At 71.6% G+C, this 55,690-nt stretch carries 54 protein-coding genes, 4 tRNA genes and 1 other RNA gene (2 of these 59 only partly in view); 35 read left to right on the plus strand and 24 right to left on the minus strand.

Annotated features, from left to right (window positions below):
- Window positions 1-3,088 carry the 5' portion of a pyruvate carboxylase gene (locus tag ACOJV9_RS13150; protein WP_420185670.1) on the minus strand. Its footprint begins 305 nt before the window's first position, so 3,088 of the gene's 3,393 nt are visible here — the first part of the coding sequence; its start codon is at window positions 3,086-3,088; its stop codon lies off the left edge, out of view.
- Window positions 3,089-3,232: 144 nt separating this feature from the next.
- Between ACOJV9_RS13150 and ACOJV9_RS13155 the strand changes: the two genes are divergently transcribed.
- Window positions 3,233-3,658 carry a hemerythrin domain-containing protein gene (locus tag ACOJV9_RS13155; protein ID WP_420185671.1) on the plus strand — a complete coding sequence of 142 codons (426 nt, stop codon included), beginning with the start codon at window positions 3,233-3,235 and terminating at the stop codon, window positions 3,656-3,658.
- 25 nt (window positions 3,659-3,683) lie between these two features.
- Here ACOJV9_RS13155 and ACOJV9_RS13160 read toward each other — a convergent pair whose 3' ends face one another.
- Window positions 3,684-4,061 (minus strand): winged helix-turn-helix transcriptional regulator, encoded by a 378-nt coding sequence (locus tag ACOJV9_RS13160; RefSeq protein ID WP_420185672.1) that lies wholly within the window; start codon window positions 4,059-4,061, stop codon window positions 3,684-3,686.
- Between the two features lie 106 nt (window positions 4,062-4,167).
- Here ACOJV9_RS13160 and ACOJV9_RS13165 point away from each other — a divergent pair, with 106 nt between their 5' ends.
- From ACOJV9_RS13165 to ACOJV9_RS13175, 3 genes are all read left to right on the plus strand, one after another.
- Entirely contained in the window at window positions 4,168-5,025 is an 858-nt protein-coding gene (locus ACOJV9_RS13165; protein ID WP_420185673.1) for an SDR family oxidoreductase, read from the plus strand.
- 134 nt (window positions 5,026-5,159) lie between these two features.
- Window positions 5,160-5,527: a transfer-messenger RNA gene (gene ssrA / locus ACOJV9_RS13170) on the plus strand.
- Between the two features lie 88 nt (window positions 5,528-5,615).
- Window positions 5,616-6,512: a phosphatase PAP2 family protein gene (locus tag ACOJV9_RS13175; RefSeq protein ID WP_420185674.1), complete on the plus strand. Its 897-nt coding sequence runs from the start codon at window positions 5,616-5,618 to the stop codon at window positions 6,510-6,512.
- Here ACOJV9_RS13175 and ACOJV9_RS13180 read toward each other — a convergent pair.
- Both ACOJV9_RS13180 and ACOJV9_RS13185 read right to left on the minus strand, forming a co-directional pair.
- Window positions 6,440-7,072, minus strand: coding sequence for a hypothetical protein (locus ACOJV9_RS13180; RefSeq protein WP_420185675.1), 633 nt, complete (start codon window positions 7,070-7,072; stop codon window positions 6,440-6,442). The genes ACOJV9_RS13175 and ACOJV9_RS13180 overlap by 73 nt on opposite strands.
- A complete protein-coding gene (locus ACOJV9_RS13185) occupies window positions 7,069-7,689 on the minus strand; it encodes an SIMPL domain-containing protein (protein WP_420185676.1) in 621 nt (206 codons plus the stop codon). Before ACOJV9_RS13185 ends, ACOJV9_RS13180 begins: the two co-directional genes overlap by 4 nt.
- Before the next feature lie 76 nt (window positions 7,690-7,765).
- Here ACOJV9_RS13185 and ACOJV9_RS13190 point away from each other — a divergent pair, with 76 nt between their 5' ends.
- The 8 genes from ACOJV9_RS13190 (at window position 7,766) to ACOJV9_RS13225 (ending at window position 17,013) form a co-directional block, all read left to right on the plus strand.
- Entirely contained in the window at window positions 7,766-9,241 is a 1,476-nt protein-coding gene (locus ACOJV9_RS13190) for an NAD-dependent malic enzyme (protein WP_420185677.1), read from the plus strand.
- Between the two features lie 4 nt (window positions 9,242-9,245).
- The gene (locus tag ACOJV9_RS13195) at window positions 9,246-9,614 is read left to right on the plus strand and encodes a VanZ family protein (RefSeq protein ID WP_420185678.1); all 369 of its coding nucleotides are present in this window, start codon (window positions 9,246-9,248) and stop codon (window positions 9,612-9,614) included.
- A gap of 117 nt (window positions 9,615-9,731) precedes the next feature.
- On the plus strand, window positions 9,732-11,999 hold the full coding sequence (locus tag ACOJV9_RS13200; RefSeq protein ID WP_420185679.1) for a DEAD/DEAH box helicase: 2,268 nt from the start codon (window positions 9,732-9,734) through the stop codon (window positions 11,997-11,999).
- On the plus strand, window positions 11,989-12,549 hold the full coding sequence (locus ACOJV9_RS13205) for a YqgE/AlgH family protein (protein WP_420185680.1): 561 nt from the start codon (window positions 11,989-11,991) through the stop codon (window positions 12,547-12,549). Before ACOJV9_RS13200 ends, ACOJV9_RS13205 begins: the two co-directional genes overlap by 11 nt.
- A gap of 29 nt (window positions 12,550-12,578) precedes the next feature.
- Entirely contained in the window at window positions 12,579-12,890 is a 312-nt protein-coding gene (locus tag ACOJV9_RS13210) for a DUF3039 domain-containing protein (protein ID WP_420185681.1), read from the plus strand.
- Between the two features lie 138 nt (window positions 12,891-13,028).
- Window positions 13,029-14,006, plus strand: coding sequence for a zinc metalloprotease (locus tag ACOJV9_RS13215; protein WP_420185682.1), 978 nt, complete (start codon window positions 13,029-13,031; stop codon window positions 14,004-14,006).
- A gap of 129 nt (window positions 14,007-14,135) precedes the next feature.
- Window positions 14,136-15,122 carry a zinc metalloprotease gene (locus ACOJV9_RS13220; protein ID WP_420185683.1) on the plus strand — a complete coding sequence of 329 codons (987 nt, stop codon included), beginning with the start codon at window positions 14,136-14,138 and terminating at the stop codon, window positions 15,120-15,122.
- A 130-nt stretch (window positions 15,123-15,252) separates the two neighbouring features.
- A complete protein-coding gene (locus tag ACOJV9_RS13225) occupies window positions 15,253-17,013 on the plus strand; it encodes a DEAD/DEAH box helicase (protein ID WP_420185684.1) in 1,761 nt (586 codons plus the stop codon).
- Between the two features lie 24 nt (window positions 17,014-17,037).
- Here ACOJV9_RS13225 and ACOJV9_RS13230 read toward each other — a convergent pair whose 3' ends face one another.
- A complete protein-coding gene (locus ACOJV9_RS13230; RefSeq protein ID WP_420185685.1) occupies window positions 17,038-17,532 on the minus strand; it encodes an Lrp/AsnC family transcriptional regulator in 495 nt (164 codons plus the stop codon).
- Between the two features lie 107 nt (window positions 17,533-17,639).
- On the opposite strand from ACOJV9_RS13230, the gene hppD reads away from it, so the two are divergent.
- The 4 genes from hppD to ACOJV9_RS13250 all read left to right on the plus strand — a co-directional run bounded on the left by hppD (window position 17,640) and on the right by ACOJV9_RS13250 (window position 20,775).
- Window positions 17,640-18,890 (plus strand): 4-hydroxyphenylpyruvate dioxygenase, encoded by a 1,251-nt coding sequence (hppD, locus tag ACOJV9_RS13235; RefSeq protein WP_420185686.1) that lies wholly within the window; start codon window positions 17,640-17,642, stop codon window positions 18,888-18,890.
- Window positions 18,891-19,050: 160 nt separating this feature from the next.
- The gene (locus ACOJV9_RS13240; RefSeq protein ID WP_420185687.1) at window positions 19,051-19,254 is read left to right on the plus strand and encodes a DUF4177 domain-containing protein; all 204 of its coding nucleotides are present in this window, start codon (window positions 19,051-19,053) and stop codon (window positions 19,252-19,254) included.
- Between the two features lie 11 nt (window positions 19,255-19,265).
- Complete coding sequence (locus ACOJV9_RS13245; RefSeq protein WP_420185688.1) at window positions 19,266-19,976, plus strand: hypothetical protein; 711 nt, start codon at window positions 19,266-19,268, stop codon at window positions 19,974-19,976.
- Window positions 19,977-19,989: 13 nt separating this feature from the next.
- The gene (locus ACOJV9_RS13250; RefSeq protein WP_420185689.1) at window positions 19,990-20,775 is read left to right on the plus strand and encodes an RDD family protein; all 786 of its coding nucleotides are present in this window, start codon (window positions 19,990-19,992) and stop codon (window positions 20,773-20,775) included.
- 9 nt (window positions 20,776-20,784) lie between these two features.
- Here the strand turns inward: ACOJV9_RS13250 and fahA are convergent, their stop codons facing one another.
- Entirely contained in the window at window positions 20,785-22,026 is a 1,242-nt protein-coding gene (gene fahA, locus ACOJV9_RS13255) for a fumarylacetoacetase (protein WP_420185690.1), read from the minus strand.
- A complete protein-coding gene (locus tag ACOJV9_RS13260) occupies window positions 22,026-22,889 on the minus strand; it encodes a hypothetical protein (protein WP_420185691.1) in 864 nt (287 codons plus the stop codon). The genes fahA and ACOJV9_RS13260 overlap by 1 nt, the downstream gene beginning before the upstream one ends.
- Window positions 22,890-22,959: 70 nt before the next feature.
- Here ACOJV9_RS13260 and ACOJV9_RS13265 point away from each other — a divergent pair, with 70 nt between their 5' ends.
- Window positions 22,960-24,246, plus strand: a complete 1,287-nt coding sequence (locus tag ACOJV9_RS13265) for a homogentisate 1,2-dioxygenase (RefSeq protein WP_420185692.1) — start codon at window positions 22,960-22,962, stop codon at window positions 24,244-24,246.
- 77 nt (window positions 24,247-24,323) lie between these two features.
- Here the strand turns inward: ACOJV9_RS13265 and ACOJV9_RS13270 are convergent, their stop codons facing one another.
- Window positions 24,324-26,027, minus strand: a complete 1,704-nt coding sequence (locus ACOJV9_RS13270; protein ID WP_420185693.1) for a bifunctional metallophosphatase/5'-nucleotidase — start codon at window positions 26,025-26,027, stop codon at window positions 24,324-24,326.
- Between the two features lie 113 nt (window positions 26,028-26,140).
- Complete coding sequence (locus ACOJV9_RS13275) at window positions 26,141-27,457, minus strand: nicotinate phosphoribosyltransferase (protein WP_420185694.1); 1,317 nt, start codon at window positions 27,455-27,457, stop codon at window positions 26,141-26,143.
- Between the two features lie 24 nt (window positions 27,458-27,481).
- Between ACOJV9_RS13275 and clpS the strand changes: the two genes are divergently transcribed.
- The 6 genes from clpS (at window position 27,482) to rdgB (ending at window position 31,549) form a co-directional block, all read left to right on the plus strand.
- Window positions 27,482-27,772 (plus strand): ATP-dependent Clp protease adapter ClpS, encoded by a 291-nt coding sequence (gene clpS / locus ACOJV9_RS13280; RefSeq protein ID WP_420185695.1) that lies wholly within the window; start codon window positions 27,482-27,484, stop codon window positions 27,770-27,772.
- On the plus strand, window positions 27,772-28,452 hold the full coding sequence (locus ACOJV9_RS13285) for a DUF2017 family protein (protein ID WP_420185696.1): 681 nt from the start codon (window positions 27,772-27,774) through the stop codon (window positions 28,450-28,452). The genes clpS and ACOJV9_RS13285 overlap by 1 nt, the downstream gene beginning before the upstream one ends.
- Window positions 28,453-28,521: 69 nt before the next feature.
- Entirely contained in the window at window positions 28,522-29,346 is an 825-nt protein-coding gene (gene murI, locus ACOJV9_RS13290) for a glutamate racemase (protein ID WP_420185697.1), read from the plus strand.
- On the plus strand, window positions 29,343-30,137 hold the full coding sequence (locus ACOJV9_RS13295) for an MBL fold metallo-hydrolase (protein WP_420185698.1): 795 nt from the start codon (window positions 29,343-29,345) through the stop codon (window positions 30,135-30,137). Before murI ends, ACOJV9_RS13295 begins: the two co-directional genes overlap by 4 nt.
- A 9-nt stretch (window positions 30,138-30,146) precedes the next feature.
- On the plus strand, window positions 30,147-30,911 hold the full coding sequence (rph, locus tag ACOJV9_RS13300; protein WP_420185699.1) for a ribonuclease PH: 765 nt from the start codon (window positions 30,147-30,149) through the stop codon (window positions 30,909-30,911).
- Window positions 30,908-31,549, plus strand: coding sequence for an RdgB/HAM1 family non-canonical purine NTP pyrophosphatase (rdgB, locus tag ACOJV9_RS13305; RefSeq protein WP_420185700.1), 642 nt, complete (start codon window positions 30,908-30,910; stop codon window positions 31,547-31,549). The genes rph and rdgB overlap by 4 nt, the downstream gene beginning before the upstream one ends.
- Window positions 31,550-31,596: 47 nt before the next feature.
- Here rdgB and ACOJV9_RS13310 read toward each other — a convergent pair.
- A tRNA-Leu gene (locus tag ACOJV9_RS13310) sits at window positions 31,597-31,676 on the minus strand.
- A 27-nt stretch (window positions 31,677-31,703) separates the two neighbouring features.
- Window positions 31,704-32,084, minus strand: coding sequence for an HNH endonuclease signature motif containing protein (locus tag ACOJV9_RS13315; RefSeq protein WP_420185701.1), 381 nt, complete (start codon window positions 32,082-32,084; stop codon window positions 31,704-31,706).
- Window positions 32,085-32,317: 233 nt separating this feature from the next.
- Here ACOJV9_RS13315 and bcp point away from each other — a divergent pair, with 233 nt between their 5' ends.
- Together bcp and ACOJV9_RS13325 are read left to right on the plus strand one after the other, a co-directional pair.
- Window positions 32,318-32,794 (plus strand): thioredoxin-dependent thiol peroxidase, encoded by a 477-nt coding sequence (gene bcp, locus ACOJV9_RS13320; protein WP_420185702.1) that lies wholly within the window; start codon window positions 32,318-32,320, stop codon window positions 32,792-32,794.
- Between the two features lie 3 nt (window positions 32,795-32,797).
- Window positions 32,798-33,049 (plus strand): DUF3618 domain-containing protein, encoded by a 252-nt coding sequence (locus tag ACOJV9_RS13325; RefSeq protein ID WP_420185703.1) that lies wholly within the window; start codon window positions 32,798-32,800, stop codon window positions 33,047-33,049.
- 209 nt (window positions 33,050-33,258) lie between these two features.
- On the opposite strand, the gene ACOJV9_RS13330 is transcribed toward ACOJV9_RS13325, so the two are convergent.
- From ACOJV9_RS13330 to orn, 4 genes are all read right to left on the minus strand, one after another.
- A tRNA-Lys gene (locus ACOJV9_RS13330) sits at window positions 33,259-33,334 on the minus strand.
- Between the two features lie 71 nt (window positions 33,335-33,405).
- Window positions 33,406-34,023, minus strand: a complete 618-nt coding sequence (locus tag ACOJV9_RS13335) for a copper resistance CopC family protein (RefSeq protein WP_420185704.1) — start codon at window positions 34,021-34,023, stop codon at window positions 33,406-33,408.
- Window positions 34,024-34,087: 64 nt separating this feature from the next.
- Window positions 34,088-34,163 (minus strand) — tRNA-His (locus ACOJV9_RS13340).
- Window positions 34,164-34,211: 48 nt separating this feature from the next.
- On the minus strand, window positions 34,212-34,898 hold the full coding sequence (gene orn, locus ACOJV9_RS13345) for an oligoribonuclease (RefSeq protein ID WP_420185705.1): 687 nt from the start codon (window positions 34,896-34,898) through the stop codon (window positions 34,212-34,214).
- A gap of 38 nt (window positions 34,899-34,936) precedes the next feature.
- On the opposite strand from orn, the gene ACOJV9_RS13350 reads away from it, so the two are divergent.
- Together ACOJV9_RS13350 and ACOJV9_RS13355 are read left to right on the plus strand one after the other, a co-directional pair.
- Window positions 34,937-36,118: a PrsW family intramembrane metalloprotease gene (locus tag ACOJV9_RS13350; protein ID WP_420185706.1), complete on the plus strand. Its 1,182-nt coding sequence runs from the start codon at window positions 34,937-34,939 to the stop codon at window positions 36,116-36,118.
- Entirely contained in the window at window positions 36,118-37,344 is a 1,227-nt protein-coding gene (locus ACOJV9_RS13355) for a M20 metallopeptidase family protein (RefSeq protein ID WP_420185707.1), read from the plus strand. Before ACOJV9_RS13350 ends, ACOJV9_RS13355 begins: the two co-directional genes overlap by 1 nt.
- On the opposite strand, the gene ACOJV9_RS13360 is transcribed toward ACOJV9_RS13355, so the two are convergent.
- Window positions 37,332-38,009, minus strand: coding sequence for a 4'-phosphopantetheinyl transferase family protein (locus ACOJV9_RS13360; protein WP_420185708.1), 678 nt, complete (start codon window positions 38,007-38,009; stop codon window positions 37,332-37,334). The genes ACOJV9_RS13355 and ACOJV9_RS13360 overlap by 13 nt on opposite strands.
- A gap of 68 nt (window positions 38,010-38,077) precedes the next feature.
- Between ACOJV9_RS13360 and ACOJV9_RS13365 the strand changes: the two genes are divergently transcribed.
- Window positions 38,078-38,887, plus strand: coding sequence for an alpha/beta fold hydrolase (locus ACOJV9_RS13365; RefSeq protein ID WP_420185709.1), 810 nt, complete (start codon window positions 38,078-38,080; stop codon window positions 38,885-38,887).
- A 304-nt stretch (window positions 38,888-39,191) separates the two neighbouring features.
- Here the strand turns inward: ACOJV9_RS13365 and ACOJV9_RS13370 are convergent.
- A tRNA-Arg gene (locus tag ACOJV9_RS13370) sits at window positions 39,192-39,264 on the minus strand.
- Between the two features lie 266 nt (window positions 39,265-39,530).
- On the opposite strand from ACOJV9_RS13370, the gene ACOJV9_RS13375 reads away from it, so the two are divergent.
- The 4 genes from ACOJV9_RS13375 (at window position 39,531) to ettA (ending at window position 45,321) form a co-directional block, all read left to right on the plus strand.
- Window positions 39,531-41,246, plus strand: coding sequence for a dynamin family protein (locus tag ACOJV9_RS13375; protein WP_420185710.1), 1,716 nt, complete (start codon window positions 39,531-39,533; stop codon window positions 41,244-41,246).
- Window positions 41,243-42,910, plus strand: coding sequence for a YfjP family GTPase (locus ACOJV9_RS13380; protein ID WP_420185711.1), 1,668 nt, complete (start codon window positions 41,243-41,245; stop codon window positions 42,908-42,910). The genes ACOJV9_RS13375 and ACOJV9_RS13380 overlap by 4 nt, the downstream gene beginning before the upstream one ends.
- A gap of 166 nt (window positions 42,911-43,076) precedes the next feature.
- The gene (locus tag ACOJV9_RS13385; protein WP_420185712.1) at window positions 43,077-43,595 is read left to right on the plus strand and encodes a single-stranded DNA-binding protein; all 519 of its coding nucleotides are present in this window, start codon (window positions 43,077-43,079) and stop codon (window positions 43,593-43,595) included.
- Window positions 43,596-43,638: 43 nt separating this feature from the next.
- On the plus strand, window positions 43,639-45,321 hold the full coding sequence (gene ettA / locus ACOJV9_RS13390) for an energy-dependent translational throttle protein EttA (RefSeq protein WP_420185713.1): 1,683 nt from the start codon (window positions 43,639-43,641) through the stop codon (window positions 45,319-45,321).
- Here ettA and thpR read toward each other — a convergent pair.
- From thpR to ACOJV9_RS13405, 3 genes are read right to left on the minus strand one after another with little or no spacing between them, the layout of a single operon-like run.
- Window positions 45,308-45,892 (minus strand): RNA 2',3'-cyclic phosphodiesterase, encoded by a 585-nt coding sequence (gene thpR, locus ACOJV9_RS13395; protein WP_420185714.1) that lies wholly within the window; start codon window positions 45,890-45,892, stop codon window positions 45,308-45,310. The genes ettA and thpR overlap by 14 nt on opposite strands.
- 56 nt (window positions 45,893-45,948) lie before the next feature.
- Window positions 45,949-46,689, minus strand: a complete 741-nt coding sequence (locus ACOJV9_RS13400) for a class I SAM-dependent methyltransferase (RefSeq protein WP_420185715.1) — start codon at window positions 46,687-46,689, stop codon at window positions 45,949-45,951.
- 11 nt (window positions 46,690-46,700) lie between these two features.
- On the minus strand, window positions 46,701-47,342 hold the full coding sequence (locus tag ACOJV9_RS13405; protein WP_420185716.1) for a TetR/AcrR family transcriptional regulator: 642 nt from the start codon (window positions 47,340-47,342) through the stop codon (window positions 46,701-46,703).
- Between the two features lie 76 nt (window positions 47,343-47,418).
- Here ACOJV9_RS13405 and ACOJV9_RS13410 point away from each other — a divergent pair, with 76 nt between their 5' ends.
- The gene (locus ACOJV9_RS13410; protein ID WP_420185717.1) at window positions 47,419-48,564 is read left to right on the plus strand and encodes an acyl-CoA dehydrogenase family protein; all 1,146 of its coding nucleotides are present in this window, start codon (window positions 47,419-47,421) and stop codon (window positions 48,562-48,564) included.
- A 119-nt stretch (window positions 48,565-48,683) separates the two neighbouring features.
- Here the strand turns inward: ACOJV9_RS13410 and ACOJV9_RS13415 are convergent, their stop codons facing one another.
- The 4 genes from ACOJV9_RS13415 to fabG are packed head-to-tail and all read right to left on the minus strand — an operon-like array spanning window position 48,684 to window position 51,411.
- On the minus strand, window positions 48,684-49,196 hold the full coding sequence (locus ACOJV9_RS13415) for an SRPBCC family protein (RefSeq protein ID WP_420185718.1): 513 nt from the start codon (window positions 49,194-49,196) through the stop codon (window positions 48,684-48,686).
- Complete coding sequence (locus ACOJV9_RS13420; RefSeq protein WP_420185719.1) at window positions 49,193-49,555, minus strand: ArsR/SmtB family transcription factor; 363 nt, start codon at window positions 49,553-49,555, stop codon at window positions 49,193-49,195. The genes ACOJV9_RS13415 and ACOJV9_RS13420 overlap by 4 nt, the downstream gene beginning before the upstream one ends.
- A 16-nt stretch (window positions 49,556-49,571) precedes the next feature.
- Window positions 49,572-50,654: an acyltransferase family protein gene (locus ACOJV9_RS13425; RefSeq protein WP_420185720.1), complete on the minus strand. Its 1,083-nt coding sequence runs from the start codon at window positions 50,652-50,654 to the stop codon at window positions 49,572-49,574.
- A gap of 1 nt (window position 50,655) precedes the next feature.
- A complete protein-coding gene (gene fabG, locus ACOJV9_RS13430; RefSeq protein WP_420185721.1) occupies window positions 50,656-51,411 on the minus strand; it encodes a 3-oxoacyl-ACP reductase FabG in 756 nt (251 codons plus the stop codon).
- A gap of 162 nt (window positions 51,412-51,573) precedes the next feature.
- On the opposite strand from fabG, the gene glgX reads away from it, so the two are divergent.
- The gene (glgX, locus tag ACOJV9_RS13435; protein ID WP_420185722.1) at window positions 51,574-53,724 is read left to right on the plus strand and encodes a glycogen debranching protein GlgX; all 2,151 of its coding nucleotides are present in this window, start codon (window positions 51,574-51,576) and stop codon (window positions 53,722-53,724) included.
- A 5-nt stretch (window positions 53,725-53,729) separates the two neighbouring features.
- Window positions 53,730-55,690: the 5' portion of a malto-oligosyltrehalose synthase gene (gene treY / locus ACOJV9_RS13440; protein WP_420185723.1), read on the plus strand. The gene runs 496 nt beyond the window's last position; only the first 1,961 of its 2,457 coding nucleotides appear in the window; the start codon lies at window positions 53,730-53,732; its stop codon lies off the right edge, out of view.

Consider the following 55,690-nt stretch of genomic DNA (forward strand, 5'->3'; position numbering starts at 1 on the left):
TGCACATGACGGTGCGCATGCCCTTGGCGTCGGCGTCGCCGATCGAGGAGACACCGAGCAGCAGCCGCTTGCCGGCCTCGATCTCGACCTCGTACTCGCGACCCTGGTCCAGCCCGTGGAGGAACTCGACGGTGCCGAGGACGGACAGGTCGCCGTAGCGCTCGGTCGACAAGAGATAGTCCTTCGTCGGGCCGGGGAAGAGCAGCTCGTTGAGCGTGGCGCGCGGGTGCTCGGCGAGTGCCGCCTCCTGCGCGGGGTTCAGCTCGGTGTCGCGAGGTGTGCCGTGGCGGCCCTGCAGGGCCTTGGTCCGGAACGGCTCCGGCCAGCCGCCCGGGGGGTCGCCGAGCTCGCCCTCGAGGAAGCCGATGACCGACGCCGGGATGTCGAACTTCGTCGGGTTCTCCTCGAACTCCGCCGGGTCGGCGCCCGCTCCGACGAGCGCGAGCGCGAGGTCGCCGACCACCTTGCTGCTCGGGGTGACCTTGACGATGTTGCCGAGGATGCGGTTCGCCGCGGCATACATGTCCTCGATGTCCTCGAAGCGGTCGCCGAGGCCGAGGGCGATGGCCTGCTGGCGCAGGTTGGACAGCTGCCCACCCGGGATCTCGTGGAAGTAGACCCGGCCCGTGGGGGAGGGCAGGCCGCTCTCGAAGGGGGCGTAGAGCTGACGGACCGCCTCCCAGTAGGGCTCGAGCGCGAAGACGTGGTCGATGTCGAGCCCGGTGGCCCGCTCGGTGTCGTCGGTCGCGGCCACGAGGGCGGAGAGCGACGGCTGGCTCGTCGTGCCGGCCATGGCGGAGCAGGCCGCGTCGACCGCGTCCACCCCGGCGTCGATGGCGGCGAGGAGGGTGCCGATCTGCCCGCCCGCGGTGTCGTGGGTGTGCAGGTGCACCGGGAGGTCGAAGCGCTCACGGAGCGCGGTGACAAGAGTGCGTGCCGCCGGGGCGCGCAGGAGCCCGGCCATGTCCTTGATGGCGAGCACGTGCGCCCCGGTGCCGACGATCTCCTCCGCGAGCCGGAGGTAGTAGTCGAGCGTGTACAGCGTCTCCGCCGGGTCGCTGAGGTTGCCGGTGTAGCAGAGCGCCACCTCGGCGACCGCGGTGCCGGTCTCCAGCACCGCCTCGACGGCGGGACGCATCTGGCCCACGTCGTTGAGCGAGTCGAAGATGCGGAAGATGTCGAGCCCGGTGCGCGCGGCCTCGTGGACGAACGCGCCGGTGACCTTCGTCGGGTAGGGCGTGTAGCCGACGGTGTTGCGGCCCCGGAGCAGCATCTGGAGCGGGATGTTGGGCATGGCGTCCCGCAGCAACGAGAGGCGCTCCCACGGGTCCTCGCTGAGGAAGCGCAGGGCGACGTCGTAGGTCGCGCCGCCCCAGGCCTCCATCGAGAGCAGCTCGGGGGTGAGGTGCGAGACGTGCCCGGCGACGTGGAGCAGGTCGCGGGTGCGCATCCTCGTGGCGAGCAGCGACTGGTGGGCGTCGCGGAAGGTCGTGTCGGTCACGGCGACGGACGTCCGCTGGCGCAGCTGGCGGGCGAACTCCGCGGGGCCGACGCGCTGGAGGAGGTCCCGTGAGCCCGGCGGCACGGAGGCACCAGGGTCGAGGGCGGGGAGCTTGGCGCGCGGCCGGACGTGCGTGCGGGCCGCGCCGTGGGGCTGGTTGACGGTGACGTCGGCCAGGTAGGTGAGCAGCTTGGTGCCGCGGTCGGCGGGGGTGCGCCTGGTCAGCAGCTCGGGGCGCTCGTCGATGAACGACGTCGTCGCCTCGCCGGCCTGGAAGACGGGGTCGGCGAGCACACCCTCGAGGAAGCGGATGTTGGTGGAGACACCACGGATCCGGAACTCCGCCAGGGCCCGTCGCGCCCGGCGCACCGCCATGGGGAAGCTGCGGCCGCGGCAGGTGAGCTTGACGAGCATCGAGTCGAAGTGGGGGGAGACCCGAGCCCCGACGAACACCGTGCCACCGTCGAGCCGCACGCCGCCACCACCGGCGGAGCGGTAGACCGTGATCGTGCCGGCGTCGGGACGGAAGCCGTTGGCCGGATCCTCGGTGGTGATGCGGCACTGGAGCGCGGCTCCGCGCAGGACGATGTCCTCCTGGCGCAGCTCGAGCTCCTCGAAGGTGTCGCCGGAGGCGATCCGCAGCTGCGAGACGACGAGGTCGACGTCGGTGACCTCCTCGGTGACGGTGTGCTCGACCTGGATGCGGGGGTTCATCTCGATGAAGACGTAGCGCCCGTCCTTGCCGAGCAGGAACTCGACCGTGCCAGCGTTGACGTAGCCGATCTCCCGCGCGAAGCGCACGGCGTCGGCGCACATCCGGTCACGCAGCTCGGGGTCGAGGTTGGGCGCCGGGGCGATCTCGACGACCTTCTGATGGCGGCGCTGGACCGAGCAGTCGCGCTCGTAGAGGTGGAGCACCCCCTGCTCTCCCTCGGTCCCGTCGCTGAGGATCTGGACCTCGATGTGCCGCGGGTCGACGACGGCTTCCTCGATGTAGAGCGTGGGGTCGCCGAAGGCCGCGTCGGCCTCGCGCTGCGCCGCCTCGAGCGCGTCGCGCAGCGTCGAGGGGTCGTTGACCCGGCGCATGCCGCGGCCCCCGCCACCCGAGACGGCCTTGACGAAGACGGGGAAGCCGATCTCACCGGCCGCCGCCTCGAGGGCGTCGAGGTCGGTGCCCGCCTCCGAGCCGCGCAGCGTCGGCAGGCCGGCCTCCTTGGCGGCCGCGATGGCCTTGGACTTGTTGCCGGTGAGGTGCAGCACCCGCGGGGGAGGGCCGATGAACGTGATCCCGTGGGCGGCGCACTCCTCGGCCAGCAGCGGGTTCTCGGAGAGGAAGCCGTAGCCCGGGTAGATCGCATCGGCGCCGCACTCGACGGCGACGCGCACGATGTTCTCGTGGTCGAGGTACGCCCGGACCGGGTGTCCCTCCTCGCCGATCTGGTACGACTCGTCGGCCTTGAGCCGGTGCTCGGAGTTGCGGTCCTCGTGCGGGAAGACGGCGACGGTCTTGGCGCCCAGCTCGGTGGCGGCACGGAACGCCCGGACGGCGATCTCCCCACGGTTGGCGACGAGGACCTTGCGGAACACGGCATACCTCCAGGCAGGAGTACGGACGGTCGCCGCGATCCTAGTGACCCCTCTCACGCACCGAGACGGACTGACCGCAGTCCGGACCTTGCGGGCTCGTGGAGTCGCCGAGGGACAGGCGCCGAGGCGTGGGAGCATCGAGGGGTGTGCAGCTACTGCGGGTGCCAGGCGATCGAGATCCTCGGCCGGTTCACGGCCGAGCACGAGGACATCGTCAACGCGCTGGGCGACCTGCGCCGCACGGTCGCCTCGATGGACGACGCCGCGGTCGAGGTCAGCGCGCGGACCCTCGCCGGCCTGCTGGACCCGCACACCGCCAGCGAGGAGCGTTCCCTGTTCACCGAGCTGCGCCGGGACGGTGAGTTCACCGACGAGGTGGACCAGCTGTGCGGTGAGCACGACGGGCTGGGGGATCAGCTGACGGCGATCGCCTCCGGCCGGCACGAGCTGATGCCGGAGTTCGAGGTGGCGCTGCGCCGGCACATCGACCGGGAGGAGAACGGTCTCTTCCCGGCCGCGGCCATCGCCCTCGACGGCGAGGCGTGGGACCGGGTCCACGCGGTCGGGTGACCTCGGCCGCGGACTCCGGGCCGCACTAGCCTGCCGCGGCGTCCTCGAGGATGTCGGGAGCGTGCTGCACCATCCACACCATGAGCGGCTGCAGCAGGGCCCCGAGCTCGACGCCCCGTGCGGTGAGCGAGTACTCGACGTGAGGCGGGACCACCGGCCGTGCGTCGCGGTGCACGAACCCGTCCGCGACCAGCGTCCGCAGCGTCTGGGCCAGCATCTTCTCGCTGACCCCCTCGGCCCGCCGGCGCAGCTGGCTCCAGCGCACCGGCTCGCCGTCGGCCAGGGCCAACAGCACGAGCAGCCCCCACTTGCTCATCACGTGGTCGAGGACGGTGCGGCTCGGGCAGCCCGCGGCGAAGACGCCGTCCGGGAAGTACTCGCGCAAGGGGGTGCTCACTGACATGCCAGTACCTTACCTGAAAGTGGGTACTAACTGAGGGGAAGTATGCCGGCGTGCGGCTTGTTGACCGGGTGTCACTGCTCGTCCGTCCCCTCGAAAGGCCCCTCCCATGACCACGATCCTCGTGACCGGTGCGACCGGCCAGCTCGGCCGCCTCGCCATCGACGCCCTCCTCGCCCGCGGCGTCGCCGCCATCGACGTCGTCGCCCTCGTCCGTGACGCCGGCCGGGCGGGCGACCTCGCCGAGCGCGGCGTGACCGTCCGCACGGGCACCTTCGACGACCCGGCCTCCCTCGATGCGGCGCTCGCCGGTGTCGACCGCCTCCTGTTCATCTCCGGCAGCGAGGTGGGCCGCCGGGTCGAGCAGCACCAGAACGTCGTCGACGCCGCGGTCCGCGCCGGGGTCGAGCTCGTCGCCTACACGAGCATCGTGCGTGCCGACACCTCCCCGCTCGCCCTCGCCGACGAGCACCGGGCCACGGAGGAGGCGCTGGCCGCATCGGGTCTGCCCACCGTGCTGCTGCGCAACTCCTGGTACGTCGAGAACTACACCGCGCAGGTGCCCGTGCAGCTCGAGCACGCCGCGGTGCTCGGCGCCGCGGGGGAGGGGCGGGTGAGCGCTGCGACCCGCGCCGACCTCGCCGAGGCCGCTGCCGTCGTCGTGACCGGGGACGGCCACGCCGGGCAGGTCTACGAGCTCGGTGGCGACGACGCCTTCACCCTCGCGGAGTACGCGGCCGAGCTCTCCGCGCAGTCCGGGATGCCGGTGGCCTACCGCGATCTCACCGTGGCGGACTACGCCGCGGCGCTCGTCGGCGCGGGACTGCCCCAGGGCTACGCCCGGGCGCTCGCCTCCAGCGACGACGGCCTCAGGCAGGGCGCGCTGCTCGTCGAGACCGGTGACCTCTCGCGGCTTCTCGGCCGCCCGACCACCCCCTTGGCCCAGGCGGTCGCGACTGCCGTCTGACACCTCCGCCGCACCACGGGTGGGCAGGTCGAGCAATCCGGTTGGTCGCTGTCGGGACCACCCGGCATACTGGGGACACGGCCGGCGTTGTCATCGTCGGACACAACTGAACAGCGTGGGATGAGCCCCCTCACGGGGGTGATCGGTTTCGACATTGATCGGCGGATCAAGGGAAGCGGGTCGAGGATGCACGGTTATCTCGTTAACGATCCGTGCAAACCAATAGGTGCCAACTCCAAGCGCACCGACTTCGCCCTCGCCGCCTGAGCGAGCTCCGAAGTCCGTCAGCCTGAGCTCGTTCTCGTCTCAGTGTCTGGCGTCAGCTAGAGAACTTGCTGCGTCACCCTTGTCGGGGGGTGGCGCGGGACTCCAATCCGACTGGGCCTGTCAGGGAACGTGTGCGCGCGAGCCCTGGGGCCGAGAAAATCCACAGCGCACTGCACCCGGAGAAGTCTTGGTTTTCCGTCAGTGGACGCGGGTTCGATTCCCGCCACCTCCACCACCGTGGTCATCCCACCGCCCGGCACCCGGTCGGTCAGCCCTGCTGACCGCGCCGGGTGCTCGTGCGTCCGGATGTGTGACGATCTCGTATGCCGTCCGCTGCCTCCCCGCGACCCGCACCCCACGACGAGGAGCGGGTCGGCACCCGGGACCTTGCCCACTGGCCCACGGCCGCGGGCCGACTGCTGGTCCGGCTGGTCGCCCGCGCCGCCGAGGTGCTGGCCCGCCTCTTCCACTGGTCGGTCTCCAACGTGGCGCTGCTCCTCACCGCCGGTGCGGGTCTCGCATTCGTGTGGGGCCTGGCCGCCGTGACGGGGGAGGTCTACGAGGACGTCGTCGGCCGTGACGGCATCTCGGTCGTCGACCAGCCGGTGCTCGACGCCGCCGTCGCCGCCCGCACCCCCTTCCGGTCCGAGCTCGCCACCGACTTCACCGACGTCGGCGGACCGGTCGTCATGCCGATCCTCACCGTGCTCGTCGCCGGCGGCCTCGCGCTCGTGTGGCGCCGGTGGACGCCGGTGATCCTCATGGCCATCGCCAGCCTCGGGTCGCTGGCCATGACCGTGACGGGCAAGCAGCTCACCGGCCGCGCCCGACCGCCGGAGTCGCTCGCGGTGCCACCGTTCGAGTCCTCGCCGAGCTTCCCGTCGGGGCACACGCTCAACGCGACCGTCATCCTCGGGCTCACGGCATACCTGTTCGCGCTCTGGATCAACCGCAAGCGGTGGCGAGCGGTCGTCGTCCTCGTGCTCGGCCTCCTCATCGTCCTCATGGGCCTGTCGCGGGTCTTCCTCGGGCACCACTGGCTCACCGACGTCGTCGCGGGCTGGGCGGTGGGGCTTGCCTGGCTGGCCAGCGTCGTCACCGGCCACCGCGTGCAGGTCACGCTGGACCGGCACCGCCGGGGCGACGGTCAGGGACGGGCGACACCGGCGATGTCGAGGGCCCAGGCGTCGCCGTCGCGGCGGAAGCCCAGCCGCTCGTAGTAGGCGCCCACCATGGTGTCCGGGGTGCGGATCGTGCGCCAGCCGTGGCCGGCGAACAGACCGCTGTGGCGCCACACGAACTCGCCGGGCGTGAAGTCGCGGTAGCGCGCGGTGACGTAGTCGAGCTCGACCTGGCCGACGCCGTCGGAGGCATCGCGGACGACGACGACACCGACCGTCTCGTGCTCGTGGACCACGAGGTAGGCGAAGCGTGAGGCGGACTCGGTGACACCGGAGAACCCGGGGTTGAACGTGGCGATCTCGGAGCGCTCGACGTCGAGGAAGTGCTGGAAGTAGGCGTCGTCCTCCTCGACCTCGATGACACGGAAGGCGTCGGCGTCGTTCCTCTCGCGGAGCATCCTCGCGATGAACCAGAGGTTGATCGCCGCCAGGACGACGTTCATCGCCACCATCGGCCACACCTCGATGAGGGCGTTGAACACCGTGAGGATGGCGCAGGCGACGGTGTTGAGCAGGCGCAGGCGGAGGATGCGTGCTTGTAGCAGCGAGAAGACGAGCAGTGCGGACCCGAACCAGCCCAGCGCGTCGAGCCAGCTCACGCCAGCTCCCACCGGACCGTGACGGAGGTCGACACCGCGTGGGTGCCGCCCTCGACCGGCATCGACCCGGCGAAGGCGTCGGCGGCGCGGGACATCATCGGGCGCGGATGCGAGTCCTCGAGCCCGCCCTCGCGGATGGTGAGCACCGCACCGAGGGAGGCCCCGGCGAGCGTGGCGTACTGGGAGGCCCGGGCCCTCGCGTCGCCGAACGCCGCCTCGCGTGCCGCCTCGAGCGCCGACGGGCTGGGCTCCGCCCCCATCTCGACCCCGTCGACCGCGAGCGCGTCGCCGGCCGCCCCCGCGAGGGCCTGCAGGAGCGCGCCCACCCGGTTCGGGTCGCGGACCGTGAGATGAAGTGCCTGGTATGCCGTGTAGCCGACGACCGACTGCCCGTGCTGGTCGTGCCGGGGGTGGATGCCGACGTCGTCGGTCCGGCGGTCACGAGCCTCGACCCCGTGGTCAGCGGCGGCCTGGAGCGCGGCCGCCGTGCGGGAGGACGCCTGGTCGAGGGCCGCCGCGACCTCGGTGGCGTCGCACTGCACGCGGGCGCGCACGATGACGAGGTCCGGGACGACGTGGTGCGTGCCGTGGCCGGTGACTTCGACGTGCTCGGTCATGGGGGCCACTGTAGGGGCGGCCTCCGCAGGCGGGTCGATAGCGTCGAACTCGCCAGTAGCGGGTTGAATCGTGCCCATGGGCCTTCCCTCCGCCGCCAACTCCGTCACCGTCCGGCTCGTCGTCCCCGCGCGCGCCACCGCCGTCAGCGAGCTCACCGGGGTGGTCGAGCGGGCGGGTGGGGTGGTCACCGGCCTCGACGTCACCGCCTCCGGCCACGAGCGCGTGCGCGTCGACGTGACCCTGATGACCCGTGACCCGGAGCACGCCGACGAGATCGTCGAGCAGATGCGCCGCGTCGACGGCGTCGAGATCGGGCGGGTCTCGGACCGCACGTTCCTCATGCACCTCGGCGGCAAGCTCCGCATCGAGTCCAAGGTGCCGATCCGCAACCGCGACGACCTCTCGCTCATCTACACCCCCGGCGTGGCCCGGGTCTGCATGGCGATCTACGAGAACCCCGAGGACGCCCGGCGTCTGACGATCAAGCGCAACACCGTCGCCGTCGTCACCGACGGCACCGCGGTCCTCGGTCTGGGCAACATCGGGCCGCTCGCCGCGATGCCGGTGATGGAGGGCAAGGCGGCGCTGTTCAAGCGCTTCGCCGACATCGACGCCTTCCCGATCTGCCTCGACACCACCGACACCGAGGAGATCATCACCGCGGTCAAGGCGATCTCGCCGGTCTTCGCCGGCATCAACCTCGAGGACATCTCGGCTCCGCGCTGCTTCGAGATCGAGGAGCGCCTGCGCGCCGAGCTCGACATCCCCGTCTTCCACGACGACCAGCACGGCACGGCGATCGTCGCGCTCGCGGCGATGCGCAACGCCCTCGCTGTGGTCGGAAAGCGCCTCGAGGACGTCCGCCTCGTCATGAGCGGTGCCGGCGCCGCCGGCACCGCGATCCTCAAGCTGCTGCTGTATGCCGGTGCCCGCAACGTCGTCGTCGCCGACATGCACGGCGTCATCCACCTCGGCCGCGAGGACGTCGTGTCCGGGGAGCACCCGAACCACACGTGGATCGCCGAGCACACCAATCCCGAAGGGCTGTCCGGCACCCTCGTCGAGGCACTGGCCGGCTCCGACGTGTTCCTCGGCGTCTCCGCCCCGAACATCCTCTCCGGCGACGACATCGCGACGATGGCCGAGGACGCCGTCGTCTTCGCCATGGCCAACCCCACGCCGGAGGTCGACCCGGTCGAGGCCGCCAAGCACGCCACGGTCGTGGCGACCGGGAGGTCGGACTTCGCCAACCAGATCAACAACGTGCTCGTCTTTCCCGGTGTCTTCCGCGGGCTGCTCGACTCGGGCTCCAAGGTCCTCACGCCCGAGGTGCTGCTCGCCGCGGCCGACGCGCTCGCGGCGGTCGTCAAGGACGACGAGCGCAACGCCACCTACATCATCCCGAGCGTCTTCCACCCGGGAGTCGCGGAGGTCGTCGCGGCGGCGGTCGCGGCAGCCGCGACCGGCAAGCGCGTGCCCTCGGCGGAGGCCTCGGCCACCGCCGCAGCCGCCGCTGCGGCTGCGACCTCGTCCACGTCGACGCCCCTGTGACGGTGTGAGCTCCCGCTCCCGCCGCTGGGCGCTCGTCCCCGCCCTCGTGGCGGTGGTGCTCCAGCTCGTCGTCCTCTACGCCCCGTCGGGAGTGGGCTCGGGGTCGTTCCCGTACGGGGACAAGCTGGTGCACGCCGCCGTCTTCGCCCTTCCCGTGTTCTTCGCCCTGCTCGCCCGCCTGCCGGGTGCGGTCGTCGTGACCGCCGCCGCGCTACACGCTCCGGGAAGCGAGATCGTCCAGGCCCGGCTGCTGGCCGAGCGGGCCGGCGACCCGTGGGACGCCGTGGCGGACCTCGTTGGCGTCGGTCTCGGTGTCCTCGCGGCGCTCGCGGTCGGTCGTCGCGATGCCGGCCCGGACCGCGACCGCTGGTAGTCTGGATCCTTGCGTCACATCTGGCGCCTGCGTGCTGCCCGTGGATCTCGTTGACACAGAAGTCGTCGTGGAGGGCCGTCAACGCCCCTCCCAACGACTCGAAGCGAGTGCACACCCATGCCCAAGAAGACCTCCCCCGGCTCCAAGAAGCCGCGCTGGACCTCGTCGCAGAAGGCCGCGGCCCAGTCCAAGGGACCGAAGAAGCACCACCGTGGCCAGCCCGACGGCCCGTCGCGCACCAAGGCTGCGCGCTCCGAGCGCAGCCCGCGCTGGGACCGCGAGGACCGCGCCGCCCGGCCCGAGCGCGCCGAGCGCTCCGACCGTCCGGACCGCCCCGAACGCCGGGACTCCCGCGACGGCGCCGACCGCGGCGGGTACCAGCGCCGTGACGACCGCGGCTACCAGGGGCGCGACGAGCGCAGCCAGCGTCCCTCCTCCGGACCGCGACGTGAGGACCGCGGTGAGCGGCCGGCATACGGGCAGCGCCGCGACGACCGCACCGAGGGCCGCGGCGGCTACCAGGGCCGCGACAACCGCACCGACCGTCCCGAGCGCGGCGAGCGGCCGGCGTACGGGCAGCGCCGCGACGACCGCACCGAGAGCCGCGGCGGCTACCAGGGCCGCGACAACCGCACCGACCGTCCGGCCTACGGGCAGCGCCGTGACGACCGCGGCTCCTCCGCGCCCCGTCGTGACGACCGTGGTGACCGGCCGGCATACGGCGGTCCGCAGCGTGGCGAGCGGGGCGACCGTCCGGGCTACGGCGGCCCCCGCCGTGACGACCGCGGCAGCCGTCCCACCTACGGCGAGCGCCGCGACGGCCGCCCGCCCTTCCGCCGCGAGGGCGACTCGCCGGCGCGTCGGGTCGCCGACCCGGTGCGTCGCGACCGCCACGAGGGCCGCCACTACGACGAGCGCCGCCACGACCTGCCCGAGCAGCCCCGCACCTTCGAGGAGGCCGAGGCCGAGCGCGCCCAGGCCGACACGTGGGTGAAGTACGAGTCGAAGAAGTCCACCGGTCCCGCAGAGGTCACCGAGGACAACGGCTTCGCCGCCCTCGGCGTCGACGCCCGCCTCGTCGAGCGCCTCGCCCGCGACGGGATCGCCTCGCCGTTCCCCATCCAGACCGCGACGATCCCCGACGCGCTCGCGGGTCGCGACGTCCTCGGTCGCGGCCAGACCGGCTCCGGCAAGACGCTCGCGTTCGGCCTTCCGACGATCACCCGCCTCGCCGACGGCACCCGGCCGGCGAGCAAGCGCCCGCGCTCGCTCATCATGGTCCCGACCCGCGAGCTGGCGATGCAGGTGAGCGACGCCCTCGAGCCGCTCGTCCACGTCACCGGCCTGCGCCACAAGCTCGTCGCCGGTGGGCTGTCCTACGACCCGCAGGTCAAGGCGCTCGCCAAGGGCATCGACATCCTCGTCGCCACCCCGGGCCGCCTCGCCGACCTCATCGAGCGCGGCGCCGTCGAGCTCGACGACGTGCAGGTGACGATCCTCGACGAGGCCGACCACATGGCCGACATGGGCTTCCTGCCCGAGGTCACCGCGATCCTCGACAAGGTGCCCACGGGTGGGCAGCGGCTGCTCTTCTCGGCGACCCTCGACAAGGGCGTCGACACCCTCGTCGACCGCTACCTCACCGACCCGGTGACGCACTCGACCGAGGACGTCACCGCCAGCGTGACGACGATGAGCCACCACATCATGCTCATCGACCCCAACAACAAGAAGCAGCTCACCGCCGAGCTCGCCGCCCGTGACGGCCGCACGGTCGTCTTCGTGCGCACCCAGCTCGGCGCCGACCGCATCGCCCGTGAGCTGCGCGAGAAGGGCGTCCTTGCGGCGGCCATCCACGGCGGCCTCTCGCAGAACCTGCGCAACCGGGCGCTGGGCGCCTTCCGCGACGGGTCGCTTCCCGTGCTCGTCGCCACCGACGTCGCCGCCCGCGGCATCCACGTCGACGACATCGGCCTCGTGCTCCAGGCCGACCCGCCCGCGGACCACAAGGACTACCTGCACCGCGCCGGCCGCACCGCCCGCGCGGGGGAGAAGGGCACCGTCGTGACCTTCGCCCTGCCGCACCAGAAGCGCACCATGGCCCGGCTCGCCGAGCAGGCCGGTCTCGACACCGTCCCGGTGCGCGTCATCCCCGGCGACCACAACGTCGAGGCCGCCGGTGGCCGGGCGCCGTCCGGGATCCCGGTGCCCGACGAGCAGTGGCAGCCGCTGCTCGAGGCCAAGCCCCAGCGGGGTCGTCGCCCCGGTGGTCCGCCCCGCCGCTTCCAGGGTGCCTCGCGGAGCCACCAGGGCAGCCAGGGTGGCCCCCGCGGCGGGGAGCGACGCGGCTCCGGTCGGCGTGCAGAATGGAACCGTGACCGCTGACCGCACCACGGGACGGCTCCTCGTCTCCACCCCGCAGCTCGACGACGGGGTGTTCCACCGCAGCGTGATCCTGATGCTGCAGCACGGTGACGACGGCGCCCAGGGGGTCGTGCTCAACAAGCCCCTGGGTGCCGAGGTCGACGCCGTCCTGCCCGGCTGGGGTGAGCACATCGCCGTGCCGCAGACCCTCTTCCAGGGCGGCCCGGTGCAGGTCGACTCGGCGCTCGGCCTCGTCACGGTCGCGGGCGACGACGGGCTGCCGCCGGGGAGCCAGCGGCTCTTCGGGTCGGTCGCCATCATCGACCTCGACACCCCTCCGCTGCTCGTCATGCCGGAGGTGGGCGGCCTGCGGATCTTCGCCGGATATGCCGGGTGGTCCGAGGGGCAGCTCGAGAGCGAGCTGCGTCGCGGGTCCTGGTACGTCGTCGACTCCACCCCCGGGGACCTGCTCACCGCGGACCCCGCCCACCTCTGGGAGCAGGTCCTGCGCCGGCAGCGCAGCGAGCTCGCGTTCGTCGCGCTCTACCCGCCGGACCCGGAGCTCAACTGAGCGCTCGGTCGGTGTGAGACGCTGGCGGGGTGAGTGAGCCGCAGCCCCCGCAGCACGACCCCCGCACCCCGGAGCAGCAGCCGTCCGGCCCGTCGACCCAGACGGCCGTGCTCGAGCGCGAGGAGACCATCCCGCAGCTCCAGGAGCCGGGGGACCACGAGCGCTTCTCGCACTACGTGCGCAAGGAGAAGATCCTCGAGTCCGCCCTCTCCGGCGAGCCCGTCACCGCCCTGTGCGGCAAGGTCTGGATCCCCGGGCGCGACCCGGAGAAGTTTCCCGTGTGCCCGGTCTGCAAGGAGATCTACCAGGGTCTGCGGGCACCGCAGGACGGCGAGGACTGAGGCGTCGCAGGCGGCTCAGCCCTTTGCCAAACCTTGACCCACTCCTGAACTTTTCGAGGGGTCGGAGACCGGTGGTGCGTGGCAGGTTCGAAGGACTCGGTCCCATCCGGTCCGGGGGAACCCTGAAGGGACCACCACATGTCTGTTCGCACCCTGCGGCCCGTCGCGATCCTCGCGGCGACGATCATGTCGGCCGCCACCCTGGGCCTGGGAGCCACGGGCGCCTCGGCCGTCACGACGGCCGGTGACCGCGGCCTCGCCGCCGAGTGCGCGTCCACCGACGTGCACGCCGACGAGGCGCCCGTCGCCGGGCGCGGCGCCCGCGCGCGCGACCCGCACGACGTCAGCCCCGCCCAGGCCCGCTCGATGGAGGACCGGCTCAGCGCCGCCCTCGCAGCGAAGGGCTACACCAAGAGCCCGTCCGGCGAGGCCCGCAAGCCCGGTGGCGGCACCGCGGTGTTCGCCCCCGTCGCGGTGAACGTCCACTGGCACACGATCACCGACGGCAGCCGCGGTGCGCTGAGCTCCTCGGAGATCGCGAGCCAGATCAGCGTGCTCAACAGCGGCTACTCGGGCAGTGGCTTCTCGTTCCGCCTGGCCAGCACGACCACGACGAACAACCCGGCCTGGTACAACGGTCTCGACTACGGGACCCGCGCCGAGCGCGACATGAAGACGAGCCTGCACGTCGGTGGCAAGGCCGACCTCAACATCTACACCGCCGACCTCGCCGGCGGCCTGCTCGGCTGGGCCACCTTCCCGAAGTCGAGGACCGACGTCATGGACGGCGTGGTCCTGCTCGACGAGAGCCTGCCCGGCGGCACGGCCTCGCCCTACAACCAGGGCGACACCGGCACCCACGAGGTCGGCCACTGGCTGAACCTCTACCACACGTTCCAGGGCGGCTGCTCGGACACGGCCGGCGACTACGTCGGTGACACCCCGGCCGAGGCCAGCCCGGCCTCCGGCTGCCCCACGGGCCGCGACACGTGCACGCTCCCGGGCCTGGACCCGATCAAGAACTTCATGGACTACACGACCGACGTCTGCATGGACCACTTCAGCACCGGGCAGAAGACCCGTATGCAGAACGCCTGGGTCGCCTACCGAGGCTGACGCCCCACCTCGGCCGAGGTGTGGTGAGGGAGGGCCCGTCGTCACGGCGGGCCCTCCCGCCTGTCCGGCCCACGCGGTAGGTTCTGCTCACCACGGGGCCGCGGGGGACCCACGTCAGGAAGGTCCACCATGCCGACTCGATTGCTCCGACGGTGCGCCGTCCTCGCGGCCCTGGTGATCGGCACGGCCTCCCTGGGGTGGAGCGCCGGGCAGGCCGCCGCTGCTCCCGGAGCCTTCGACGCCCTCGCCCTCCAGTGCCTGTCGGCCGCCGGGTCGGACGCGGGCGTTGCCGCCGCCGGGCGCGGCACCCGGGCCAAGGACCCGCACGACGTCTCCGCATGGCAGGCCCGCTCGATGGAGGCCAGCCTCACGAAGGCACTCGCCACGCGGGCCACCAAGGGTGTCCGGACGACCCGCGGCACGACCGGCACCACGGCGAGGACGGCCACCACGGCGACCTTCGCCCCGGTCGTCGTCGACGTGCACTGGCACACGATCACCAGCGGCTCGCGGGGGGCGGTCAGTGCTGCCGTGGTGACCCAGCAGGTGAACGTGCTCAATGCCGCGTATGCCGGGTCGGGGTTCTCGTTCCGGCTCGCGAGCACCTCGAGGACCGACAACGGCGCTTGGTACACCGATCTGACCTACGGCGGCGCCCCCGAGCGGGCGATGAAGTCCGCGCTCCACGTGGGTGGCATGGACGACCTCAACATCTACACCGCCGATCTCGCGGACGACCTGCTGGGCTGGGCGACCTTCCCCACCTCCACCCCGAGCGCCATGGACGGCGTCGTGCTCCTCGACGCCGCGCTGCCGGGCGGGACGGCCGCCCCTTACAACCTCGGTGACACGGCCGTGCACGAGGTCGGCCACTGGCTCAACCTGCACCACACCTTCCGCGGGGGGTGCTCGCGGATCAACGACTACGTCCTCGACACCCCGGCCGAGGCGAGCCCGGCGAGCGGCTGCCCCGTCGGCCGCGACAGCTGCGGCCTGCCCGGGCTGGACCCGGTGAGGAACTTCATGGACTACACGACGGACTCGTGCATGAACCACTTCAGCGGGGGCCAGCGCAAGCGGATGCAGCACTCCTGGGTGGCCTTCCGCGCCGCCTGACCGGCACGCGTCGCCCCGCAGCGGCGCGGGCTCGACGAGCGGCCGCACCCCCAGCACACGTCCGTGAGCATCTGCGTGAGGCGGGCCCCCGGCACGTCGTCCTCGAAACCTCGTTAACCTTGCGGAGCCCATGAGTACCTCTGCCGCCAGCCACCTCAGTCCCGCCTTCCCGGAGCGGGCGGCGTGGGGTACCGCAGCAAAGCTGCGCGCGTGGCAGCAGGAGGCGCTCACGGCATACCTCGTGTCGGAGGCCAAGGACTTCCTCGCGGTCGCGACGCCGGGGGCCGGCAAGACGACCTACGCCCTGCGGATCGCGGCGGAGCTGCTCGAGAGCGGCGAGGTCGAGGCCATCACCGTCATCGCGCCCACCGAGCACCTCAAGACGCAGTGGTCCGAGGCCGCGGCGCGGGTCGGCATCCAGCTGGACCCGAGGTTCTCCAACTCCACGGCGGTGCACAGCCGCGAGTACGACGGGGTCGCCCTCACCTACGCCCAGGTCGCCTCCCGCCCCGACCTGCACCGACGGCGCACCGAGTCGACGCCGACGTTCGTCATCCTCGACGAGATCCACCACGGCGGCGACGCGCGCAGCTGGGGTGACGCGATCCGGGAGGCGTTCGAGCAGGCGACCCGCCGCCTCTCGCTCACCGGGACGCCGTTCCGCTCGGACAGCAACCCGATCCCGTTCGTGCGCTACGAGATGGACGAGGCCGGCGTCCTGCGCTCGGCCGCCGACTACACCTACGGGTATGCCGCCGCGCTGCGTGACGCGGTCGTGCGACCCGTGCTCTTCCTCGCCTACGGCGGTGCCATGCGCTGGCGCACCAAGGCCGGCGACGAGATCGCGGCCCGTCTGGGTGAGCCGATGACCAAGGACCAGACGGCCCAGGCCTGGCGCACCGCGCTGGACCCGAAGGGGGAGTGGATCCCCTCCGTGCTGGCCGCGGCCGACAAGCGGCTGACCGAGGTGCGGCGCCACGTCCCGGACGCCGGTGCGCTCGTCATCGCCTCGAACCAGACCTCGGCCCGCGCCTATGCCCGCATCCTCGAGTCGATCACGGGGGAGAAGCCGACCGTGGTCCTCTCGGACGACGCGGGCTCCAGCGCCCGGATCGAGGAGTACTCCGCGTCGACCAGCCGGTGGATGGTCGCCGTGCGCATGGTGTCCGAGGGCGTGGACGTGCCGCGGCTCTGCGTCGGTGTCTACGCCACCTCGACGTCGACCCCGCTGTTCTTCGCGCAGGCCGTCGGCCGGTTCGTTCGCGCCCGCAAGCGGGGCGAGACCGCCTCGATCTTCCTGCCGTCGGTGCCGTTCATCCTCGCCCACGCCGCTTCGATGGAGGTCGAGCGCGACCACGCCCTCAACCGCCCGAGCGACGCCGAGGGGGAGGCGTCGATGTGGGCGGAGGAGGAGGGCCTGATCGCCGCCGCCAACCGCACCGAGCGCACCATGGGGCTGGAGGAGGAGAGCTTCGAGGCGCTCGAGTCCGACGCCCACTTCGACCACGTCCTCTTCGACGCCCAGCAGTTCGGCCTCCATGCCGAGGTCGGCTCCGAGGAGGAGCAGGACTACCTCGGGCTCCCGGGCCTGCTCGAGCTCGACCAGGTGTCCGCCCTGCTCCACGAGCGACAGGCCAAGCAGTCCAAGGCCCCGGGCCGCAGACCCCGTGCCGAGCAGGCGCCGGTGTCGGCGCACCGCGCGCTCGCGGCGCAGCGCAAGGAGCTCAACGCCCTCGTCGCCGCCTACGCGAAGAAGACCGGGGCGCCGCACGCGAACGTCCACATGGAGCTGCGCCGGGCCTGCGGTGGACCGGAGCTCGCGGCGGCGACGTCCGAGCACGTGGCGGCGCGCATCGACAAGGTGCGGCTCTGGTTCGTCGGCCGCCGCTGACGGCCCGTCAGGCAGAGCAGTGCGTCACGAGGTGGAGCCGCGCTGAGACGCGGCCTCGACGAGCGGCCCCGTGCGGTGGTCGAGGTGGGTCACGAGGCACATCGAGGTGTTGGCGCGCAGCACGTGCACGTCGTCGATGATCTGGTCGATGACCCGGCCGAGGTCGGCGTTGTCCCGGGCGACGATCCGCACGATGAGGTCCCCGACACCCGTCGTCGAGTGGATCTCGAGGACCTCCGGGATGGCGGCGAGGTGCGCCACGACCGGCGCGTGACCCTGGCGCTGGCGGATCTCGAGGGTGCAGAAGGCCGTGACCGGGTAGCCGAGGGCCGCCGGGTCGATCTGTGGCCCCATGGAGGCGATGATCCCGCGGTCCTGGAGGCGGTCCAGGCGCGCCTGGACGGTGCCGCGGGCCACGCCGAGAGACCGGGAGGCGCCCAGGACCCCGATCGTCGGGTGCTCGGTGAACAGGGCGATGAGGCGGGCGTCCAGCGCATCGATGCCGTCGGGTCGGATCATGGGCACAGTGTCAACCGTGACCGGCCTTCACGGCAACACGGTGCGCAGACTGCGCACCGCGGCGGCATACCGTTGCACATCCTGCGCTGGTCGGACACCCTGCAGGAATGACCGACACCACGACGACCGCGCAGGCCTCCACCGCCAGCCACCTCGACCTCACCCCGCAGGAGAGCGAGGCCGGCCTCGACCTCGAGCAGCTCAAGCAGCTCGTCGGGCTGGTCGAGTACGACGAGAGCACCGACCCGTTCCCGGTGACCGGCTGGGACGCGATCGTGTTCGTCGTCGGCAACGCGACGCAGGCCGCGCAGTACTACCAGTCCACGTGGGGCATGGAGCTCGTCGGCTACTCCGGCCCCGAGACCGGCAACCGCGACCACAAGGCGTTCGTCCTCAAGTCCGGCTCGATCCGCTTCGTCCTCAAGGGCGCCGTCAGCCCGGACAGCCCGCTCATCGCCCACCACAGCGCGCACGGCGACGGCGTCGTCGACATCTCGCTCGAGGTGCCGGACGTCGACAAGTGCATCGCCCAGGCCAAGGCCGCCGGCGCCCGCGTCGTGCAGGAGCCCGAGACCGTCTCCGACGAGTACGGCACCGTCCGCGTCGCCTCCATCGGCACCTACGGCGAGACCGTGCACTCGCTCGTGCAGCGCACCGTGGACGGACAGACGTATGCCGGTCCGTACCTCCCGGGGTACGTCGCCCGCACCTCGACCTTCACCAAGCGCGAGGGCGCCCCGAGGCGCCTCTTCCAGGCGCTCGACCACATCGTCGGCAACGTCGAGCTCGGCAAGATGGACGAGTGGGTGACCTTCTACAACCGGGTCATGGGCTTCGTGAACATGGCCGAGTTCATCGGTGACGACATCGCCACCGACTACTCGGCGCTCATGTCCAAGGTCGTGGCCAACGGCAACCATCGCGTGAAGTTCCCGCTCAACGAGCCGGCGATCGCCAAGAAGCGCAGCCAGATCGACGAGTACCTCGACTTCTACCGCGGCCCCGGCGCGCAGCACCTCGCGCTCGCGACCAACGACATCCTCCGCAGCGTCGACGAGCTGCGCAAGGAGGGTGTGGAGTTCCTCGACACCCCCGACGCGTACTACGACGACCCGGAGATGCGGGCCCGCATCGGCCACGTCCGCGTGCCGATCGAGGAGCTCAAGAAGCGCAAGATCCTCGTCGACCGCGACGAGGACGGCTACCTGCTGCAGATCTTCACCAAGCCGCTCGGCGACCGCCCGACGGTCTTCTTCGAGATCATCGAGCGCCACGGTTCCCTCGGCTTCGGCAAGGGCAACTTCAAGGCGCTGTTCGAGTCGATCGAGCGCGAGCAGGACAAGCGCGGCAACCTCTGAGACCGGCCTCTGGGGCGCGGAGCGGTTCGCGAACCCCCGTGGTGCTCGCCGACCGGATCGATCCGGAGATCGAGCGAGCATCCGGTTCGCGAACCGTTCTGGGCTCGACGGGAGCTGCGAGCGGGGCGACGGTGGCCGGCGGGCGGCCTACGCTCGTCCCATGGGATACGAGTACAAGGTCGTGCAGATCCGTGAAGGTCTCGTCGGCGGCAAGATGTCCGCCGGCAAGCTCGAGTCGGTCCTCAACGAGTGGGCCGCCAAGGGCTGGCAGCTCAAGGCGGTCACGGCCGTCGAGGTCAAGGGACGTATCGGGCCCGGTGGCACCGAGGGCGTGCTCGTGACGTTCGAGCGGGCCGTGGGCTGAGCGGCTCCGCGGTGGGCGGTCCGGCTACCTCGGTCGTCGTCCTGCCGAGCGTGCTCGTCGGAGCGTCGGCCTACACCGGGCTGGCCGAGGCGTTCCGCGGCCTCGGGCTGGTCGCGGCCGTGGCGGCGCCGCCCCTGGAGGTGCGTCGTGGCGCCGACGTGCTGGAGACCTTCCGGGCGAGCGTCGCCCGGGCGCGGCCCGACCTCGTCGTCGCCCACAGCAACGCCGGCCTCGTCGCACCCGCCGCCGCGGCCGGCGTCCCGGTGGTCTTCGTCGACGCGGCGCTCCCGCCCCCCACGGGTCCGGGCCGCATGGCGCCCGCCGCGCTGATGGCGCGCTTGGAGGAGCTGGCCGACGCGAGCGGGATGCTCCCCCCGTGGACGGGCTGGTGGGACGCCGAGGACGTTCCCCCGCTGTTCCCCGACGTGGCGACGAGACGGGTGGTCGAGGCCGACCAGCCCCGCCTGCCCCTCGACTACTTCCGCTCCGAGGTCGCCTCCCCGCCCGGGTGGGAGGGTGGTGCTCACGCCTACCTCGCCTTCGGCGGGACGTATGCCGGGGAGCTGGGCCGAGCGCGCCGGCTCGGCTGGCCGACCGCCGTCGTCGACGGCGCGCGGCACCTGCACCACCTTCACCACCCGGAACCGGTGGCGCGCTCCGTGCTCGCGCTCGCCGCGGCGGCCACGAGCAGTGACGATGCGGGTCCCCACGGGCCCGTGTGACATCCTGCGAGGCATGAGCACGCCGAGCAGTCCCGGGTGGTACGAGAACCCCGACAACCCCGACGAGCTCCGCTACTTCGACGGCATCCTGTGGACCTCCAACACGACGTCCCTGCGCAAGCGGCCGGCGTCGCCGGCGGGACCTCAGGCTCCGACCGCACCCGACCGCACGCCGACCCCGCCGTCGGCCTCCGCTCCTCCGGGATGGGGGACTCCGCCTCGCCGGCCGGGCTGGCAGCGCCCGTCGCCGACCGCCGACATCCCCGGCCAGCCCGAGCTGGCTCCCTACCTCTCCCGGGTCGTCGCCTACCTGCTGGACACCCTGCTCATCGCGTTCGTCTCGCTGGTCCTCGGTGGGTGGTTCCTGTGGAAGGCGATCGAGCCGATCGCCGACCGGCTCGACGCCGCGATGGTGGCGGGGGACTTCCGGGCGATGAGCTCGGCTCTGGCCGAGGCGGGGCTCGGGTGGCTCGCCGCCTTCCTCGCGGTGCAGCTCGTCGTCATGCTGGCGTACCACACGTTCTTCCTCACGCGGTGGGGCGCGACCCCGGGCAAGATGCTCCTGGGCATCAGCGTCCGTCGCGTGGACCGCGCCGGTCCGCTCGACGTCGACACGGCCGTGCGGCGAGCCGGGTTCCAGGCCGTCGCGCAGGCGCTCGGCAACGTCCCGGTCGTCGCGAGCATCGCGACGGTCCTCGTCATCACCGACCTCGTCTGGCCCCTGGCCGACCAGCGGAAGCAGGCCCTGCACGACAAGGTCGCGAGGACGATCGTCGTCAGGGGTCGCGTCCAGCGCTGACCCGGCGGGTCAGCGCGAGGGTGCGGGGGCCGGGCGAACCGTGCCCACGCACTCCCCGAGCGAGATCGTCGTCCCGTCCGGGCCGGGGGCGGTCGCGCGCAGCACGACCGTGTCACCGTCCTCGAGGAAGGTGCGCTCGGTCCCGTCGTCGAGGGTCACCGGCTCCGACCCGCCCCACGACAGCTCGAGGAACGAGCCGCGCTCGTCCTTCTCCGGCCCCGAGATCGTGCCCGACCCGAAGAGGTCGCCGTTGCGCAGCGTGGCCCCGTTGACGGTCATGTGCGCGACCATCTGCGCCGGCGACCAGTACATCGAGCGGTAGGGCGGCCGGGAGACGACGGTGCCGTTCCACTCCACCTCGTAGGTGATGTCGAGCCCGTATGCCGTGCCCGCGCCGTCGTCGGTCGGCTCGCCGAGCAGGTAGGGCAGGGGGGTGGGCTCGCTCTGTCCGGGCAGCGGGACCCGGGCGGACCGTAGGGCCTGCATCGTCACGACCCACGGGGAGATCGACGTCGCGAACGACTTGCCCAGGAAGGGTCCGAGCGGCACGTACTCCCAGGCCTGCAGGTCGCGGGCGCTCCAGTCGTTGAGCAGCACGACCCCGAAGAGGTGGTCGTCCGCGTCGGCCACCGAGACGGAGGAGCCGAGCTCGGTGGCGCCGCCGACGACGAAGCCGAGCTCGGCCTCGATGTCGAGGCGAGCGCTCGGCCCGAAGACGGGAGCCGGCTCGGTCGGCGGCTTGCGCTGGCCCGACGGGCGGGTGATGTCGGTGCCCGACACGACGACGGTGCCCGAGCGACCGTGGTAGCCGATGGGCAGGTGCTTCCAGTTCGGCGTCAGCGGCTCGGAGTCGGGCCGGAACAGCCGCCCGACGTTGGTGGCGTGGTGCTCGCTCGCGTAGAAGTCGACGTAGTCCGCCACATCCACGGGCAGGTGCATCGTCACCCGCTCGACCGGGACGAGGTGCGGCTCGACGCAGTCGCGACGGGCCGGGTTCGTCAGCAGCTCGACGAGCCACTCGCGGGCCGAGGCCCAGGCGTGGCTGCCCAGGGCGAGGAACGGGTTGAGGGTCGGGGCGGACCACACGGCATACGACTCCATCCCCGCCTTCTCGGCGCAGGGGCCGAGGTCGAGCACGTGGTCGCCGACGCGCGTGCCGACGCGCGGCGACGAGCCGTCGGTGGAGAAGACGCCGTAGGGCAGGTTGGTGATGCCGAAGGGGTGGTCGGCGGGGAGGTCGAGCCAGGTCATCAAGGGTTCTCCTGGTGGTGGACGAGGTCGAGGTCGAGCAGGTCGAGGTCGCGCAGCTCGCCGATGGGGTCGGTGACCTCGCAGCAGCCGTATGCCGTGAGGAGGCTTCGCACTCGGCGCACCTCGGGCTCGCCGAGGGCACTGACGGCGTCGGCCAGCGGGCGAGGGTCGCGTTCGGACAGCACGGTCTCGGGTGCAGCCGGGGAGCCGTCGTGGGCGGCCGCGTGCACGGCGAGGAGGACGTTGAGGAGCCCGTGCTGGGGGTCCCCGTCGTGGTCGGCGCGCACCGCGTGGTGCAGGCCGCCGGTGAGCTTGAACGGCACGCCCAGCCGGGCGCAGTCGTGCAGGAAGCCGGCGAGCTCCGCCTCGTCGGGCCACTGCCAGGTCGGGGTGGCGCCGGTGCGGAACTTCGCCTGGACCGGTCTCCCGACCTCGTCGACGGCGGCCGCGACGTCGTCGAGGGCACGGTCTCGCTCGGCGCCGCGAGGGACCTCCAGCGTCAGGGGCAGGCCCTCGACGGCGAGGCCGCGCCAGCCGGCAAACCAGCCCAGCTCGGCCCCGACCACGTCGACGAGCGGGTCCCCGCCGAGCCGCTGCACGGCGTCGACGACCAGGTTCGGGTCCGCACCGGGCCGCGCGATGAGACCGACCGAGAGGACATCGCCCGGTTCCGAATTGGCCTGCGCCGCAAGGGCGTCCGCGTCGACGGCCGGCACAAGGAGCGGGCCCACCAGGCCGGCATACGGCGATCCACGGTGCGCGCGGTGACGGCTCACGGCGACCGGGAGCGGGGCGTTGCCGGGTGGGAACACGGCCGCATCGTCGATGAGCCCTGCGAGCAGGGCGGGAGGCGCCGGGGACATGGCGGACACGCTACTAGGCTGGAGAGGCACAGGTTCCGACACGCATTCGACACAACGAGGTGGAGACGAAGTGGCGCACTACCAGTCGATGGGCAGCATCCCGCCCAAGCGGCACACGCAGCACCGGCGACCGGCCGGACGGGGCAAGGTCGGCGAGCTCTACTACGAGGAGCTCATGGGCGAGGAGGGCTTCTCCTCCGACTCCTCCCTGCTCTACCACCGCAACATCCCGTCGACGATCGTGGACGCGCGCGAATGGGCGATCGGGGACCTGTCCACGACGCCCAACCACCCGCTCAAGCCTCTGCACCTCCAGCCGCACGCGCTCTTCGACAGCGCGAGGACGGTCAAGCAGACCGACGTCGTGACCGGACGCCGGCTCCTGCTCGGCAACGGTGACGTGCGGATCTCGTATGCCGTGGCCGGCGCCACGAGCCCGTGGTACCGCAACGGCATCGGGGACGAGTGCGTCTACGTCGAGCGCGGCGCCGCCCGGGTCGAGACCGTCTTCGGGGCGTTCGAGGTGGCCCAGGGCGACTACGTCATCATCCCGAGGGCGACGACCCACCGCTGGATCCCGAAGACGTCGCGCAAGGACCCGCTGCGGGCCTACTGCATCGAGGCCAACAGCCACATCGCGCCGCCCAAGCGCTACCTCAGCAAGTACGGCCAGCTGCTCGAGCACAGCCCCTACTGCGAGCGCGACCTGCGGGTCCCGCGGGGACCCCTGCTCGCCGAGGACGTGGGTGCGAAGGAGGGCGACGAGACCGAGGTCTACATCAAGCACCGGGGGAGCGGTCCCGCCAGCAGCGGCGGCATCGTCGGCACGGTGCACACGCTGCCCTTCCACCCGCTCGACGTCGTCGGCTGGGACGGCTGCCTCTACCCGTACGTCTTCAACGTGCGCGACTACGAGCCCATCACCGGGAGGGTGCACCAGCCGCCGCCCGTCCACCAGGTCTTCGAGGGCTGGAACTTCGTCGTCTGCAACTTCGTGCCGCGCAAGGTCGACTACCACCCCCTGTCGATCCCGGTGCCCTACTACCACTCCAACGTCGACTCCGACGAGGTCATGTTCTACGTCGAGGGCGACTACGAGGCACGCAAGGGCTCGGGCATCGGGCAGGGCTCGATCTCGCTGCACCCGGGCGGGCACGCCCACGGGCCGCAGCCCGGTGCCGCGGAGGCGTCGATCGGGGCCGAGTACTTCGACGAGCTCGCCGTCATGGTCGACACGTTCCGGCCGCTCGACCTCGGTGAGGGAGGGCTCGCGTGCGACGACGGCAGGTACCACCTCAGCTGGAGCGGCAACCGTGCCAAGCCGGCCGACGCGGCCGAGGTCCACAGCATCGACTGAGCGTCCTCACCGCACGACCACGCCCCCACGTCGACCGAGGTCGACGCGGGGGCGGGGTCGTGAGTGCGACGTCCGGGTCAGGGAACCAGGGTGATCCGGTTCTGCGGGCCGGGGTTCACGGTGCCGAGGTCCTCGACGTAGCGGGAGAACGCATCGAGGTCGATCTCCCCGACGAACCGGTTGGTGCCGTTGCGGAAGACGCTGAAGCCGTCACCACCGTCGGCGAGGAAGTTGTTGACCGTGACGCGGTAGGTCGCAGACGGGTCGAGCGGCGCACCGTTGATCCGGATGTCGGAGACCAGGTCGCCGGCCGGCCCGGACGGCCCCGCGCTGGTGCGGACATACGTGAGGGACGCCGGGATCTGCAGCACCCCGTTGCCACCCGCGAACTGCTGCTCCAGCACGGCCTGGACGTCCGCACCTGTCATGTCCATGGTCACGAGGACGTTGGCGAAGGGTTGGACGCTGAAGGCCTCGCCGTAGGTGATCGGGCCCTCGTTGATGACCGCCCGGATGCCGCCGGCGTTCATGAACGAGATGTCCGCTGGCGCACCGTTGGTCCACCCGGCTCCGGAGGTCGCCCACAGTTGGGCGTCGGCGATGATGTCACCGAGCGAGGACTCACCAGCGGCATTCGCCGTCCGGCTGAGCTCCGCCGTGGCCGTGCCGATGACGCGGTTCTCGACCGGTGCGGCGATCTCGCCGTACTTGGCGATGAGAGCCGAGATGTCCTGGGCAGGCGCGACCGTGTCCCGCTTCACGATGACGTTGTTGATCGTCGCGGACACGACCTCCTTGGTCGCCCGGCTGATCGACAGGTCGATGTCCGTGACGAGACGGCCGGCCGAGGCCGCACCGGTGACCATGATTCCCGTGCCGGCGAGGTCCGGGCAGTTGAGGGCCCAGTTCGTGTGGCCGGTGACGACGAGGTCGATCTCCGGGTTGAAGCGCTTGACCACCTCGACGCCCGCACCCGTCGGGTTGGCGCAGGTGTTGATGGTCGTCTCGTTGAGCGGGGTGCCGGAGCTGCCGCCCTCGTGGAGGAGCACGACGATCGTCTCCACCCCCTGCTTCTTGAGCTCGGGCACGAGGGCGTTCACCGAGTCGGCCTCGTCGTGGAAGTCGAGGTTCTCGGTGGCGGCGGCGGTGACGACGCTGGGCGTTCCCTCGAGGGTCATGCCGACGACCGCGACCTTGGCGCCGTCGAACTCGTGGACGGCGTAGGGCGGGAAGATCGTGTCGCCGCTGTCCTTGTACGTCACGTTGGCGGCGAGGAAGTCGAAGTCGGCGCCCTCGAAGCCGTCGCCACCGAAGCAGCCGTCGACAGGGTGGCAGCCGCCCTCCTGCATGCGGACGAGCTCCTCCGGGCCCTCGTCGAACTCGTGGTTGCCCACTCCGTTGTAGTCCAGGCCCATGAGGTTCATGGCCTCGATGGACGGCTCGTCGTGGAAGATCGCGGACACGAGGGGCGTGGCGCCGATGAGGTCCCCGGCCGAGACGAACAGGGAGTTCGGGTTCGTGGCCTCGAGGTCGCGGACGTGCTGCGCGAGGTACTCCGCGCCACCGGCGGGCGTGTTGCCGATACGGCCGCCCGAGCTGGTCGAGTCCGGCGGCCGGAGCTGGCCGTGGAAGTCGTTGAGGGCCAGCACCTGCACCTCGGTCGTCTGGGCCTTCCTCTCCCCCTTCCCGCCATCGGGCGGCGCGGCCGTGGCCCCGGGGATGAAGGCCGGCAGCAGCAGCGCTGATCCGGCGACGAGCACTGCAAGGGACCTATGACGCACGACGCATCCTCCTGGACCGATTTCGGCACGAATGACCGGAGGTTAGCCGGTGAGGGGCCAGGAGGCCATGGCCCACCTGAACCCCCCCTCCGCGCCCGGCCGAGCGCGTCGGCTCAGAGGTAGATCGTGGGGATGGCCGGGTCGCCGTGGCTCAGCTGGTGAGCCGACCGGGGCAGCTCGGCCACCGAGGCCTCGTGGCGCTCGCGCGCGGTCGCCAGCTCGACGTGCTCGCCACCGACGATCTCGCCGGCTCGGACGTAGTCGACGAGGAGCGTGCGGTCGTCCCCGTCGTCGACGGGGGCCTCGCCGACGCCGATCACCTCGGCCTCGGCGGTGCCGCGGGCGTCCCGCCGCCGCAGCGCGAACTTGCGGCCGCCGACCGACGCCTTGTCCTTGCTGGCCTTGGCCACGCCGACCATCGCGCCCGAGTCGTCCGCCCGCGCCACGAGCTTGTAGACCATGCCGGCGGTCGGTGCCCCGGAGCCGGTGACGAGCTGGGTGCCGACGCCGTACGCGTCGACCGGCCCCGCCGCGAGCCCGGCGATGGCGAACTCGTCGAGGTCGGAGGTCACGACGATGCGGGTCGAGGTGGCGCCGAGCGCGTCGAGCTGCTCACGCACGTCCTGCGCCTGGTCGAGCAGGTCCCCGCTGTCGAGGCGGACCGCACCCAGCCCGGTGCCGGCGACCTCCACGGCGATCTCGACGGCGCGCTGGACGTCGTAGGTGTCGACGAGCAGGGTCGTGCCCACCCCCATGGCCTCGACCTGTGCCGTGAAGGCCTGCCGCTCGTCGTCGTGCAGGAGGGTGAACGAGTGCGCCGCGGTCCCCGCGGTGGGGACGCCCCAGCGTCGGCCCGCCTCGAGGTTGGACGTCGCGGCGAACCCGGCGATGTGGGCCGCCCGGGCAGCCGCCACCGCGGCCTCCTCATGGGTGCGCCGTGAGCCCATCTCGATGCACGGCCTGGTGCCTGCGGCCCCGGTCATCCGGGATGCGGCACTCGCGATCGCACTGTCGTGGTTGAGGATCGAGAGGATGAGCGTCTCGAGGACGACGCCGTGGGCGAAGTCCGACTCGACCACGAGCACGGGTGAGCCGGGGAACCAGGCCTCGCCCTCGGCATACCCCCGGATGTCGCCGTCGAAGCGGTAGTCCGCGAGGAACTGCAGGGTCGGCTCGTCGACGACCCTGCTCGCGCGCAGGGCTGCGACCTCGGCGTCCCCGAATCGGAACCGCTCGATGGCGTCGAGCACGCGCCCGGTGCCGGCGAGCACGCCGTAGCGGCGCCCCTCGGGCAGCCGACGGGCGAAGGTCTCGAAGACGCAGCGACGGCCGGCCGCTCCCGAGCGCAGGGCCGCCTGCACCATCGTCAGCTCGTAGTGGTCGGTCAGGAGGGCGGTGGACGCGGGGGCGGCGACTGGCTCTGGCCTCATCCCCGGGAGCCTATTGTGGGAGTCGTGTCCATCGCGCCCGTGCAGGAGGAGACCACCTCCTCCGACTCCCTGGTCGAGGCCGACATCCCGTGGATCACGCTGGTGTGGAACGACCCCGTGAACCTCATGTCGTACGTCACCTACGTCTTCCAGAGCTACTTCGGCTACGACCGCGCCAAGGCCGAGAAGCTCATGATGGACGTCCACGTCAAGGGTCGCGCCGTCGTCTCGCACGGCCCGCGCGAGAAGATGGAGATCGACACCGAGGCCCTCCAGGGCTACGGGCTGTGGGCCACCTTCCAGAAGGACGACTGATGGCCCGCGCCTTCTCCCGTCGTGGCCGGGGAAAGAGCATCCGGTATGCCGCGAAGCTCGATGCCATGGAACGCGCGGTCGTCGCCGGGCTGATGGAGCAGGTCCACGACCTCGTGGCGCCGGACGACGGCGCCGAGGGCACGTCCGGCGACGGCTACGACTTCGACTCCATCGTCTCGGGGCTGGGTGGCCTGGGCATGGGGGTGTCGGTGTCCGCGGAGGACCAGACGCCCGACTCCCGCCCGGTGCCGGCGGACGCGCGGTCCTTCGGGACGCGCGACCCTGCGCTCGAGCGACTGCTGCCCGCCGGCAACCGGACCGACGACCAGGTGTCCGCGGAGTTCCGGCGCCTCACCGAGCACGGTCTGCGCCAGCGCAAGGCCCGGCACCTCGAGTCGGCCATCGCCGCCCTGCGTGCACCCGGCTCGGGGGTGGAGCTGGACGAGCGCACCGCGGTCGACTTCGTCGTCGCCCTCACCGACGTGCGCCTCGTGCTGGGGGAGCGGCTCGGGCTGCGGGAGGACGCCGACGTCGACCGCCTCGAGGAGGAGCTCGAGGACGCCGACCCGGACGACCCACGAGCGCACGCGATGGCGGTGTACGACTTCCTCACCTGGCTGCAGGAGACCCTGGCGACGGCGATGCTGCCGGGGGCGTCCACGTCCCAGCCGGACGCCTGACGGCGGCGCGCCGGTGGCGAAGGCCACGGCCACCCACGCGGTGTGGCTGCGAGCGCTTAGCCTGTGCCGGTGGCTGACTTCCCCATCGGGATCTTCGACTCCGGTTACGGCGGGCTGACCGTCGCCCGGGCCGTCATCGACCAGCTGCCCCACGAGTCGGTGGCCTACCTCGGTGACACTGCCCGCACGCCCTACGGGCCGCGCCCCATCGCGCAGACCCGGGCGTTCGCGCTGGAGTGCCTCGACCGCCTCGTCGACCACGGTGTCAAGGCCCTCGTCATCGCCTGCAACACGGCCAGCGCCGCCGTGCTCCACGATGCGCGCGAGCGGTACGACGTGCCCGTGGTCGAGGTCATCCGCCCGGCCGTGCGCCGCGCCGTCGGTGCCACCCGCACCGGCCGGATCGGGGTCATCTCGACGGTCGGCACGCACCAGTCGCGTGCCTACCTCGACGCCTTCGCGGCGGCGCCCCACCTCGACGTGACCAGTGGTCCCTGCCCGCGCTTCGTCGACTTCGTCGAGGCCGGGGTGACCGGCGGCGAGGAGGTGAGGGCGGTGGCACGGGAGTACCTCGCGCCGTTCCAGGAGCGAGAGGTCGACACACTGATCCTCGGGTGTACGCACTACCCCTTGCTCTCCGCCGTGATCTCCTATGTCATGGGCCCGGACGTCACGCTCGTGTCCTCCGCCGACGAGACCGCGAAGGAGCTCTACCGCGTGCTCTCCGACGGCGACCTGCTCCGTTCCGACGCCTCACCGGCGCCGCAGCACGGCTTCACCACGACGGGTGACCCCGAGGAGTTCCGCCGGCTGGCGCTGCGCTTCCTGGGGCTGGGGCCGGACGTCGGGCACGTCTTCACCTCACCGGTGCGCGTGGCCGAGGTGGTCGCGTGAGGCTCACTGTCCTCGGCTGCAGCGGCTCGTTCGCCGGGCCCACCTCGGCGGCGTCGAGCTACCTCGTCAGCGCCGACGACGCCGACGGCCGGACCTGGAACGTCCTGCTCGACCTCGGCTCCGGCGCTCTCGGACCGCTCCAGCGTCACGTCGAACCCCAGGCGCTCGACGCGGTCTTCCTCAGCCACCTGCACCCCGACCACTGCGCCGACCTGTGCGGGCTCTACGTCGCCTACACGTACGGTCCCGCCGGTGCGCCCGAGGGGCGGCTGCCGGTGTGGGGTCCGGCGGGCACGGCGAGCCGCCTCTCGCTGATGTACCACGGCCTCGAGGACGGTGCCCTCGGGCGGGTCTTCGACGTCGGCCGGATCGTGGACCGTGAGGCGGTGCAGGTCGGCCCGCTCACCATCACGCCGTATGCCGTGCTCCACCCGGTCGAGGCGTTCGGCTTCCGGGTCGAGGCGGACGGGGTGGTGCTCGCCTACACGGGGGACACCGACACCTGCGACAACCTCGGCCCACTCCTGCGTGACGCCGACCTCGTGCTCGCCGACTCGGCGTTCGTCGACGGTCGCGACGACGCCCGTGGCGTCCACCTCTCCGCGAGCAGGGCGGCGTTGGCCGCGCTCGACGCCGGTGGGGTGAAGCGGCTGATGCTCACCCACATGCCGGCCTGGAACGACCCCGAGGTCTGCCGTGCCCAGGCGGAGGAGCACTGGCCGGGCGTCGAGGTCGCCGAACCGGATTCGGTGCACGACTTCGGGTCACGCCACGTCGTCCACGGCGTCTAGCCTGCGGGGGTGACTTCACCCCAGACCAGACATGACGGCCGCACCCCCGAGCAGCTGCGCGAGGTGCGCATCACCCGCAACTGGCTCGACCACGCCGAGGGCAGCGTGCTCGTCGAGTTCGGCCGCACCCGGGTGCTGTGCGCCGCCTCCTTCACCTCGGGAGTGCCCCGCTGGATGAAGGGCCAGGGCACCGGCTGGGTCACCGCCGAGTACGAGATGCTCCCGCGCTCGACCAACACCCGGTCCGACCGCGAGTCCCGCAAGGGCAAGGTCGGCGGCCGCACCCACGAGATCTCGCGGCTCATCGGACGCTCGCTGCGGGCGGTCATCGACACCAAGGCCTTGGGTGAGAACACCATCGTCGTCGACTGCGACGTGCTCCAGGCCGACGGCGGCACGCGGACCGCCGCCATCACCGGTGCCTACGTCGCGCTCGCCGACGCGATCGAGGACGCCCGGGCCAAGGGCCTGATCGCCAAGGCCGCCTCGCCGTTGTCCGACTCGATCGCCGCCGTCAGCGTCGGCGTGGTCGCGGGCAACCCGGTCCTCGACCTCGACTACCCCGAGGACTCCACCGCCGACACCGACATGAACGTCGTCATGACCGGCTCGGGCCGCTACGTCGAGGTGCAGGGCACGGCCGAGGGTGCCGGCTCGGCCTTCGACCGTGACCGGCTCCTCGCGCTGCTCGACCTCGCCGCCACCGGCTGCGCCGAGCTGACCCTCGCCCAGCAGCAGGCCCTCGTCGAGATCCCGCGGGTGCGGGTGCGATGACCCGGCTCGTCCTCGCCACCCAGAACGAGCACAAGGTCCACGAGCTGCGACAGATCCTCGGCGACCTCGTCGACGAGCTCGGCCTCGAGGTCGTGGGTGCCTCCGAGTTCCCCGACGCACCCGACGTCGTCGAGAGCGAGGTGACCTTCGAGGGCAACGCCCGGCTCAAGGCCGTCGCTGTCGCCCGGGCCACCGGCCTGCCGAGCGTCGCCGACGACTCCGGCCTGGCCGTCGACGTCCTCGGCGGCTCGCCCGGGGTCTTCTCGGCCCGGTGGGCCGGCTCGCACGCCGGGGCCGATGCTCCGCGCGCGGCTCGCGACCGGGCCAACCTCTCCCTGCTCCTCGAGCAGATCGGTGACGTGCCCGACGAGCACCGTGCTGCGTCGTTCGTCTGCGCTGCCGTCCTCGCCATGCCGGACGGCTCGATCGAGGCAGTCGAGGGGCGCGTCACCGGGACGATCCGCCGCGAGGCGGTGGGGGAGAACGGCTTCGGCTACGACCCGATCTTCGTCCCCGACGGCGACACCCGCTCGCTGGCGGAGTACACCGACGTCGAGAAGAACGCGATCTCCCACCGGGGTCTGGCCTTCCGCGCCATGGTCCCGATCCTTCGCGAACGGCTCGCTCTGCTGGGATAGCCGTGCTTGCGCGCGACGCGCGCGGCGTCGCTGGTCGTACTCGTGGGTGCCAGAGGGGGGACTCGAACCCCCACGCCGAAGCACGGCATCCTAAGTGCCGCGTGTCTACCAGTTCCACCACTCCGGCGAGGTGCCGCACAGGGCAACTCGAACCTCAGATGGTAGCCGTCCGGGATGGTGCCCCGGCCTTGCGCCCCTTGCTCTTGCCGGCGAAGTTCGGAGTCGGGCTGTGGCAGTTCGGGCACAGGAACCGAAGGTTGGTGGGAACGTTGTTGTGGAAGTCTCCATCGATGTGGTCGACGTGCAACGTCAGCCTCTGACCACACCACGTGCCGTCGTTGTCGCAGAGCTCGCACTCCCATGTGCGTCCGATGGCCAGGAGCGCACGTTTGAGCTGATGGGGCTTGCGCCGAGGCGAGCCCACCGGGATGGGGGTGAAGACCTGATCCGGCGTCAGGCGGTTCGGGGCAGTTCGTCCGCGGCGACGGGTGAAGTGATCGGTCGCCAGAGCCATCTCCTTGATGCGGCGGGCCACCAGAGCCTGGGTGCCGCCAGCTTGTGGAATCTCCAGGCGCCTGAGCACGTCAGCGTACGAGTCCGCTTCCGCCACAACGGGTGCGAGCAGTTCGGCTGTGTAAATTCGCCTCCCCGTGCCATCACGCTAGGTGCGGGCTCTGACATCCGTGGACAACGCCACCGCACGGTGCGCGCTGCCGGGGACGGCCCCGCTGATAGTTTGTCGAGAGCCGACCATTCGAGGAGAACTGCGTGACTGAGCGACTCAGTCCGGGCGATGTTGCACCGGACTTCACCCTGAGCACCGACACCGGCGAGAGCGTGTCGCTCTCGGACCTGCGCGGGCGCAAGGTCATCGTCTACTTCTACCCGGCCGCCATGACCCCCGGCTGCACCAAGCAGGCCTGCGACTTCAGTGAGTCGCTCGAGTCGCTCAAGGCCGACGGCTACACCGTGCTCGGCATCTCGCCGGACAAGCCGGAGAAGCTCGCGACGTTCCGCGACAAGGAGCACCTCTCGCTGACCCTGCTGTCGGACCCGGACAAGTCGGTCATGACAGCGTGGGGCGCCTACGGTGAGAAGAAGATGTACGGCAAGGTCGTCCAGGGCGTCATCCGCTCGACCCTCGTGGTCGACGAGGACGGCAAGGTCGAGCACGCCTTCTACAACGTCAAGGCCACGGGTCACGTCGCCAAGCTGCGGCGCGACCTCGCACTGAGTGAGGACTGATCCATGACCAACATCCCCGCCCTCGAGGCCGACATCGCCGAGCGCCGCGTGCGCCTGGCCCGGACCCTCGACGAGCTCACCGCCAAGGCGACGCCCTCGGCGATCGCGAAGCGGCAGGTGCAGCAGGCCAAGGCTCGCTTCGCCGACGCCACGACGACTCCCGAGGGTGACCTGCGCGTCGAGCGCGTGGCCGCGGCCGTGGCCGTCGTCGCCGTCATCGTGGCGCTGCGGGTGCTGCGCCGACGCCGCCACTGAGCCGCCGGATCTCGGCGCGCTCCTCGTCGATGATCCGTTCCGCCAGCTCGCCCGCCAGGCCCGAGAGGTCTCGCATCATCGGCCGGTATGTCGTGTCCGTCGGCTGCTCGGGCTACTGGGCCTCCCTGCTCCCCATCTGCCGACCGTCATCGCGGGCGGCCGAACGTGCGAGGAGCCCCGCACGGTGTCCGTGCGGGGCTCCTCGTCGGTGGTGCGCCATCAGGGACTCGAACCCCGAACCCGCTGATTAAGAGTCAGCTGCTCTGCCAATTGAGCTAATGGCGCGCGATCGGAGACATTAGCAAAGGTTCGCCGCGGTTGCGAAATCGGTCGCGCGAGGTGCAGCCGGGCGTCGGTCAGGCGGTCCCGCGGTCCCGGCGGATGGCGTAGAGCGTTGCGGCCCCCGCGCCGGCGAGAGCCGCGAACACGACGAACCACACCGCCGTCGGCGTGCCCCCGGTCGTCCCTCCCTCGGGCGCTGCCTCGGCCGTCGGCGAGGCCGAAGGGTCGGGCGTGGCAGCGGCACCGGCGGTGCCCGACGCGCTGGGCGAGGGGTCCTGGGCCGACGGGGTGGCGGGGGGCGAGGGCGAGGCCAGGGGATCTCCCGCGACGGTGAACGTGGACGACCCGGAGATCGGGTGCGAGTCGGCGCTCACCACCCGGTAGGTGATCTTGTAGGAGCCGGCCGCGATCGGCTGGGCCACCGGCAGTGTGACCCTCGGGCCGTCCACCGATGCCTCTGCTCCGACCACGTCCCCGCCCTCACCGTCAGTCACCCGCACCGTGACGAACTGCGGGTTGATGTCCTCGTTGAAGGTGAGGACGAGTTCGGTGGGGGAGGCGGGGACGGTCGCCCCGTCGGCGGGCGAGCTCGACAGGAGCCGGGAGTGGGCGCTCGCCGGGAGTGCCGCGACACCGAGCCCCACCCAGGCGGTGAGGAGCAGCAGGGCCAGGCCACGTGTCGTCGATCGCATGTGCCCCAGTCTGCACAACGGGCCTGAGCATGACGAAAGCCCCTGCTGTGCAGGGGCTTTCGTATGGGGTGAGCGACGGGGCTTGAACCCGCGACCCCCGCGACCACAACGCGGTGCTCTACCGGCTGAGCTACGCCCACCAAGGTCACTGACCGGCATACGAACGAGTCGTGCCGAGGCAGCGCGAACTATCGTACCTGCTCGCCGGGGGTGCTCCCGACCACCTCGGACGGCGCCGGCGGAGCCGGCGCCGAGTGGTCCACGACGTGCTCGGTGGCGATGGCCTTGAGCTCCTCGCTCGTGCGGCCCGGGGGGTCGACGAAGACGGCGGCGCGGTAGTAGCGCAGCTCGGCGATCGACTCCTTGATGTCGGCCAGTGCACGGTGGCCGCCGGACTTCTCGGGGGCCGAGAAGTAGGCGCGCGGGTACCAGCGGCGCGACAGCTCCTTGATCGAGGAGACGTCGATGATGCGGTAGTGCAGGTGCTCCTCGAGCTGCCTCATGTCGCGCGCGAGGAAGCCCCGATCCGTGGCGACCGTGTTGCCGCCCAGCGGCGCCTTGCGCGGCTCCGGCACCCAGGCCCGCACGTAGTCGAGGACGCGCTGCTCCGCCTCCTCGATGCTCACGCCGTGCGCCAGCTCGTCGAGGAGCCCGGAGGTCGTGTGCATCTCGCGGACGAAGTCGCCCATCTGGGTGAGCGCGGCCTCGGGCGGGCGGATGACGACGTCGACGCCCTCGCCCAGGACGTTGAGCTCGAAGTCGGTGACGAGGGCGGCCACCTCGACCAGGGCATCGTGCTCGAGGGAGAGCCCGGTCATCTCGCAGTCGATCCAGACGATGCGGTCGGTGAGGGCTCGGTCAGACGTGGCAGACATGGCGTCCACTGTATGGCGCTGCACTAGTCTCGCTGTCCATGACAGGGGAGCAGGCGGTCGGCGCGCACACACCCGGATCGGCGCACCAGCAGCCCGCCGGAGTGGCCGTGCACCGCGGCCGTTCGCTGCTGCGGCGGTGGTTGCTCCTGGGGATCGCGACCGTGGGCTTCGGTCTCGCCGCGCTCACCGTCGCCGTGGCCATCGGGGCCGCGGCCGGGGTGAGCGCCACCCTGCTCGGCCTCGTCGTGGCGATCATCCCGCTGGGCATCGTCGTCCCCACCTTCATGTGGCTGGACCGCTTCGAGGCCGAGCCGACGCGCTACCTCGTCATGGCCTTCCTGTGGGGAGCGCTCATCGCGGTCCTCATCGCGATGACGCTCAACACGGCCGGCCAGCTCGTCCTGTGGGGGTCGCTGCCCGAGGCCGAGTCCCTCGCCCTGACCGCCGTCTTCATCGCGCCCGTGGTCGAGGAGGCCGCCAAGGGCCTGCTCGTCCTGCTCGTCTGGCGGCTGGCGAAGCGCGAGTTCGACGGCATCACCGACGGCATGGTCTACGCAGGGGTCACCGCCGCCGGCTTCGCCTTCACCGAGAACATCCAGTACCTCGCGCTCGCCTGGGTCGAGCACGGCCAGGACGGCCTCACCGCCACGTTCGTGGGCCGGTGCCTGCTCTCGCCGTTCGCGCACCCGATGTTCACCATCTGCACGGGCATCGGCATCGGGATCGCTGCCACGTCCCGGCGCGGACCGGTCAAGGTCGTCGCCCCGCTGCTCGGCTTCGTCATCGCGGTCATCGCCCACGCCGTCTGGAACCTCGCCGCCGTGAGCGGTGGCGAGGGCCTCATCGCCGTCTACCTGCTCGTCGAGGTGCCGCTGTTCCTCGCCTTCGTCGGGTTCGTCGTCTGGGTCCGGCGCCGGGAGGGCCGGCTCATCGGCCAGTTCCTCCACCCGTATGCCGACGCCGGGTGGTTCTCGCCCGCGGAGGTCGCGATGCTGTCGTCGATGCCACGGCGGCGTGAGGCCCGGCAGTGGGCCCGGACCAACGCCGGCCGCCGAGGCCTGCGCTCGATGGAGGACTTCCAGGACGTCGCGAGCGAGCTGGCCCTCCTCCGTCGGCGGATGCACCACTCGGCGGCCGATGCCCGGGCGGTCGCGGAGGAGCGCGAGCTGCTCCGTGCCCTCGTCGAGCACCGGCGCGAGTTCGCCGGGCAGGTCCTCTGATGCCGGCACCGTCGGTCGTCGACCTCGCACGCGCCCTCGCACCAAGGCTCGTCGAGCTGCGGCACGACCTGCACCGCCACCCCGAGCTCGGCAACCACCTTCCCCGCACCCAGCGCGCGGTCCTCGACGCCCTCGCGGGTCTCGACCTCGAGATCACGCTCGGCGATCAGCTGAGCAGCGTCGTCGCCGTGCTGCGTGGCCGTGGTGCTGCTCCCGCGGGAGTCCGGCCGGTGGTCCTGCTGCGTGGCGACATGGACGCGCTGCCGGTGACCGAGGCGACCGGGGTGGACTTCGCCTCCGAGCGGCACGGGTTGATGCATGCCTGCGGCCACGACCTGCACGTCGCCGGCCTCGTCGGGGCGGCCCGAGTCCTGGACGCCCGGCGCGACGACCTCGCCGGCGACGTCGTCCTCATGTTCCAGCCGGGGGAGGAGGGTCCGGGAGGTGCCGAGCCCATGCTGGCCGAAGGACTGCTGGACGTGGCCGGCCGTCGGGTCGACGCGGCATACGCCGTGCACGTGTATGCCGCGCAGCACCCTCGCGGAGTGTGGTTCGGTCGTCCCGGTCCCCAGATGGCTGCCGCCGACGAGGTCCGGATCAGGGTGCACGGCAGGGGTGGTCACGGGTCGCAGCCGCACATGGCGCTCGACCCGGTGCCGGTCGCCTGCGAGATCGTGCTCGCCCTCCAGACGATGGTCACCCGGCGGTTCGACGCGTTCGACCCGGTCGTCGTCACGGTGGGCCGGATCAGCTCCGGCACGGTCAACAACGTCATCCCCGACACGGCCGAGATCGACGCGACCCTGCGCACCTTCTCGCCGGAGCACCGCGAGCTCGCCCACGCCGAGATCGCTCGCGTCGCCGAGCACGTCGCTGCGGCTCACCACCTCACGGCCACGGTGGAGATCAGCGGGGGCTACCCGGTCACGGTGAACGACCCGGACGAGTTCGCCCTGGCGCAGGCGACGGTGGTCGACCTCTTCGGAGCCGACCGGTGGGCCGACATGGTCAACCCGGAGGCGGGCGCGGAGGACATGTCGTTCGTGCTCGAGCAGGTGCCCGGCGCCTACCTCAACATCGGGGCGTGCGTGAGCGACAACCACACGACGGCCGACGACAACCACTCGCCGCGGGCGGCCTACGACGACTCGGTCATTCCCGACATCGCGGCACTGCTCGCCGAGGTCGCGCTGCGGCGCTCGGCGGCCGGCGTTCAGCCCGGCTGAAAGCGCACCGACAGCGGCCGTGAGGTCAGCACCGCCACTGCGGCGCGGTGGTCGCGCGCGCCGACGTCGACGTCCGCGAGCTGCGTCGGACCCGGAGGGTGCTGCGCGGCCTTCCACTCCACCAGGGCGGCCATCTGGTCGGGTGGTGACACGACGACCTGGCTGGGGTCGACGACGAGCCCGTGTCCGGTGGCCTTGAGGACCGCCTCCTTGCGGGCCCAGACCAGTGCCCGGGCGGCCAGCAGGTCGTCGCCCACAAGGCCCTCGAGCCAGGGCGTCTCGGCGTCGTCGAGGGTGACCGAGCCGAAGCCGTCGAAGTCCGCCGACTCGAGGTCCTCGACGTCGACCCCGACCTCGCCCAGACGGGTGACCGCTGCGACGGCGAGGTGCTCGCCGTAGGACACCGACACGAAGACGTCCCTCATCCCGACGATGTGCGGCTTCCCGTGCCGATGGGTTCCGCACGTGGCACAGCGCCTCTCGAACGACAGCGCGCGTGGGTCGGCACCGGTCTGCTCGGCGACCAGCCGCCGCAGCAGGGCGTGCGCGGTGACGAAGGGGTTCGGGTCGGACCTGCGGTGGGCCCGTTCACGCTCCCCGGCGTCCAAGAGGTCGAGCAGCCGCGAGTCGTCCACCACGCGAGTGGCGCTGACGACGACGGACATAGGCCGATCATGTCACCACGGTCGTCGGCCCGGTCCGCGATCGGTGGCAGCGCGGTACGTTCGGCGGTGTGGAGCGCGTCGAGGTCGGTGGGGTCGAGGTGGCCTACGAGCGGGTGGGGTCCGGGCCGCCGCTGGTCCTCGTGCACGGTGCCGCCCTGGACGCCCGCAGCTGGCGTCCGCAGCTCGCCGGCTTGCGCGACGAGCTCACGGTCGTCGCGTGGGACGAGCCGGGCGTGGGACGGTCCGCTGCCGTCCCGGCGGACTTCACCCTGGCCGACTTCGCCGACGCCCTCGCCGGACTGGTCGCCCACCTCGGGCTGGGGCCGGCACACGTCGGCGGCCTGTCGTGGGGTGGGACGGTCGTCCTCCAGTGCTACCGCCGCCACCCCGAGCTCTTCGAGTCGCTCATCATGGTCGACGCGTATGCCGGGTGGAAGGGATCGCTGCCCGCCGACGAGGTGCGGGCCCGGGTCGACGGGGTCCGGGCGATGCTGGCGGCGCCGGCGGAGGAGTTCGACCCCACCCTGCCCGGCCTCTTCGCGCAGGAGCCGTCGGCCTCGCTCGTCGCGGAGATGACCGCGATGGCCCGGGACGTGCTCCCCGGCACGCTCGCGCTCGAGCTGGGGCTCATGGCCGAGGCGGACCTCAGCGACGTCCTGCCCCTGGTCACGGTCCCCACGCTGCTGGTCTGGGGCGAGCTCGACGCGCGCTCACCCCTGCGGGTCGCCCACGAGTTCGCCTCGGCGATTCCGCACGCCGAGCTCGTCGTCGTCCCCGGCGCCGGCCACATGAGCCCGCTCGAGGAGCCGGAGCTGGTCAACGACGCTATCCGCACCTTCGTGCGAGCCCAGGCTCGCGGCGCTCCCGGGCGGCTGTAGCCACCTCGGGCGCAGCCACGCCTCGCACGCTCGGCGTGCTCTGCGCCCCCGTCGGCGCTCTCACTCCGTTCGAGGCGCCTGTTACCTCTGCCGCGAGCGCAGCCACGCCTCGCACGCTCGGCGTGCTCTGCGCCCCCGTCGGCGCTCTCACTCCGTTCGAGGCGCCTGTTACCTCTGCCGCGAGCGCAGCCACGCCTCGCACGCTCGGCGTGCTCTGCGCCCCCGTCGGCGCTCTCACTCCGTTCGAGGCGCCTGTTACCTCTGCCGCGAGCGCAGCCACGCCTCGCACGCTCGGCGTGCTCTGCGCCCCCGGCAGGACTCGAACCTGCAACCTGCGGATTAGAAGGCCGCTGCGCTATCCATTGCGCCACGAGGGCTGGTCGAGCGGCAGTCTAGTGAGGACCGGCATACGGGTGTGCATGCTCGTCAGCTCCGGGTGGACCGATGGGGTTCGCGAACCGCAACGGTGTTCGGGAACCTGGACGAACCGGCTCGCGAGGAGGACGTGGGTTCGCGAACCGGATGGTGTCGCGCGACCCCGGGCGCCGGTTCCCCTCGAGGGAGGAGCTCGGAACCCTGTTCCCGCTGGTCAGGGGTCGGCCCGTCGCCGCGCGCAGGGGCGTCATGTCGTTAGGGTGACGTGGTGACCACCTCCGACACGACCCGGGCGAGCATCCTCGTCGAGGCCGTGAGCGGACTGCGCGACGCGGTGCAGGCCTCGGTGCTGCCGCTCAGCACGCCCGGGCAGACGTCCGGGCTCGCGGTCCGCAAAGAGCTCCTCGACCAGCTCGACGACTACGTCCTGCCCCGCCTGCGCTCGATCGACGCCCCGCTGCTCGCGGTCGTGGGCGGCTCGACCGGTGCCGGCAAGTCCACGCTCGTGAACTCGATCGTCGGCGCTCGGGTCAGCCGCTCCGGTGTGCTCCGGCCGACGACGACGAGCCCGGTGCTCGTCCACCACCCGCAGGACGAGCGCTGGTTCGCCGACCAGCGCATCCTCCCGAGCCTGGCGCGGGTCACCGGCGGCCCCGGCGAGGAGGGCCAGCCCGGCACCGTCCGCCTCGTCGCGTCCTCCACACTGCCGGCCGGCATGGCGCTGCTCGACGCGCCCGACATCGACTCCGTCGTCCAGGCCAACCGGGAGCTCGCCTCCCAGCTGCTCTCCGCCGCCGACCTGTGGCTGTTCGTGACCACCGCCGCCCGCTACGCCGACGCCGTCCCGTGGGACCTCCTGCGCACCGCTGCCGAGCGCGGCACGGCCGTTGCCATCGTCCTCGACCGCATCGCTCCCGAGGCGGTCGACGAGATCCGGCCGCACCTCGCGTCGATGCTGCGCGAGCAGGGCCTGCCGACCGCGCCCATCTTCACCGTCCCCGAGTCCGACCTCACCTCCGAGGGCTTCCTGCCGGCCGAGTCGATGGGCCGGCTCAAGGCGTGGCTCGACGCGCTCGCCAGCGACTCACGCGCCCGGGCGGTCGTCGTGAGCCAGACCCTCCGTGGCGCGATGGGGTCGCTGACCGGGCGGACCGCGAGCCTTGCCCAGGCGTCCGACGAGCAGGCCGCGGCCGCGCGAGGTCTCGTCGCCGCCGCGGCCGACAACTACGACCGGGCGACCGAGGGCGTCAAGGACGGCATGACCGACGGCACGCTCCTGCGCGGCGAGGTGCTCGCCCGCTGGCAGGAGTTCGTCGGCACCGGTGAGTTCTTCCGCCAGATCGAGTCGACCCTCTCCAAGTGGCGCGACAAGATCACGGCGAGCATCAAGGGTCAGCCCGCTCCGGCCGAGAATCTCGGCGAGGCGCTGCAGTCCGGTGTCGCCAACCTCCTCGTGTCGCACGCCACGGCCGCGTCGGCCGACACCGCCCGTGAGTGGCGGCGGCTGCCCGGTGGCGAGGCGCTCCTCGCATCGCACCCGGAGCTGGCCAAGCCGTCGCCGGACTTCAATCCCCGCGTCGAGGCGATGGTTCGCCAGTGGCAGGGCGAGGTGTTCGACATCGTGCGCAGCGAGGGCGGCAACCGTCGCACCAACGCGCGCATCGCGGCATACGGTGTCAACGCCATCGGCCTGTTCCTCATGCTCGTGTCGTTCGCGGCCACGGGCGGGCTCACCGGGGCCGAGGTCGGCATCGCGGGCGGAACGTCGGTGCTCGCGCAGCGCGTCCTCGAGGCGATCTTCGGGGACCAGGCGGTGCGCGAGATGGCGGCCAAGGCCCGCAGGAGCCTGCTCGAGCACGTCGAGACCCTGTATGCCGAGGAGCAGGACCGGTATGCCGTCGCCGTCGCGACCGTGGGCGACACCGCCCAGCAGTCGGCCGCGCTCCACGCCGCCGCCGCCCGCGTGCACGAGGTGAATGGATGAGCCCCTTGCGGATGGGCGGTGCCCGGGTCGAGGGCGTGTCCGCGGAGTCGCTCACGGCTGCGGCGGGGTCGCTCGACTCCGCGCTCGGCACCGGGGGCGAGCAGCTCCCCCCGGCGCCGTCGGCCAGGGCCGCCACCGTCGTCAAGAAGGTGGGGGAGCGGATGTCCCTCGTCGGCGGCCACACCGTCGTCGCCCTTGCGGGCGCCACCGGCAGCGGCAAGTCCTCCCTCTTCAACGCCCTCGTCGGCTCCGACGTCGCGACCGTCGGGGCCCGGCGTCCCACGACGTCCAAGCCCACGGCGGCGGTGTGGGGCGACGAGCCGGCCGGCCCCCTGCTGGACTGGCTCGGGGTCGTGAAGCGGCACCACGTCGACGGCGCGACCCGGGGGTCCGGCACGGTGGGCTCCCTCGACGGGCTCGTCCTGCTCGACCTCCCCGACTTCGACTCGCGCGAGACCTCGCACCGCGTGGAGGCCGAGCGCGTCCTCGAGCTCGTCGACGTCTTCGTCTGGGTGACCGACCCCCAGAAGTATGCCGACGCCCGGCTGCACGACGACTACGTCTCGGCGCTCGCGACCCACGACGCGGTCACCGTGGTCGTGCTCAACCAGGCGGACCGCCTCACCGCGGCGGAGGTCGAGACGTGTGTCGCCGACCTCCAGCGGCTCATGGCGCGTGACGGCATGCCGAACGCGACGGTCATCCCCACCTCCGCGCGCACCGGCGCGGGGCTCGACGTGCTCGGCCAGCGCCTGAGCAACGCGGTCACCGGCGCCAACGCCGCCCGGTCCCGTCTCGCCGCGGACGTGCGGCAGGCCGCCGCCGCGCTCCGGCCGGGCGTGGCCGACAGCGAGCCCGAGATCAAGGCCAAGGGGGAGCGCGACCTCGTCGACGCGCTGGCGCGGTCGGCCGGTGTCCCGACGGTCGTCCACGCCGTCGAGCGCGACTACCGCATGCAGGCCATCCAGCACACGGGGTGGCCGATGACGCGGTGGGTGCAGCGCTTCAAGCCTCGGCCGCTGCGCCGGCTCCGGCTCGACGACGGCCGGGGAGCCGTCACCGTGACGGAGGCCGACGTCCGCTCTGTCCTCGGGCGATCGTCCCTGCCCCCGCCGACGCCGGCCGCTCGTGCCGCCGTCGACCTCGCCACGCGCAGCCTCGCCGACAAGGCGGGCGCCTCCCTCCCGACGCCCTGGGGGGACGCGGTCGACGCCGCGGCGGCGCCTCCCGGCCACGCGATCGCCGACGCCCTCGACCAGGCGGTCATCGGCACGTCACTGCGCTCGCGCACCCCGGTGTGGTGGCGAGTCGTCGGCGTCGCGCAGGTCCTGCTCGCGCTGGTCGCGCTCGCGGGGCTGCTCTGGTTCCTTGTCCTCATGCTGCTCGGCTGGCTGCAGTTCCCCAGCATCGAGACGCCCATGTGGGGCCCGCTCCCATGGCCGTTCGTCCTGCTCGTCGGTGGGGTGCTCGCCGGGCTGCTCCTCGCCCTGGTGTCCCGCTTCCTCGCCGGGATCGGGGCACGACGGCGCGGCGCCGTCATGGACAAGCGCCTGCGGAGCTCCATCAGTGCCGTCGCCGAGGAGCGCATCCTCGCTCCGGTGACGGCCGTCCTCGAGCGGCACGCGCAGACCCGCTCGCACCTGGACAGGGCCGCGAAGGTCTGAGGGGCTTGCGCTGCGTGCGCTGCGTGCGCGCGACTCGTCCACAGGGCGTCGCGGTCGGTGGCGCCGTCCACAGAAGGCGTCGGCGGCGGTTGCCGGCTGCTCCGCGCCTGTCGAATCTGGTTCCAGCGCGCCGCACCAGCGGCGCCCGACCAGAAGAGGACCAGCCATGCAGGAGACCATCGTCACCGTCCACGGACGCGTCGTCGCCGACCCCGAGGTCTGCGTCGGGCGCAGCGGCCAGCCGTACGCGAAGTTCCGGGTCGCCTCCACGCCGCGTCGCCCGGTCGCGGGCCAGCCCGGCGCCTACGAGGACGGTGACACCGCCTTCTACACCGTCTACGCGTTCCGCAACCTCGGTGCCAACGTCGTGAAGTCGTTCTCCCGCGGCGAGCCGGTCATCATCCAGGGCCGGCTGCGGATCCGGGAGTTCCAGCGGGAGGACAAGTCCTACGGCACCTCGGTCAACATCGACGCCAGCGGCGCCGGGCACGACCTCAGCTGGGGGCAGACGGCATACGAGAAGGTCGTGAAGCCGTCCTACGGATCGGGTGACCGCATGGACGACGCCTTCGGCGGGGAGGACGAGTCGCACGGTCTGGGGGACCCCGAGACCGACGCCTACGAGACGGCCGAACGCCCGCTGGCCTCGGTGCCCGACGAGCAGGAGGACCGGGTCGCGGTCTGAGTGACGATTCGGGGATGGGGCGGGCAGTCGATAGCCTTGCCCCATGCCCGAGTTCATTTATGTCATGTCGCGCGCCCGCAAGGCACACGGCGACAAGGTCATCCTCGACGAGGTCACCCTGTCGTTCCTGCCCGGCGCCAAGATCGGCGTCGTCGGTCCCAACGGCGCCGGCAAGTCCTCCGTCCTCAAGATCATGGCCGGCCTCGACCAGCCGTCCAACGGTGAGGCACGGCTCACCCCGGGCTACAGCGTCGGCATCCTCATGCAGGAGCCGGAGCTCAACGAGTCCAAGACCGTTCTCGGCAACGTCGAGGAGGGCGCGGGCGAGATCAAGGCCAAGCTCGACCGCTACAACGCCATCTCCGAGGAGATGGGCGAGCCGGACGCCGACTTCGAGTCGCTCATGGGGGAGATGGGCAAGCTCCAGGAGGAGATCGACGCTGCCGACGCCTGGGACCTCGACTCCCAGCTCGAGCAGGCCATGGACGCGCTGCGCTGCCCGCCGCCGGACGCCGACGTCACCGTGCTCTCCGGTGGCGAGCGTCGCCGCGTCGCGCTGTGCAAGCTCCTGCTGCAGAAGCCGGACCTCCTGCTGCTCGACGAGCCCACCAACCACCTCGACGCCGAGTCGGTCCTGTGGCTCGAGCAGCACCTCGCGAGCTACCACGGCGCCGTCGTGGCCGTGACGCACGACCGCTACTTCATGGACAACGTCGCCGAGTGGATCCTCGAGCTCGACCGTGGCCGCGCCTACCCCTACGAGGGCAACTACTCGACCTACCTCGAGAAGAAGCAGGCCCGTCTCGCCATCCAGGGCAAGAAGGACGCCAAGCTCAGCAAGCGCCTCCAGGAGGAGCTCGAGTGGGTGCGCTCCAACGCCAAGGCGCGCCAGACCAAGTCGAAGGCGCGACTGGCCCGCTACGAGGAGATGGCGGCTGAGGCCGACCGGACGCGCAAGCTCGACTTCGAGGAGATCCAGATCCCGCCGGGCCCCCGCCTCGGCAGCAAGGTGATCGAGATCAAGGACCTCAAGAAGGGCTTCGGCGACCGGGTCCTCATCGATGGTCTGTCCTTCTCGCTGCCGCGCAACGGCATCGTCGGCGTCATCGGCGCCAACGGGGTCGGCAAGACCACCCTCTTCAAGACGATCGTCGGCCTCGAGCCGGCCGACGGCGGGGTCGTCGACATCGGCGAGACCGTCAAGATCTCCTACGTCGACCAGAGCCGCGGCGGGCTCGACCCCAACAAGAACCTCTGGGAGACCGTCTCGGGGGGCCACGACTACATCCAGGTCGGCCAGGTCGAGATCCCGTCCCGCGCCTACGTCTCTCAGTTCGGCTTCAAGGGTCCGGACCAGCAGAAGAAGGCCGGGGTCCTCTCCGGTGGCGAGCGCAACCGCCTCAACCTCGCGCTGACCCTCAAGGAGGGCGGCAACCTGCTGCTCCTCGACGAGCCGACCAACGACCTCGACGTCGAGACCCTCGGCTCGCTAGAGAACGCCCTGCTCGAGTTCCCGGGCTGCGCCGTGGTCATCAGCCACGACCGGTGGTTCCTCGACCGCGTCGCGACGCACATCCTCGCCTACGAGGGTGACGACGCGAACCCGGCGAAGTGGTACTGGTTCGAGGGCAACTTCGAGGCCTACGAGGCCAACAAGGTGGAGCGACTCGGTCCGGACGCCGCCCGACCGCACCGCGTCACCTACCGCAAGCTCACCCGCGACTGACCGTCGCACCGAGAGGGCAGGCCGCCACGGGTTCGTAGTGGGGCCTGCCCTTTCCCGTGCCCCGGTGGGACACGAAGACGGTGACCTCGTCAGCGGTCCAGGACGGGCCGGCATACGCATCCATGACACGCAGCCAGGACGTCGCCTCGAACGGGCGTCGCGAGCGGGCGAGCGTGAGGTGCGGACGGTAGTCGCCACCCGCGGGCGAGGCCCCGATGCGCCCGCAGGCTCGTCGCACGCCGAGGGCGAGCGAGCCCAGGTCGGCCAAGCCCTCGGCGGAGTCGGAGCGGACGTCCATCCAGAGGACCCGGGCCTGCCCGACGTGGGGGAAGACGCCGGCGCCGCTGAGCCGCAAGGGGACCGGCGGGCGAGTGGCGGCCGCCGACGCCACGGCCGTGACCACCTCGTCGACCTCGTGCTCCGCCACGTCGGCCATGAAGGCCAACGTCACGTGCCAGAGGTGGGAGGGGGTCCACCGTAGGTCCGAGTCGACCTCACGGCGCACCTCGACGAAGGACTCGAGGTCGGCGTGCGCCTGCTCGGGCGGGACGACGGCGGCGAAGACGCGCATCAGCCCATTGTGCTGTGGTGCGGACGGTACCGGCACAGCAGCGGAGCCGGACGAGGTCAGAGAGGGTCGGACACCTTCGTGGCGGCGACGAAGACCGAGCTGCCGTAGGGCAGGTCGACGCGTCGCCGCAGCAGTGCTTCGTCCACCTTGGTCGCCGCCATCAGCGCGTGGTGCAGGGGACGCGGGACCTGGGGCACCTCGACGACGTCGACGGAGGTGGTGTGTTTGCGCTCGCGAAGCCGTCGGGCCAGCCGTTCGGCGAGGAAGCCCGGGAACACGGAGGTGAACGCATAGGTCGAGCGGTCGACCCGGAAGCCGGCCCGCTCGACGGCGGCCACGGCGCGCTTCTTCGTGTATCGCCGGTGGTGGCCGTTGGCGACGTCGAAGTCGGTCCAGGCCCACTGGTAGGCCGGCACCGCCATGAGGAAGCGGCCGCCCGGCCGCAGCACGCGAGACACCTCGGCGAGCGCCTCGGCCTCGGGGTCGCAGTGCTCGATGACGTCGAAGGCACAGACCATGTCGAATCCCGCATCGGCGAAGGGAAGCGAGAGCGCCGACCCGCACACGCCGTTGGCGCGCAGGCCCCGGGGGTCGATGTCCAGGGAGGCCACCTGCCGAGTGCCGTCGCGCAGCCAGCCGGCGCTGGGACCGTCGGCGCTGCCGATGTCGAGGACGGTGGAGTGCCCGGTCGCGAAGCCGCTCAGCGCGGCGTGCAGCAGCTCGGTCCGGGCGAGGTACCACCAGTAGTCGGGCTGTGCAATGGAGGGGGAGCCCCCGTGTCCTTCGGCATCGGTCATGGTCGGGGAGCCTACCGGCGGGACACCAGCCGGACGGCGAGCTCCCCGTTGGTGCGGGCGATGTCGGAGGGAGTCCGCCGGATCTCGGGCGAGTACCAGCGAGCCACGTCGACGGCGAGGGACAGCAGGGCCAGCGCCGTGCCGGGCACGTCGTCCACCTCGAACTCGCCGGCCGCCACTCCCTCGCGCAGGACGTCGCCAACGACCTTGTCGATCTCCTTGCGCAGCGCCAGGACCGTGTCACGGTGCTCGGGGGTGAGGTGCCGGAACTCGTACTGGACGATGCGGCCGAGCTGGTGGTGCTCGGCGTGCCAGCGCGAGAACCCGGCGATGATCGAGTGCAGGGCCCGGGTCGGTGTGTCCGCCGCCTCCGCAGCAGCGACCAGCTGGTCGCGGGCGGTCTGGTGCCCTCGCCGGCTCAGCTCGAAGAGCAGGTCCTCCTTGGAGGTGAAGTGCACGTAGACCCCGGCGGGGGAGAGGCCGGCTCGGGAGGCGATGTCGCGCGTCGTCGTCGCGTGGAAGCCACGGTCGGCGAAGGCGTCGGCGGCGGCCATCATCAGCCGCACCGCGGTCGCCCCGGTCGTGTCCCCGGAGTCCCCGAGCGTGGCGAGGATGCTCTGCTCCGAGAGGAGGTTTCCGGTGCTGGTCGCCATGGTTGACAGCATGCCCGACGGCCGTGAGACTAAGCAAGCGCTTAGTCAATGACAGATTGCCGTCGAGGAGAGCCCCATGCCCCGCAACATCTACGACGACGACCACGAGGCCTTTCGCGCCTCCGTGCAGGAGTTCGTCGACCGGACCCTGAAGCCGCGAGCCGACCAGATGCTCGAGGCGAAGACGATCGACCGCGACATCTGGCTCGAGGCCGGCAAGCAGGGGCTGTTCGGGCTCGACATCCCCGAGGAGTTCGGTGGCGCCGGCGCCGAGGACTACCGCTTCAACGCCATCTCGGCCGAGGTCATCTCCGGCTTCAACGCGGCCACGTCGTCCTGCTTCGGGATCCACAGCGACGTCTGCCCGCCCTACATCGTCGACCTCGGCACCGAGGAGCAGAAGCAGCGCTGGCTCCCCCCGATGGCCGCCGGCGAGAAGATCTGCGCGATCGCGATGACGGAGCCGGGTGGTGGCTCGGACCTCGCCGCGCTGAAGACGACCGCGGTCAGGGACGGTGAGGGCTACGTCCTCAACGGCTCCAAGACGTTCATCACGAACGGCTACCAGGCCGACCTCGTCATCGTCGCCGCGCGGACCGACCCCAGCAAGGGCGCCAGGGGCATCTCGCTGCTCATGGTCGAGGACGGCATGGAGGGCTTCAGCCGTGGCCGCAAGCTCGACAAGGTCGGGCAGGAGGAGTCCGACACCGCGGAGCTGTTCTTCGAGAACGTGCGCGTCCCGGCCGAGAACCTCATCGGCGAGGAGGGCATGGGCTTCATCTCGATGATGCAGCGGCTGCCGCAGGAGCGGGTCGGCGCCGCCGTGTCCAACGTGGCGCACGCGAAGGCGATCCTCTTCGAGACCATCGAGTACGCCAAGGAGCGCAAGGCGTTCGGCCAGCCGATCGGCGCGTTCCAGCACAACAAGTTCAAGATCGCCGAGCTCGTGACGGCGATCGAGGTCGCCGAGGCCTATGTCGACGACTGCGTCTCCGCGCACGCCCAGGGCACGCTCACGGCGGTCGACGCCGCGAAGGCCAAGTGGTGGAGCGCCCAGGTGCAGAACGACGTGCTCGACGAGTGCGTCCAGCTGCACGGCGGCTACGGCTTCATGAACGAGTACCGCGTGGCCCGCGCCTGGCGCGACGCCCGCGTCACGAAGATCTGGGCCGGCTCGAACGAGATCATGAAGGAGCTCATCGGCCGCGACCTCGGCTTCTGAGTCCCCTGCCTTCCTTCGCCTGACGCGCGACCTACTGCACCGTAAGTGGGGGTGATCACCCACACTTACGGTGCAGTAGGTCGTTCAGGAGGCAGTGCCGGAGGTTGGGGAAGGGGGGGTCAGCGGTCGGAGGTCAGTCCGGCGAGGACGTCGTCGACGGCGTCGTAGGACGCCTGCATCCCGCTCTCCATGCCGGAGTCGAGGACGGCCTGGACCGTCTCGGGGGAGTCGTAGGTGATGACCGCCCGCATGTGCGTCCGGCCCTCCGCCTCGGTGTAGGTCGTGTCGATGACGGAGTACGGGCTGTCGATGTTGTCGAAGCGCTCCGTGTGCACGAGGTGGCCGGGCCGGTCGATCGTCCGGTAGTGGCCCGAGAACGAGACCTCCTCGCCGGAGGACGAGGCGCGCTGGGCGAAGTGCCAGGCGCCTCCCTCGCGCAGGTCCACCTCGCAGACGGTCATCTCACCGTGCCCGGCACCCCACCAGCGGCGGATGTGCTCGGGCGTGGTCATGGCCTCGAAGACGAGGTCGGCGGGCGCGGGGAAGGTCCGGGTGATGACCATCTCCTCCCCGTCGGTCTCGATGGTGGCGCGCTCGTGGGCGCTCGTGCGGGTCGATGCGTTGGTGCTCATGACGTCTCCTCGATGGGATCTGGTCGGCCCTCGCGTGAGGGCTCGGGGATGGTCGCGAGGTAGCCGCCGAGGTTGTCGAACTGCTCTTCCCAGTGCCTGCGGTAGAGCTCGAGCCACGACGTCGCGTCCTGGAGGGGTGCGACCGAGATCCGGCAGTGGCGCCTCTGCCCATCTCGGCTCTTGGTGACGAGGCCGGCGCGCTCGAGCACCGTGAGGTGCTTGGAGATCGCCGGCAGCGACATGGCGAAGGGCTCGGCGAGCTCACCGACGGTGGCGTCACCCGAGGAGAGGCGAGCGAGGATCGCCCGCCTCGTCGGGTCGGCCAGGGCGGCGAAGGTGGTGCTGAGCGGATCGGCCATGCACTTAACGTACCGGTTAATTAAACGATCGGTCAAGAGTCTGCCGGCGTGGGTCGCGGCGTCGTGCCGCGCGCAGGGCCGGAGGCAGCTCGAAGAGCCAGGGGAACCCGAGCCGGCTCCCGGCCCACCACAGGCCCAGCGGCACGAGGACCCCGGCGGCGCTGCCCAGCACGAGGTGGACCCACACCTCGTCGACACCGAGCCCGGACAGGAGGTTGCGGGTGAGGCTGGTCGCGACGACGTGCGCGAGGAAGATCTCGAGCGAGCGCTCGCCGAGGAAGGCGAGCGGGCGCACCAGAGCCGTCCGCGCCAGCACGCCCGACACCCCGAAGGCCCCGGCACACAGCACCGACGACGCGACAAGGCCGAGCCCCACTGCCACGAGCGTCCGGGGCCCGATCCACGAGCTCGGCGGCATCGGGTCGGCCAGCACCATGAGCGCACCGCCGACCACGACCCCCGCCGCAGCCAGCCGCCCCGCGAGCGGGGGAGCGGTGAGCCGGGACACCCCACCGCGACCCACCAGGATGCCGAGCCAGAAGAAACCCGTGAGGGCCACGCCCTCGAGGAACAGCCACGGCCCGGTCCACCCCCAGGCGGCCAGCGAGACGGCCACGACGGCGAGCGTGGACCCGACCGCCCATGATCGCGACCGCCACGGCCGCGCCACGGCGCCGGCCACGCTCACCACGACGAGGAAGCCGAGCCACCACAGCGGCCCGTCGGCGACGAGGAAGGCCGTGAAGATGTTGCCCAGCGCCTCCTCGCCGTCCCCGGAGCGGCCCGTGACGAACCGGACGGCGGCCTGCACCACCGTCCACACGACGTAGAGGTGGACGAACAGCGGCAGCCGCGAGCGGAGGTAGCCGCCGACGCCGTGCTTCTCGACGCCGGGCCGCAGGAACACCCCGGCCAGCACGGCAAAGACCGCGAGGTGCCACACGTAGAGCGCGTCGTCGACCTCGAGGACGGTGGGGGAGGTGCGCGGCACCAGGTCGGCGGCGGTCAGCCCGCGCAGGACGTGGCCGACCACGATGGCGAGGATGGCCAGGCCCCGAGCGACGTCGAAGGCGCGCTCGCGCCGCGAGGAGTCCGGCATGTCAGTCGAGCGGCCCTCCGGCCACGTAGATGACCTGCCCCGAGACGAAGCCGGCCTCCTCGGAGCACAGGAACGAGATGGTGGCGGCGATGTCGTCCGGCTGGCCCACCCGTCCCACCGGGGTCTGCGACGCGGCGTGCTCGAGGAAGTCCTCGAACGACACCCCGATCCGCTTCGCGGTCGCCGCCGTCATGTCGGTCTGGATGAACCCCGGGGCGACGGCGTTGGCCGTGACCCCGAAGCGCCCCAGCTCGATCGCCAAGGTCTTCGTGAAGCCCTGGAGCCCTGCCTTCGCCGCGGAGTAGTTGGCCTGCCCGCGGTTGCCCTGCGCGGAGGACGACGAGAGGTTGACGATCCGCCCGAACGACGCCGTCGTCATGTGTGCCTGGCAGGCCCGCGTCATGAGGAAAGCGCCGCGCAGGTGCACGTTGATCACCGAGTCCCAGTCGGACTCGGACATCCTGAAGATGAGGTTGTCGCGGATGACGCCGGCGTTGTTGACGAGCACGACCGGCGGCCCCAGCTCGTCGGCCACCCGCCGGACGCCCGCCTCGACCTGCTCGGCGTCCGTGACGTCGATCCCGACGCCCAGGGCAGACCCCCCGGCGTGGCGGATCTCGCCGGCAACCACCTCGCAGGCCGCCTCGTCCAGGTCGACGACCGCCACGGCATACCCGTCCTTCGCGAGGCGGCGGGCGGTCGCCGCGCCGATGCCACGGGCGGCTCCGGTGACAAGTGCGGTTCGGGCATGCGTCACGGCGGATTCCTCCGGGTAAGGGGTCGGCAGGTAGGTTGGCCTACTGCGCGAACCATACCCAGCCCGACGATCCGGACGGCTGCTCGCGCCACGTGGGCCGCCGTCGTCGCGCGTGGGGACTGACACGAGCGTGACTGTGCAACATCGACCTGGAAGGCGGCCATGGAGATCTGGCCCGGAACGGCATACCCCTTGGGGGCAACCTACGACGGCAGCGGGGTGAACTTCGCGCTGTTCAGTGAGATCGCCGAGGAGGTCGAGCTCTGCCTCATCGACGACGAGGGGGTGGAGACCCGGATCGAGATGCCGGAGGTCGACCACTTCGTCTGGCACGCCTACCTGCCCGGCCTCCAGCCGGGGCAGCGCTACGGCTACCGCGTGCACGGGCCCTACGACCCTGAGGCTGGGCACCGCTGCGACACGAGCAAGCTGCTGCTCGACCCCTACGCAAAGGCGGTCGAGGGGCAGGTGGCCAACGACCAAGCCCTGTTCTCGTACGACTTCCTCGACCCGTCGCAGCGCAACACCGAGGACTCGCTGGGCAAGACGATGCTCGGCATCGTCATCAACCCCTACTTCGACTGGGGCCACGACCGGCCGCCGCGCCACGAGTACCACGACACGGTCATCTACGAGGCCCACGTCAAGGGCCTGACGATGACCCACCCTGACCTGCCCGAGGAGATCCGCGGGACGTATGCCGCGATCGGGCACCCGGTGATCACCGACCACCTCAAGGAGCTCGGCATCAACGCCATCGAGCTGATGCCGGTGCACCAGTTCGTGCAGGACACCTCGCTCCAGGCCAAGGGGCTGACGAACTACTGGGGCTACAACACCATCGGCTTCCTCGCGCCGCACAACTCCTACGCGCAGGGTCAGCAGGGCCAGCAGGTCACCGAGTTCAAGGCGATGGTCAAGGCGCTGCACGAGGCTGGCATCGAGGTCATCCTCGACGTCGTGTACAACCACACCGCCGAGGGCAACGAGTTCGGCCCGACGATCTGCTTCCGCGGCATCGACAACGCGAGCTACTACCGCCTCGTCGACAGCGACAAGCAGCACTACTACGACACGACCGGCACCGGCAACAGCCTGCTCATGCGCAGCCCGCACGTGCTCCAGCTCATCATGGACTCGCTGCGCTACTGGGTCACCGAGATGCACGTCGACGGCTTCCGCTTCGACCTCGCCGCCACGCTGGCCCGCCAGTTCCACGAGGTCGACAAGCTCTCCGCCTTCTTCGACATCATCCAGCAGGACCCGGTCATCTCCCAGGTCAAGCTCATCGCCGAGCCGTGGGACGTCGGCGACGGCGGCTACCAGGTCGGCAACTTCCCCCCGCTGTGGACGGAGTGGAACGGCAAGTACCGCGACACGGTCCGTGACTTCTGGCGCGGGGTCCCGGCGACGCTGGGCGAGTTCGCCTCCCGCATCACCGGCTCGAGCGACCTCTACGAGCACAGCGGCCGCAAGCCCATCGCTTCGATCAACTTCATCACCGCGCACGACGGCTTCACCCTGCGCGACGTCGTCTCCTACGACGAGAAGCACAACGAGGCCAACGGCGAGGACGGCAACGACGGCGAGAGCCACAACCGCTCGTGGAACCACGGCGTTGAGGGCCCGACCGACGACCCCGAGATCCGCACCCTCCGGCTGCGCCAGCTGCGCAACTTCATCACCACGCTGCTGCTGTCGCAGGGCGTGCCGATGATCAGCCACGGCGACGAGCTCGGCCGCACCCAGCAGGGCAACAACAACGTCTACTGCCAGGACAACGAGCTGGCCTGGGTGGACTGGGAGCTCGACGAGGACCAGCTCCAGCTGCTCGAGTTCACCAAGGCGGTCGTCCGCCTGCGCCAGAGCCACCCGGTCTTCAAGCGCCGGCGCTTCTTCGCCGGGTCCGCCGACCACGGTGGCGAGTCGACCCTGGGTGACATCTACTGGCTGCAGCCCTCGGGCGACCTCATGGCCGAGGACGGCTGGGACGGCTCCGCCCTGCAGGTCACGATGTGGCTCAACGGCGGCGCCATCCACGAGCCCGACAGCCGTGGCCAGGCGATCACCGACGACGACTTCCTCGTCTTCTTCAACGCCGACGACCACGAGACGCCGTTCACCATTCCCGCGCCGCAGTACGGGGAGCGCTGGGTCATCGAGGTCGACACCTGCGCCGACGTCGTGGACTCCGAGTGGCACGAGGCGGGGTCCCAGATCGCCGTCGGCCCGCGGGCCATGGTCGTCCTCCGCAGCCCGCGCGAGCCCGCCACGCACCCGGTGGGTGCCGCGAGCCCCGACCGCGTGCTCTGATGCGTATGCCGGCCACTCCCGTCGTCGTCCACGGCTCGCGTCGCGCCGTTCCCACCTCCACCTACCGGCTCCAGGTTCATGGTGGGTTCGGGTTCGACGCGGCCGCGGAGCAGGCGCCCTACCTCGCCTCGCTCGGTGTCTCGCACCTCTACCTGTCGCCGATCCTCCAGCCGGCGCCCGGGTCGACGCACGGATACGACGTCGTCAGCCACGACGCCCTCAACGAGGAGGCGGGTGGGCGCGAGGCGTTCGACCGTCTCGTGGCGGCTGCCCACCAGCAGGGCCTCGGCATCATCGTGGACGTCGTGCCCAACCACATGACCGTCCCCGGGACGACCCACCTCAACGCGCGGCTCTGGTCCTTCCTGCGCGAGGGACGCGACTCGCCTGCGGCATCGTGGTTCGACGTCGACTGGGACGTCGACGGCGCGCAGGTGCTCATGCCGGTGCTGGGCTCCACGCTGGAGGAGGTGCTCGCGGCGGGTGAGCTGTCGGTGGCCCACGACGGCGGGCCGGGCGGCACCGAGACGGTGCTGCGCTACTACGACCACGACTACCCCGTGCGACCCGGGACCGAGGAGCTCGAGCTCGCCGATCTCGTTGCGGCACAGGCCTACCGGCTGACCAGCTGGCGGGACGGCGCCGCCCAGCTCAACTACCGACGGTTCTTCGACGTGACGACGTTGACGGCGGTGCGGGTCGAGGACCCCGACGTCTTCGCGGCCAGCCACGCGCTGCTCCTCTCGCTCTTCCGGGACGGGTCCATCGACGGCTTCCGGATCGACCACCCGGACGGCCTCGCCGACCCGGGGGGCTACCTCGCCCGTCTCGCGGACGAGACCGGTGACGCCTGGGTCGTGGCCGAGAAGATCCTCGAAGGCGAGGAGCAGCTGCCCGAGTCGTGGCGGTGCGCCGGGACGACGGGCTACGACACCCTGCTGCGGGTGCAGCAGGTGCTGACCTCCGACGCCGGCGACACGGTGCTCGACGGCCTGTGGGCCGAGCGGGCGCCCGGCCGCGAGTCGCTCGACGACGTCGTGCTCGAGGCCAAGCAGCACGTCGTCGCGTCGGTGCAGGCCGCAGAGGTCAACCGGCTGATGCGGCTCGTCGACCGGGTGGTTCCCGAGTCGGACCCCGCCCGCACCCGCGAGGCCCTCGGCGCGCTGCTCGTGTCGATGGACCGCTACCGGGCCTACGTGGTCCCGGGGGCTCCGGTGGACCCGGAGCAGCGGGCGGTCCTCGAGGCCGCGGCCGAACGTGCGCGCGGTCTCCTCTCGCAGGAGGCCCACGCCGACCTGGACCGCGTGGTCGCCCTCGCGCTCGGCGAGGCGCCCGACGGCGCGGACCGCGCCCTCGTCGACGACTTCGTCGTGCGCTTCCAGCAGACCTGCGGACCCGTCATGGCCAAGGGCATCGAGGACACCGCGTTCTACCGGTGGTTCCGCATGACCGGCGCCAACGAGGTGGGGGGGCACCCGTCCCACCTCTCGATCGGTGCCGACGAGTTCCACGCGTTCGCCGCACGCCAGCTCGCGACATGGCCCTCGACGATGACCACCCTCACGACCCACGACACCAAGCGCTCCGAGGATGTGCGGGCGCGGCTCATGACGCTCGCCGAGAGCGCGCCGGAGTGGGCGGAGTGGGTCTCCGCGGCGTCGGACCTGGCCGCCGCACATCGGGACCCGCTCCTCGACGACGCCACCGAGTACTTCGTCTGGCAGAGCGTCCTCGGTGCCTGGCCGATCACCCCGGACCGGATCGAGGGCTACGTCCTCAAGGCGGTGCGCGAGGCCAAGGACCACACGGCATGGGTCGACGGGGACGCCGACTACGAGGCGGCGGTCGTGCGCTTCGCCCGGGCCGCGGTCTCGGACCCTGCCGTCGTCGCGCACGTCGAGACGTGGCTGTCGCTCCACGGAGCCTCGGTGCGGGCCAACGTCCTCGGCCAGAAGCTCCTCCAGCT

This window comes from Knoellia terrae (assembly GCF_048606435.1).
In the GTDB taxonomy this organism is placed as follows: Bacteria; Actinomycetota; Actinomycetes; order Actinomycetales; family Dermatophilaceae; genus Knoellia; species Knoellia terrae.

Coding starts and splice junctions, on each gene's coding strand:
- orn (WP_420185705.1), bottom strand. CDS start 34,898: ATGTCTGCCACGTCTGACCGAGCCCTCACCGACCGCATCGTCTGGATC.
- ACOJV9_RS13215 (WP_420185682.1), top strand. CDS start 13,029: ATGTCTGTTCGCACCCTGCGGCCCGTCGCGATCCTCGCGGCGACGATC.
- ACOJV9_RS13385 (WP_420185712.1), top strand. CDS start 43,077: ATGCAGGAGACCATCGTCACCGTCCACGGACGCGTCGTCGCCGACCCC.
- ACOJV9_RS13335 (WP_420185704.1), bottom strand. CDS start 34,023: ATGCGATCGACGACACGTGGCCTGGCCCTGCTGCTCCTCACCGCCTGG.
- ACOJV9_RS13200 (WP_420185679.1), top strand. CDS start 9,732: ATGCCCAAGAAGACCTCCCCCGGCTCCAAGAAGCCGCGCTGGACCTCG.
- ACOJV9_RS13350 (WP_420185706.1), top strand. CDS start 34,937: ATGACAGGGGAGCAGGCGGTCGGCGCGCACACACCCGGATCGGCGCAC.
- rdgB (WP_420185700.1), top strand. CDS start 30,908: ATGACCCGGCTCGTCCTCGCCACCCAGAACGAGCACAAGGTCCACGAG.
- ACOJV9_RS13420 (WP_420185719.1), bottom strand. CDS start 49,555: ATGGCCGATCCGCTCAGCACCACCTTCGCCGCCCTGGCCGACCCGACG.
- thpR (WP_420185714.1), bottom strand. CDS start 45,892: ATGCGCGTCTTCGCCGCCGTCGTCCCGCCCGAGCAGGCGCACGCCGAC.
- fahA (WP_420185690.1), bottom strand. CDS start 22,026: ATGACCTGGCTCGACCTCCCCGCCGACCACCCCTTCGGCATCACCAAC.
- ACOJV9_RS13225 (WP_420185684.1), top strand. CDS start 15,253: ATGAGTACCTCTGCCGCCAGCCACCTCAGTCCCGCCTTCCCGGAGCGG.
- glgX (WP_420185722.1), top strand. CDS start 51,574: ATGGAGATCTGGCCCGGAACGGCATACCCCTTGGGGGCAACCTACGAC.
- ACOJV9_RS13425 (WP_420185720.1), bottom strand. CDS start 50,654: ATGCCGGACTCCTCGCGGCGCGAGCGCGCCTTCGACGTCGCTCGGGGC.
- ACOJV9_RS13360 (WP_420185708.1), bottom strand. CDS start 38,009: ATGTCCGTCGTCGTCAGCGCCACTCGCGTGGTGGACGACTCGCGGCTG.
- ACOJV9_RS13220 (WP_420185683.1), top strand. CDS start 14,136: ATGCCGACTCGATTGCTCCGACGGTGCGCCGTCCTCGCGGCCCTGGTG.
- ACOJV9_RS13240 (WP_420185687.1), top strand. CDS start 19,051: ATGGGATACGAGTACAAGGTCGTGCAGATCCGTGAAGGTCTCGTCGGC.
- ACOJV9_RS13160 (WP_420185672.1), bottom strand. CDS start 4,061: ATGTCAGTGAGCACCCCCTTGCGCGAGTACTTCCCGGACGGCGTCTTC.
- ACOJV9_RS13275 (WP_420185694.1), bottom strand. CDS start 27,457: ATGAGGCCAGAGCCAGTCGCCGCCCCCGCGTCCACCGCCCTCCTGACC.
- ACOJV9_RS13325 (WP_420185703.1), top strand. CDS start 32,798: ATGACCAACATCCCCGCCCTCGAGGCCGACATCGCCGAGCGCCGCGTG.
- ACOJV9_RS13230 (WP_420185685.1), bottom strand. CDS start 17,532: ATGATCCGACCCGACGGCATCGATGCGCTGGACGCCCGCCTCATCGCC.
- ACOJV9_RS13185 (WP_420185676.1), bottom strand. CDS start 7,689: ATGACCGAGCACGTCGAAGTCACCGGCCACGGCACGCACCACGTCGTC.
- ACOJV9_RS13260 (WP_420185691.1), bottom strand. CDS start 22,889: ATGTCCCCGGCGCCTCCCGCCCTGCTCGCAGGGCTCATCGACGATGCG.
- ACOJV9_RS13410 (WP_420185717.1), top strand. CDS start 47,419: ATGCCCCGCAACATCTACGACGACGACCACGAGGCCTTTCGCGCCTCC.
- ACOJV9_RS13415 (WP_420185718.1), bottom strand. CDS start 49,196: ATGAGCACCAACGCATCGACCCGCACGAGCGCCCACGAGCGCGCCACC.
- ACOJV9_RS13190 (WP_420185677.1), top strand. CDS start 7,766: ATGGGCCTTCCCTCCGCCGCCAACTCCGTCACCGTCCGGCTCGTCGTC.
- hppD (WP_420185686.1), top strand. CDS start 17,640: ATGACCGACACCACGACGACCGCGCAGGCCTCCACCGCCAGCCACCTC.
- ACOJV9_RS13165 (WP_420185673.1), top strand. CDS start 4,168: ATGACCACGATCCTCGTGACCGGTGCGACCGGCCAGCTCGGCCGCCTC.
- ACOJV9_RS13250 (WP_420185689.1), top strand. CDS start 19,990: ATGAGCACGCCGAGCAGTCCCGGGTGGTACGAGAACCCCGACAACCCC.
- ACOJV9_RS13405 (WP_420185716.1), bottom strand. CDS start 47,342: ATGGCGACCAGCACCGGAAACCTCCTCTCGGAGCAGAGCATCCTCGCC.
- ettA (WP_420185713.1), top strand. CDS start 43,639: ATGCCCGAGTTCATTTATGTCATGTCGCGCGCCCGCAAGGCACACGGC.
- ACOJV9_RS13285 (WP_420185696.1), top strand. CDS start 27,772: ATGGCCCGCGCCTTCTCCCGTCGTGGCCGGGGAAAGAGCATCCGGTAT.
- ACOJV9_RS13380 (WP_420185711.1), top strand. CDS start 41,243: ATGAGCCCCTTGCGGATGGGCGGTGCCCGGGTCGAGGGCGTGTCCGCG.
- ACOJV9_RS13400 (WP_420185715.1), bottom strand. CDS start 46,689: ATGACCGATGCCGAAGGACACGGGGGCTCCCCCTCCATTGCACAGCCC.
- ACOJV9_RS13355 (WP_420185707.1), top strand. CDS start 36,118: ATGCCGGCACCGTCGGTCGTCGACCTCGCACGCGCCCTCGCACCAAGG.
- ACOJV9_RS13175 (WP_420185674.1), top strand. CDS start 5,616: ATGCCGTCCGCTGCCTCCCCGCGACCCGCACCCCACGACGAGGAGCGG.